The following is a 42,676-nucleotide window of genomic DNA, read 5'->3' as shown; positions in this document are numbered from 1 at the left end:
TGTCTTTGTACTCATCTACTGGTTAAATCCACCAGGACATGCCTGGTTAGATAATATCTCATTAATTATGATTGGATTCCTTATTTATGGTCCTGTTATGCTCATTGGCCTTCAAGCACTAGACTATGTACCAAAGAAAGCTGCAGGTACAGCAGCTGGTTTAACTGGCTTATTTGGCTATTTGTTTGGTGCAGTGATGGCTAACATCGTACTCGGTTTTATTGTTGATCACATGGGCTGGGATGCTGGGTTTATCTTATTAACCATTGTTAGCATTTTAGCTATGCTCAGCTTTATTTTAACTTGGAACAAACGTGGTCAAGAAACCGTGTAATCCAATAAACTAATCTATATACATTTTAAATATATAATAGAGTCTGGGACATAATTATATTTTAGGCTCTGAGTTCTATATTGGCATTAGTTGACTGGATTGAAAATACGCTAATGCAAGCTTTTTCAATCCTAGTCAACCTTGCCGGGGCGGGACTACGAATTCATAATGAATTCTGTCCCGCTCCCTTTTATAAATACTTATTTTTTATTAATGATAGTGTGTTTTAATAATAAACTTTGTTTTTTTGTAGTCAATGCCATAATACAATTTGAAAAATGGTGTCATATAGGTATTTTCAGTTGGGTCTCCCATATGATGAAACTGTGGATATGGCAAGCCCGGTAACTCCACTGTTTTCGCATTTTTAGGTAGATGTTCAACAATTTGAGTACGTTCCATTTCAGTTTTCTTATTTTCACCGATTGGTAATAATATCGTAACGACTAACGTCACAATCAATCCCACATTGATCCAATTACTATAAGTAAAGGTAACATCTGGTGTCACCTCATCTACCATGGTTAACACAATTAATAGAACAAAGATTAAACTTGCTAATGCTGTACGTCCACCATATGGTGTGATAAAGAAAAATGGTACCGTACAGACAAATGTACTTAAAGCATACAGCACTAACATGTCGAAACGTGATGTTTGATAAAAATTATATAAAGCAAATCCTATAAAAGCACCAAGGTAAATAATAAATAATATACCTGCTACAATGTGCGTCATGCTAGGGTGTGGTACTTCTAAGTTACGATGGTTAAAGAATAAATATACCGTTCCTAAAAACATGCCGAGTAATAATATCACATTCACTTTATCAATGCGATTCAGTTTCTTAGCAACATAAACACATGCTAGAAAAATAAGCGGAATCAAATACATATTATGCGTATAATAAATATCTAACATCGCATTAAATAAGCCTTGGTCTGTACCTACCGTGCGATAAGCATCTTTTGCTGTAGCAATTGAATAATATGCTTTATTTGAGAACATTGCTATAGCTCCAATAAACAAACTAACAAAACCATATACTAGATATTTAGAAATACGTTTATATTTTAAATAATAAATAATACTAAAATAAACAGTGACAAACAATAAATATAAGCTTACATGTTCCACAAGTAACATCGATAAAATTGCCAAAATAATATTTAGCACAACATTTAACGGTGTAACTTTCCATTGCCGATTAACAATAGCCTGCCCCAACAATACAAAGTAAAGCATGGCAACAGCTGAAGTTACGTAATTTACATATCCTGCTACCCATCCAAATGTTTCAGCAAAAATCTGAGTTGGCATAAGCATCACAATAATTAATGTGACAATACTTTTTTGTAACGCGCGTTTCTTATATGCTAAACGACTCATTAATAAAATTAATAATGATGAAAAAATGGTCATTCCTATCACTCTAATAAAACTTGAACGCACAAAGATAATCTCAATAATATTACTGATATATCGTCCATTATAGTCATAAAAGAAACTTTTTAATCTATCCATCCCAACATGCGTGCGCCAAGTCCAATCATCACCACTTAATGGCGTAATGGCACTTAAAAGTAAGAAAAATAAGATAATAAATACACTTTGATAATTCTTTAATACTTTCATTTAATTTTCTCCTGATACAATTATGTAATTATAAAACATTATATCATCTTTATAGCAAAATGTGACAAAAAAATAAAGCGCACAATCTATTTTGTTACTCATAGATTGTACGCTTACTTTTGATTATTTACTTATCAAATGTTCCAGGATTAAATTTTGTTGTCCACTCACCAAATGGCCAGAAACGTAACACAACTTTACCTACAATTTGTTCTTTATCAATAAGCCCTACCTGTGGAAAACGACTATCTAAACTGTTTTGACGATTATCACCTAACACTAAATATTTGTCTTTAGGAATCTTCGTCTCACCATTAGCATTTTGCAAATCACTCGATTTGAAAGAACCTGTCAGATACTTACCATTTTTATGCTCTTTGTTATATTTTAAATAAGGCTCATCAATTTTTTTATTATTAACATATAGTTGGTCACCTTTATACTCAACTTTGTCTCCAGGTTTACCAATTAAACGTTTAATAAAGTCTCTATCTTTATCTTCTTTAAAGACAACGATATCACCATTATCAATATGGTCTAACGTTTTGGAAATTTTACTCACTACTACTTTTTCTCTATCTTTAAATGTTGGATACATTGAATCTCCCGAAACTGAATATGTAACTCCAATAAATTTAACAACTATACCTACAATGATAAGTGCAACTGCTATAGACACAATCCACTCTAAGATCTCTTTTTTCACTTTTATCCCGCCTAATTATTTTAGATTTCTATTATGCTAACGACTTATGTCTCATTTTACAATTTATAATCTGCGTTATTTGATATATTCTATTTTATCATAGTTCATTTTTAAAATTATAATCTATTCCCGCTAAAAATAAAACTCATATTAACTATAGCTTGTTATTATTTATTTCTTTCAACTTTGTAAGTTAAATATCATTGTTTGTAAGATTAGATAAAGGCGCTTGTGTTGAATAACTCATAAAATAAAAATATCGATAAAACAAGAGGAGTGACACAATGCCTATATTAAATGTTAATCATTTATCTAAAGTTTATGGTAAAAAACAAAAATATAAAGCACTACACGATATTAACTTTTCGGTTGATAAAGGAGAATTTGTAGCAATTATGGGCCCATCTGGTTCAGGTAAAACAACGTTACTTAATGTAATCAGCTCTATTGATACATTATCAGGTGGTACTGTTGAAATTAATGGTCACACATTAAACAACTTAAATGATAAACAACTTGCACAATTTCGTAAAACAGACCTAGGTTTTATCTTTCAAGACTATAGCGTCTTACCAACGTTAACTGTCAAAGAAAACATCATGTTACCACTATCAGTACAAAAGTTATCTGCAGCAGAGATGGAGCAAAATTATAACGAAGTAACACAAGCCTTAGGTATCCATGACTTAAGTCATAAATATCCTAGTGAAATTTCTGGTGGTCAACAACAAAGAACAGCAGCTGCTCGTGCTTTCGTTCATAAACCAAGCATCATTTTTGCTGACGAGCCTACAGGTGCGCTTGATTCTAAAAGCGCCCAAGATTTACTACATCGTTTAGAAGATATGAACCAACACTTTAATACAACGATTGTAATGGTTACTCACGATCCTTCAGCAGCAAGTTTCGCACAACGTGTCATTATGTTAAAAGATGGTGCTATTTATTCTGATTTCCGACAAGGTGAACACACTAAAAGCGCCTTTTATGACCGCATTATTCAACTGCAGTCTTCAATGGGTGGTGTAGCTAATGACGTTTAATCAAATCATTTTAAAAAATTTACGTCAAAACATCAAAAACTATATGTTGTATTTATTTTCACTTATTTTAAGTATTGTACTGTATTATAGTTTTGTCACATTACAATATACAAAAAGTATTAATAACGAGAATGCTGGTACAATTGTTCAAAAAGGTGCAATGATAGGTGCTATTTTTCTCTTCATTATTATTATCATTTTCTTAATGTATACCAATCATTTATTTATTAAACGACGAACAAAAGAATTTGCACTATTTCAATTGATTGGTTTAAATAAACATAACATCTTACGTATGTTATCAATAGAACAGTTTACCTTTTTTGCACTGACAGGTATTATAGGAATATTTATTGGAACGTTTGGTTCACAGCTTTTATTATCAATCTTAATACGTATGATGCATTTATCTATTAATGTCTCAATTAGTTTTGAACCCATGGCGTTGATTCAAACCATGATCATGCTACTATTAGCTTTTATTATGATATTTTTGCAAAATCGACGTTTTTTAAAGAAACGTAGCATTTTAGATATGATGAAAGATAATATATCTTCAGAAGCTACTAAAGCACGCATCACCATACCTGAAACGGTTGCCGGCCTATTAGGTATCATCATGATAGCCTTTGGATATTATATTTCCACGGAAATGTTTGGTCAATTTAAAGCCTTAACACTCACAATGTTATCACCTTTTGTTATTCTATTCTTAACGATTGTCGGTGCCTATTTATTTTTCAGAAGTTCAGTTTCTATTATTTTTAAATCTTTGAAAAAATTAAAGCATGGACGTATTAATATTACAGATGTCGTCTTTACGTCGTCTATTATGCACAGAATGAAGAAAAATGCTTTATCGCTAACGATTATCGCAATCATTTCAGCGGTCACGGTTACGATTTTATGCTTTGGTGTCATTAGTAAATCCAATACTGATTACACACTTAAGGCAACGTCACCACAAGATATCAACTTTTCAAAAGCATCTTCTGCACAAAAATTTGAAGAACAGTTAAAGCAAAAAGGCATTCGTTATCATAAAAAAGAAGTATCTGTCTTAATGACCAAAATTGTCAAAAGTGAGGCACTAAAAAATAAATTAAATGATACAAATAATCAACTAAGCTTGGGTATCATGCCAGATCAAAAAGTACATGGTAATAAGGCAACACTAACGAATCTCAAGGGTCCATTAAGCGGTATAGTTAACATTCACTTAAATCGCAATGTCACTGTTAAAGGACAATCACAACAAACCTTTAACGTTAACGCAATAAATAAAGATGAAGTGATTTCAATGCTTGCATCAAATGGTGGGCCTGTATTAAAAGTAAGTCCGGAAAAATACCAATCGTTGGCAAATGATAAGCTTATTGCTACACACTATGGCTATAATATTCACACGCATCAACAGCTTAAACAGGCCGAACATATAGCTCAGCGTGTCGCACCTAATGTCACGATTCAAAGTCAAACAACAACCATGCTAGATCAATCAAATGGTATCTTAATGTTTGTTTCTTCATTCCTTGGTCTAGCCTTCTTAGTTGCAGCGGGTTGTATTATTTATATTAAGCAGATGGATGAAACCGAAGATGAAATGAGCAATTATCGTATCTTACGTCGTATTGGTTTCACGCATATTGATATGATGAAAGGTATAGGTTTTAAAATATTATTCAACTTTGGTTTACCTTTATTGATTGCCTTATTACATGCTTTATTCGCAGCTCTGGCTTTTATGAATTTATTAGGGCAACAAGATTTAAGACCTGTTATTGTAGTCATGGTTGTGTATACCATCGTTTATTTAATATTTGCTGTTATTTCATTTATCCATGCAAACAATAAGATTAAACAAGCATTAAATTAATATATTTTGAAAGGATGTATTGTCATGAAATTTAAAGAATTAGTTAAACAATCATACGAGGATTTAAAAAACTTAGAGGTTAATTGGTTTAACGGTATAACATTGACACTAGCTGTTATCATTTTAAGTAGTATAACAACACCTATTCTTGGTGTGCCTGCAGGGTTACTCGGGGGCGCTTATTACTTAAAACGTCGTGAAGAAAAGAATAATCATAAGTAGATAGTATATAGGGGCAGTAACACAGCTAAATGAAATAACTGTGATGACTGCCCCATTTTTAAATTTATAAGAATACATCAGTTAACCATAAACTAGCTAGTACAATAATCATAATACTACCAACAAAACAGATAAAAGCTAAAGCACTCGTGAAGAGCTCACGTTTTTTCGTTACTTGAACTTTATTAGGATCTTCTCCATTCATAAATGCAATAATACGATCTGCATTTTCCATGTTATGTTTATATTTAAGTCGGTCTATTCGTATACTTGCAAAAAGCCCTATCATGTATAAAATCAATATGATAAATAATCCTAGCCAACTAAAATAATGTATCATAGGCCCTATCAACACAGCGGCTATTACAAATGTTACTAACATACACCATGTCCATTTGTTCATTTCCTTACGTACTACTTCTCTATCCATTTGATATACGTCTCCTTTAACAAGATCATCTAAGGATACATTAAATAGCGAGCACATCATTAATAAATTGTGGATATCGGGCAAACTTTTATTATTTTCCCAGTTAGAAATCGTTTGTCTAGAAACATATAATTTTTCAGCCAATACTTCTTGTGAATAGCCTTGCTGTATTCTATATTTTTTTAATTGTTGCCCAACATTTATCATTTTGCGCTCCTTAGATTATCTCTGTGAAAATTTCACTCATTTAAATAAGTGATAGTTTTATAGAAACGTATGTTATAGTATTAATCTATCAAATATCTTTAGAAACTGCAGTATTAATAGTGACAAAATGCTTTGACAATTTGATATCATCGTGTTTTTTAGACATCCGTACGTCTAAAATTTTATTTATGTGTTACAAAACAATGTGTGTCTTTGGTAAAAAAAGGAGCGGAACAGAATGCATTATGAATTCGAAGTCCCGCCCCAGCAAGGTTGACTAGGAATGAAAACAGCTTGGTATAAGCGTATTTTCAATCCAATCAACTACTGCCAATATTTAGTTCATAACTTAGGACATAATGATGCCCAAACTGATATGGTGATACCCTTCTGTTAATATTTCTAGCCGTCTATCAAGATACGGTTATCTCTAACTTTCTTAAAGTCCGCTTCACTTGTTTTTTCATATCCTTCATGGTCAAAGAGGTCATGAATTAATTGACGTCCTTCTTTCTTTTTGCTGACATTAATAAATGCTTTTGCAATTTTATTACGCCATTCGTCACTTAAATCTACACGAACCGAAATAGTGTCATTTGGTATTTTATCTGATGTATAAATGACTCTCGTATCTTTATAAACATTAGGTTTAGATTTTTTTAGCTCTACACGTGCATCATCATAAGTAGCCACGGCATCTATATCTCCATCTAGCAACGTCTTTAATGCTTGATCTTCATCTTTAAATTGAGACACACGCAATGCACTTTTAGGAATATGTTCTCTTTGCAAATCAGCTAATGGATAAATATATCCTGCAGCTGAATCTGCATCTTGTAACCCAACTTTTTTCCCTTTTAAATCTTTAAGCTTTTTAATGTCACTATCTTTCTTAACCACAATTTGTGAACGATAATAATCTCCCAATTTCTTAGTTTGATTTCCTTTATCATCAACTAAATAGTCTTTAGATTTTAACAGAACATCTACTGTTCCTTTATCTCGACCAATTGTATAGGTTACTGGCGACATGATAGCCACATCCATTTTTTTAGATGCTAAATCTTCAATCATCTTATAATCGCTAGTTGTACGCTGTATATTCACAGGCGCTTTTAACTCTTTAGACAATAACTTTTGTAATGACTCAATTTTATCGTCATATTTCTTTCCTGTTTGTGATTGAGGCGCAACATATTCAATATTAACAGGCTTCTTTGCTACTTTCTTTTTCTTGTTCTCTTCGCAACCATATAAAGAAATTGCCATACACATTGTTAGTATTAGAATTAGTATAATCTTTTTCACTGATATTCCATCCTTTTGTATGAAATTTCTTTTATCATATACTAGTCAAATCATTTTGACCACCCCATTTTTGACAATATTATTAATTATTAATTTTTTATCTCATTTAATACGATTCCTTAACAAAATTTAGCGATTTATTTTACATTTCAAAAGATCATTGAATATAAAACAAGCACAACGATGATTATGGCAAACCATCATTGTGCTATTATTGTGAGATTGATATCTCAGACTGTTTTGAAATTATATTATAATGCTGTGTAACCACCATCGATTGTAAATACACTACCTTGAGCAAATGTTGATGCATCAGATGCGAGGTAAACGACAATACCGCCTAATTCGTGTGGCTCACCTGGACGACCCATTGGTGTTGCTCCCATCCAATAATCAATCATATCGCCACCAGTATTAAACATTGGTTCAGTTAATGCTGTTTTCATATAACCTGGTGCGATTGTATTTACTTTAATACCGTATTTAGACCATTCCATGGCTAAACTTTTCGTTAACATAATGACGCCTGCTTTAGATGCGTTATAAGATGCTTGCTCTTGTGGTTTATTTGCAATTAAGCCAGACATTGATGATGTATTAATGATTGAACCATTTCCTTGTTTAATCATTTGGCGTCCAACTGCTTGTGCCACTAAGAAAACCCCATTTAAGTTAAGATTGATGACTTTTAACCAATTTTCATAAGAAACATCTTCCGCTTTTTCATTAATTGTCATTCCTGCATTATTAACTAAAATATCAATTTTTCCATATTTTTTAACAACGTCTTGTACCATCTTATTAACATCATCAGGATTTGTAACATCTACTTTTAATGCTGTTGTTTTAACACCTTCATTGTGTGCAATAGCTTGAGCTGTTTCTTCTGCTAAATCTAACTTAATGTCGGCAATTACAATATCTGCACCTGCTTGTGCTAGCGCTTCAGCCATTGCTTTACCTAGACCCATCGCCCCACCAGTTACGATTGCTACTTTACCATTTACTCTAAATTGATCAATAATATTTGTCATAAATTACACTCCTTCATTCGTTTGTACTTGATTTGTTATTTCTACTTCTTTCGTTGGTTGCTGCACTTTCATAAAGAATGTCAAGATGAAGCCTATGATATAAAGAATGGCATAGACCCAAATAGTTACTTTTTCTGTAGTAAACATTAATGTGACACTTGCTATCGCAGGACCACAAAAATTACTTAATCCTGCAGCCAGGTTATGTACAGATACTGCCGCACCCTTATGTTCCGGCACTAATGTTGGGAAAATAGCTGACATCGGTACATATGCCGCCACTGCGAAACCTAACATTAACGCTATTAATGTCGTCACAAAGATGTTTGGACCACTCCACGATGGCAAATAATAGAAGGCTAAAGTTGATAAGGCCATGCCAATACAACCGAACCAACGCACTTGGCGCACCCAGCCAATTTTATCACCGACAACACCCCAGAATAAGTTAGTGAAGATTGTGATAAAATACATCAGTCCCCATACGCGTAGCCATTCAGATGTTGTAAATCCAAATTCATCAGTATATACACGCGGTAAAAAAGCAACTAAGCCAAATAGCGATAATTGGTTAATAATTCGCACCACAAAAGCAATAGTTACTTGCTTATTACCTAGCAGCGTGATTCCTCGACCAAATTCTGCAAACATTTCTTTTGTCGTCATACGCTTTGCTTCAACGTCTTCACCTTTTTTATCTTTCACCAAGAACGTTGCAATGAGTCCACCAACTAGAATAAATACAATTGATAACCATAATGAACCCAACTCTCCAATAAATGGAATCGTAAAGCTTGGTAAATATGAACCTAATACACCAATACCTATAGAATACATCGCCCAGAACCAACCCATCGCGGATGCGAGTTTATAGGCAGGTGAAGAATATGTAATCCATACGACAAAGCTATAAATAAACATTGGATAAGCAAAACCGCGGATGCCATACATGATAAGCATCATCGCATAGTTTTGTTGTTCTAAACCAAACACTAGAAATCCTACATGAAAGATAATCCAAATAATAAAGGCAAATGTCATGATACGTCTTGGGCTAAATATTTCTGCTAACACACCTGATAACCATGATGCGATAGCCACAACCAAGCCATAAACAGCCAGTACTCTACCAGCTTCTGAGCTACTAAATCCTAGACTCCCAATATATTTAGACAAGAACGCTTGCTCAACACCATCACCCGTCATAAAAATAGCCACTGCAACATAGCCCCAAATAAGTACCATTGGTAAGCCTAAAAATTGACGCTCTGTTTGCTGATTTTGTATCTTATTAACCACGTTTCCATCCCACTTTCATTATTTTGTTTAAACTTTTACATTCCGAATTTTTTTGCTGCTAATTTTTCAAGTGGAATACCTTGCTTGAAACGTTCAGTATACATTCGAAAACTTTCCACTTCTGCAGCAGTTGGCTCAATAGCAACAGACGTCGTATTCTTAAACGCATAGTTGCTTAAATAAGTGGCTAAATCACTATTGCGTTGGTCTTTTAAATATTGTGCTAATACTGCAATGCCCCATGCACCGCCTTCACTTGCCGTTTGCATGACACGTACATTTGTTTCAAGCGCTGCTGCTAAAAACGTTTGCGCAACCTTTTCAGTTTTAAAAATACCACCGTGACCAAGCATAGAATCTATAGTAATATTTTCATTTTCTTTCAATAAATCAACGCCAATTTTCAACGTACTGAATGCGCTATAAATATGCGTTTTCATTAAGTTTGCTAAATTAAAGTTACTATCTACCGACCGCACTAACATAGGATAACCTTGAGGTACATCGGTAATGAATTCCCCAGAGATATAGCCATAAGATAATAAATTTCCCAGGTTATCCTCTCCGTTTAAAGCGCTTTCAAAAACTTTTGTAAAAAGCTCATTTTTGTCGTAATTGACGCCCATCGTTTGTAATACTTCTTCAAAAAGATTTATCCATAGGTTAATATCAGACGTGCAATTATTCGCATGAATCATGGCTACTTCATAACCATCTGGCGTCGTCACAATATCTACTTCTGGATAAACACGTTGAATAGGTTGTTCTAACACAATCATTGAGAAGATACTTGTACCTGCTGAAACATTACCTGTACGCGGTGCTACACTATTCGTTGCAACCATACCTGTTGCTGCGTCTCCCTCAGGGGCACAAAGAGGACATCCTGCCTGCAACTCACCATTTGGATCAATTAATTTTGCACCTGTTTCGGTTAGTCTTCCAGCAGACTCACCTGCTACGACAACACGAGGTAAAATGTCACCAATCTTTTGGTTATAACCACGCTGCGCAAATAACTTATTAAAGCGGTCCATTAAATCTTGACGATAATCTAGCCGTTGACTATCAATTGGAAACATTCCGGAAGCATCACCAATACCAATCACTTTTTCATCGGTTAAATACCAATGAATATAACCCGCTAATGTCGTCATATATCTTACACGTTCGACATGGGGTTCTGTCTCCATCGCTGATTGAAAAAGTTGTGCGATACTCCAACGCTCGGGAATATTAATATTAAAATCTTCACGTAATACCGTAGCTGCTTCATTCGCATTATTGTTACGCCATGTTCTAAAAGGTACAAGTAAATCATCATGTTCATCAAATACTAAATAACCATGCATCATGCCACTAATACCTAATGACGCTATTTGATTAACAGTCGTATCATATGTATCTTTAACGTATCGTGTCATTTCACCATAACTTTTTTGTAAACCAACCCATGCATCATTCATGGAATAAGTCCAATAGCCATTGTCAAAACTATTTTCCCATTCAAATGAGCCCGTAGCTATTGTATTAAAATCATCATCAATGGCTACCGTCTTAATTCTTGTCGATCCAAATTCAATGCCTACGGAAAGATGACCCGCTTCAATAAAGCGTTTTGTTTCTTCAATATTCATTAACAACCCTCCTTTTCACATTTTATGAAACCGTTACCATTTACAATGCTAACACAATTTATTTTACAACCATAGGAAAATAACATGTATTTCATAGTTAATTTTGAATAAAATAACAACTTTATGCTAAAAGTTCAATATTTCTAACTTTATTAGAAAATATTAAATAGAATTTTCAAAAATATATCTTCAAACTAAAAAATAATAAGGCTATACTGCTATATTGCATAACAATGCATAACCTTATCAATAATGATATATCCGTGAGTGGGGTAGCATTATTGATGAATTCTGTCCCGACCTGGCACGGTTGACTAGAATTGAAAAGATATTGATATAATCATATTTTCAATCCCGTCAACTACTGCCAATATATCGTTCATAGTCTAAAATATAATGATGTCCCAAACTGAATATTTATCTCTAAATTTATAATTTGGCTGCTTCGATACCATTTGGATATACAATCACTTTTAACGAACCAGATTTATCTGTTCTTGCACGCTCCATTGCTGCTTTTGTTTCTGACAAAGGATATTGATGTGTAAACATAGAATTTAAATCTGCATCAGTATGACTTAAAATTTGAATGCCTGTATCATACGTATTTGCATATCTAAAAATACCAACAAGGTTTATTTCATGATTGGTAATAAAAGGAATATTAAGAGGATTATCCGCCTCTTGAGCTAAACCTACCGCTGCTAGAGTACCACCATTTTTTAATGCTGCTAAAGCACTGCGTAAGGCAATTTGATTTCCTGCTGTCTCAATTGCGTAGTCAACACCATGTTGCTGTGTTAATTCATTTATTCGTTGATTAACATCTTCGTCTTTGACATTAATAGTTGTTGTTGCCCCTAATTTTAGTGCTTCATCTAAACGATTTTGTTCCATATCAGATACGATAATTTGAGTAGCTCCAAAGGCTTTGGCCGCGACAACCGTCATTAATCCCACAGGTCCCATTCCCATTATCACTACAGATGATCCTGGTTGAATATTTGCTCGACGACAAGCTTGTATACCAACTGACAATGGTTCATTCAGCGTTGCTTGTTCATAGCTCAATGTGTCTGGAATATGGAATAAATAATCTTCTGGATGCTTCAAATATTCCGTAAATGCCCCGTCAACAGGAGGTGTTGCGAGAAATACAACGTCTGGGCACAAATTATATTTTCCGGTTTTACAATATTCACATGTTCCACATGGCACACCCGGTTCAACTGCCACGCGATCTCCAGGTTTAAAATGCGTTACATCACTGCCTACAGCTGCTACTTTTCCAGCGCATTCATGTCCTAAAATAAGTGGTGCTTCAACTACAAATTCACCGACACTACCATGAGCATAATAATGCACATCAGAGCCACATACACCAACTGCTAACATTTGTACCAATACATCATGCGGCCCAAGTTCTGGCACATTCACTTCTTTAATTTCAATATCGTACGGTTCATTTAACACTGCCACTTTCATCTTTCTAGGAATTTCATGATCCATCTTTATCCACCTCATTGTTTTGTTGTTACATTGATGTCGATATCTCGATGTTTGATTTTCCACAAGATTGCTAAGTTAATGCTAGCATTATGAATATATTATGTAAACGATTTCAATAATTATTAGTTTGTTAAATAAAAATGTGAGCGGGACTGAATTCATTATGAATTCGTAGTCCCGCTCCAGCAAGGTTGACCAGGATTGAAAAAAGCTTAGTATAAACGTATTTTCAAATCAGTCAACTACTGCCAATATATCGTTCATAGTCTAAAACATAATGATGTCCCAAACTGTTCAAATCGTTATTGCTCAATATCATAGGCCTTAAGCAAACGCTTTAATAACCGTTGAATATAATGCTCATCTAACTCTTGAGGCTTAATTAAGATATTAAAATAAATGGGTGAAAATACTAAATCAATCATTAAATCTTGGTCTTCTTCATTAAGATAAGGTGCAATCATCTCTTTAAAATTTCGCCGATTACTTTCAAAGTAACCTTTCATAAATAATCCTCTAGCCTCAGATTGCTTAGAACTGACTAATATCTCAATCACAGCTCTTCCTAAATTCGTCTTATAAATAGCCATGATTTGTGTGGCAAAAGCAAACAATGCATCATATAAATTTATATGATTAAACGTAATATCACGTGTATGCGTAACAAACATATCGATAATAATGGATGCTTTATCTTTCCATCGTCTATAAATCGTTGCCTTCGATACACCAGTATTTTCTGCAATTTGCTCTATCGTAATCTCACCGTAGTGTGACATTTCTAACAAACGTTCAATTTCACTAAAAATCTTTTTATCTATCGTTGGATCCTTTGGTCTTCCAGCCATGTCGTTCCCTTCTTTTACGTGCTATAAATTCAACTAACTCAAATATTAAAAATGCACTTACAAACCAAACTATGAAACCAATAATAACACTTAATAGCCACTGATGTGTATAGTTGAGCATGGCCCATGTTGCGATAATACTACATAAGACACCCGTCATACCAAAAATAGCACCACGACTCACATGCATGGCTACTTCATCACCAAATTGCATACCCGTAATAAATAATGACACTAAAAAGACTGCCGGTAAGGTCGCAAAGATACCTCCAAATTCTTTCCATGGCAAAACGACAGATACAATATAGCTTAATAAGACTGCCGTGCCACCAACTAAAAATTTAATTACAGCAAGTTTCATGTTACGAAAGCCTCCAAATTTAAATGTGTTTTACTAAAAATATGGCAACTGAAATAATAAACCAACAAACAAGTGCAAAAATGCTACCTTTAACATAACCTTTCTTACTTATATAGATAGATGTTAATGCCACTGTTAATATACAAGAAGCAATACCAATAATTGCACCTGTACTCAAATGCATAGACATTTTGACAAGTTCTTCACCACGATGATCAATTGCCAATGCAATGATTGCTGCTAAATAGACTGCCGGCAGTGTAGCGATAATTCCTCCTAACTTACCTCCAATTTTTTCTGACATAATCGATGCAAATGCCACTGCAAAACCACCGATAACAAAGTGTAGAATAGCACTAGAAATACTAAACAATCTTTTCCCTTCTTTGACATTTTATTGTAAAACGAAACGTACCGTTTACTATTAATATAAATCGTAATTTCTAAATTGTAAACAGGGCAAATGAAAATAAAAACAGTTAGGGATTTAACTGTAACGAAATATCATTGATACACCAAAATCTTTTCTTCGAGTATGATTTCCACACTCTCATTAATATGTTAAGAAATATTATTTAAAGGTATTAAAGTTGAAAGTTCTATTCGTAACGGATGTTGCCTTTGATACATAAGACACCGTGTTCATTTAGTTAAGTGACATCTATTAAATGATGCAAATATGCTTTATTTTTAAACGTAATTCTATATAAAAAGACATGCTAATACAAAGTATTATAAACAAATAAGCCAGTAAATGAATTTTTGTAAACTCATTTACTGGCTTATGTTTCTTGGAACGATATCCCAATCTCTATTATCTAGTGTTTATATATTTTTATTTTAATTTCATAGTAATCATCGTGATCTTTATCACGATGTTCTACTCGAATACCTGACTGTTCGATTGCTTGGATGCTCTTACCCACTTCATCCCTAGCTTGCGTTAAATCGTGCGAAAACTGAAATGTTTGTGCTGTAACCTTTTCTGGTCCTACTTGTTGCTTTACTCGTGCTTCTGTTTGTTTAACATTAAGCTTTTGTTGAATGACTTGTTCAATGAGCTGTTCTTGTGCTTCATTAGACAGAGGTAAGACTGCTCGTGCATGTCGTTCAGTAATTTTACCTTCTCTAAGGCGCACGATAACTTTAGGTGCTAATTTCAACAGACGTAACTTATTGGCAATAAAGCTTTGGCTTTTCCCCAAACTCTTAGCTAATTCACTTTGTGTTGTATTACCTATTTCAAGTAGTTTTTTATAGGCTTCCGCTTCTTCTACTACAGATAAGTTCTCTCTCTGAATATTTTCAATTAAAGCAACTACGGCCGTTTCCTCATCACTCATGTCACGAATAATGACATCAGCATGTGATTTTTGTAACGATTGCAATGCCCTAAAACGTCGTTCTCCAGCAATAATTTCATACATGTGCTCTTCAATTGGTCTTACAACAATGGGTTGTAACAAACCATGTTCATCAATCGATTCAGCAAGTTCTTTTAATTTACTAGGGTCAAAAACCTGTCGTGGTTGATAACGATTAGGCACAATACGTTCAATTTGAATGGATTCAACATTAGAATTGCGATCTTCTTCAATATAGCCAACAATGTCTTCTTTATTTTTTAAACCAAATAATTTTGAAAAAGGCTTTTTCATTATCCATTCGCTCCTTCTCATTTGAGGTTATTTTAATCTGTTTTATTTTTCAAGTAAAGGAGATTTATTAGGTGTACCAGGTTTTCTCGGATACTTTTTAGCTGTTTGTCGTTGTTTATCGATAACAATCATTTGTCTTTCACCAGCATTTTCAGGTAAGTCAAAATTGAATGTCATTGCTAGTTTACCGCCTAAAACGTTAATAGCAAATTGCGCTTCTTCGAGTTCTTCGCCACCTTTTGACGACTTCAATGCAATAAACTGACCGCCTTTTTTCACAAGAGGTAAGCATAATTCACTAAGTACCGTTAAACGAGCCACAGCCCTTGCTGTTACAATATCATAAGACTCCCTGTAGACACCTTTACCAAAAGTTTCTGCACGATCATGAATAAAGCTAACATCTTGTAATTCTAGCTCACTAGCTAAATGATTAAGAAATTGAATGCGCTTATTCAGTGAATCAACAATTGTAACTTTCAAAGCTGGATAAACGATTTTTAATGGAATGCTAGGAAAACCAGCTCCTGCACCAACATCACAAACAGTTAATGGTTGATTAAAATCATGATAAAAACTTGGTGTAATAGAATCATAGAAATGTTTTAAATAAACATCATGTTCATCGGTAATACTTGTTAAATTCATCTTTTCATTCCACTCAACAAGTAATTGATAATACGTTTGAAATTGTGCTTGTTGTTTTTCAGTCAATACAATATCATGTTCTTTTAATTTCTCAGTTAACCATTTTACAGCGTTCATTCGCTTTTCACCCTTTGCAACTTACCTTGTTCTAAATACACAAGTAAAATTGAAATATCTGCAGGATTAACACCTGAAATACGTGATGCTTGTGCGATATTCAATGGTTTAACCTTGGCTAATTTTTCACGTGCTTCCGTTGCCAAACTATCGACTTTACTATAATCCAAGTCTTCTGGAATTTTCTTTTGTTCCATACGTTTCACTTTTTCTACTTGTTGTAATGATTTATTGATATAACCTTCATATTTTGTTTGTATTTCAACTTGTTCAGCAACTGCTTCAGGCAATTGATGTGCTTCTCCTAAAATTTCTAAAATAGTATCATACGTCATTTCAGGACGACGTAATAAATCAATAGCTAGAATACCATCTTTAAGCTGAGAACCTCCATGTGCTTCAATCACAGATTGCGTATGTGCATTTGGTTTAATGCGAATATGAGTTAAACGGTCAATTTCATCTTGAATTTGTTGACGTTTTTCATTAAAACGTGCATAGCGTGCTTCAGAAATCATACCTAATTCATAGCCTATGTCAGTTAAGCGTAAATCAGCATTATCATGACGAAGTAATAAGCGATATTCGGCACGAGAAGTTAATAAACGATATGGTTCATTGGTACCTTTAGTTACCAAATCATCAATTAACACACCAATATATGCATCTGAACGACTTAGAATTTTTTCACCTGTGCCTAGCACTTTTCCTGCAGCATTAATACCAGCCATAATACCTTGGCCAGCCGCTTCTTCATATCCAGACGTACCGTTAATTTGTCCTGCAGTATATAGGTTTTTAATCTTTTTCGTTTCTAATGTAGGCCATAATTGAGTTGGCACAATCGCATCATATTCAATTGCATAACCTGCACGCATCATATCAGCTTTTTCAAGACCAGGAATGGTTTCTAACATTTGACGTTGTACGTGTTCAGGAAGGCTTGTAGATAACCCTTGAACATATACTTCATTCGTATTGCGACCTTCTGGCTCTAAGAATAACTGATGGCGTGGTTTATCATTAAAGCGCACAAACTTATCTTCAATTGAAGGACAATAGCGTGGTCCTGTACCTTTAATCATACCTGAATACATCGCTGATAAATGTAAATTATCATCGATGACTTTATGTGTTTCGCCATTAGTATAAGTTAACCAACATGGCAATTGATCTAAAATATATTCCGTTGTTTCAAAGCTAAATGCTCGACCTACATCATCACCCGGTTGAATTTCTGTTTTAGAATAATCGATGGTTTTCGCATTAACACGTGGTGGCGTTCCAGTTTTAAAACGAACTACTTCAAAGCCGAGTTCTCTTAAATTATCTGCTAACGTAATAGATGGCAATTGATGGTTCGGCCCACTTGAATATTTCATATTTCCTAAAATAATTTCACCACGTAAAAATGTTCCTGTAGTAATGACTACTGCTTTAGCATGATATTCTGTACCAATATTTGTACGCACACCTTTAACTACATTATCTTCAATAATTAAATCATCAACCATACCTTGCATAATATCTAAATGTGCTTCGTCTTCAATAACGCGTTTCATTTCTTGTTGGTATAGCACTTTGTCAGCTTGAGCGCGTAGTGCTCTTACTGCAGGTCCTTTACCTGTGTTTAACATGCGCATTTGAATGTGTGTTTTATCAATTGTTTTCGCCATTTGGCCACCTAACGCATCGATTTCTCTTACCACGATACCCTTTGCTGGCCCACCAACTGATGGATTACATGGCATAAACGCTATATTATCTAAATTGATGGTTAACATTAATGTTTTAGCGCCACGACGCGCAGAAGCTAAACCTGCTTCAATACCTGCGTGACCAGCACCAATAACAATCACGTCATAATTTTGTGTCATGATTCAACCTCCCTTTTCCATTTACATATTTATAGACTACCAATCCACTTATTTATTTTCCTAAACAGAATTGACTAAATAACTGATTAATAAGTTCATCACTAGCTGATTCACCAATGATTTCACCTAAAATTTCCCATGTTCGTGTTAAATCTATTTGTACCATATCCATTGGAACGCCAGATTCAGCAGCGTCAATAGCATCTTGAATTGCATGTCTTGCCTGTTTGAGCAATGCGATATGACGTGAATTAGAAACATATGTCATATCTTGATTTTGAACATCGCCACCAAAAAATAAATCTCGTATTTGAATTTCAAGTTCATCTATACCTTCTTGTTTAAGCATAGATGTTTGTATCAATGGTTTATTACCAATCATTTCCTGAACTTCTTCAATGTTTAATTGCTGTACTAAATCTGTTTTATTAACAATTACGATAACATCTTCATTTTCAATTACTTCAAATAAAGTACGATCTTCTTTTGTTAAAGGCTCATTATAATTAAGAACAAACAAAATTAAATCGGCTTGACTTAAAGCTTTACGAGAACGTTCAACACCTATTTTTTCTACTATATCTTCTGTGTCTCTAATACCTGCTGTATCAACTAATCTTAATGGTACGCCTCTTACGTTAACGTATTCTTCTAACACATCACGTGTTGTTCCTGCAACTTCGGTCACGATTGCTTTATTATCTTGAATAAGGTTGTTAAGCATTGAAGACTTGCCTACGTTTGGCTTACCAACGATGACTGTTGATAAACCTTCTCGCATGATCTTACCTTGAGCACCTGTCTCTAATAACTTGTCAATCTCGGCTTTAATATTTTTAGATTGTTCCAATAAAAATTCGGTCGTAGCATCTTCGACATCATCGTATTCAGGGTAATCGATATTCACTTCTACCTGTGCCAATATTTCTAAAATAGATTGTCGCTGTCGTTTTATTAAATCACTTAAACGCCCTTCAATTTGATTCATCGCAACTTTTGATGCGCGGTCTGTTTTAGAGCGAATAAAATCCATAACTGCTTCTGCTTGTGATAAGTCTATCCGTCCATTTAAAAAGGCACGCTTAGAATATTCTCCTGGTTCAGCCATCCTTGCACCATGAGTCATAGTCAATTCTAACACGCGATTAATGGTCAATATGCCGCCGTGACAATTAATTTCAATGATATCTTCTCTAGTAAACGTTTTAGGCGCACGTAATACAGATATCATTACTTCTTCTACTACTTCATTCGTTTCAGGATCAACAATATGACCGTAGTTTATCGTATGAGAATCGACTTCAGCTAATTTGTATTTCCCTTTATAAAGCTTATCACCGATTTCAATTGCTTGTGGTCCTGATAGTCTGACTATTCCAATAGCACCTTCTCCCATCGGTGTCGAAATACTAGTAATTGTATCGAAATCCATAACGCTACTCGCCTCCTTATTCAAGTAAAATTTCATTTTAACATTGTAAATTGTTTCATTTTAAATTGCGAGTATCCCGCTTTATATCTTCAGGTAAGTATTCGGTTTGTCTGATGTTAGACTTACGGATGTCTAATTATTTCATCTTGCTAAATTTTTTTATTAAATACTTTAGCTATTTTTAAGACATGTTCCAAACTGCTTTGAATTTCTAAAGTCGTCATATTTTTAGCTGGATGCCTAGCAATAACAATGATGTCTTTGGCAATAATATCTTGTTTGTGTACTTTAAAATTCTCTCTGATCGCACGTTTAATCTTATTGCGTATCACTGCATTCCCAATCTTCTTAGAAACACTGATACCTAAGCGAAAATGAGCTATCTGATTCTGATATGTGTATACGACAAATTGTCTGTTTGCTACTGACTTTCCATGGCGATAAATCAATTGAAAATCAGCATTTTTTTTAATTCGATATGCTTTTTCCACGTCCACATCACTCGCTTAATTCATTATCTTATTTTAATATAATACATTCTAAACGAAAAAAAAGACCACTGATGAATCAGTGATCTTATGCTGATAAAACTTTGCGACCTTTACGACGACGACGCGCCAATACTTTGCGGCCGTTTTTAGTGCTCATACGTTTTCTGAAACCGTGCACTTTACTGTGTTTACGTTTATTTGGTTGATAAGTACGTTTTACCATGCAAAACACCTCCATCTTTAACTAATAACTAACTCTTTTCATTCACCTGAGCCAATGAAACTGATTATTTTAATAGATAAATATCATTTCTGTTTATCAGAAATCTTCATTTGTTTTCGTTTTATCTAGTCATAATTCAAGCAACTACTACAATATAACAAAATACTTTTTATAAAGCAAGATAGTTTTAGCTGAACACCAAAAATATTTTCATCACAGTTTTAATGAAAATAAACACTACATATATTTCAATTTAAAAGCAATCAGTATAATTATTTCCCGTAACTGTTATCGTCAAAATATGAGACGTGCATAAGTTATCCACTTATACACAAAAACAACCAAATAAGTTGTGGATAATTTTGCAGTTATGCACATAGTTACGCTCGATTTAACCACATATTCACAGTTATTTGACATGTTCTAAGCTTAACAATTATAATTGTGTGGATAAGTTGCTCGAATATTGATTTTATAAGGGGTTATTTATTCAAATTATATACAATTTGGTTGTGAATAAAGCGATAAACTAAGTGAGTTATCCACTATTTGTGATTAACTTGTGGATAATTATTAACACATTGTGATTATCTTTATCCACCATACTGAATTTTGTGTATAAGTCAAAATTAAAGAAAGATGGAGTTTTTATGTCAGAACAAGAAATCTGGGAAAAAGTTTTAGAAGCAGCAAAGTTACATATTTCAGAAACAAGCATGAACACCTTTTTAAAAGATTCGGAACTATACAAAATTGAAAATAATACAGCAATTGTGCTTGTTGGTTATGAATTTTATGCTAGTTGGCTCAACCAAAAGTACTCAGCCATATTCGAATCCATCTTTTCAGAGATAATGGGATTAGATATTACACCTAAGTTTCTTACAGCCGAACAACTTGCTGAAATTGTTAGTGAAGGGGATTCAGCATCTAAAAAAGCGCCTGCATCATCAAAAGCTAAAGCAGAGGATGAACATGACGCGCACGTAGGTACTGATCAATTTAATACACATAATACCTTCGATACATTTGTCATTGGGCCAGGTAATAGATTTCCGCATGCCGCAAGTTTAGCAGTTGCTGAAGCGCCTGCCGAAGCATACAATCCTTTATTTATCTATGGTGGTGTTGGACTAGGTAAAACACATTTAATGCATGCAATTGGACATCATGTTTTAAGTAATAATCCTAATGCCAAAGTGCTTTATACTTCTAGTGAAAAATTTACAAATGAATTTATCAAATCTATTCGTGACGGCGAAAATGAAGCCTTTCGTGAAAAATATCGAAATATTGATGTGCTGTTAATCGATGATATTCAATTTATTCAAAACAAAGAGCAAACACAAGAAGAGTTCTTCCATACATTCAATGAATTACATCAAAATAATAAGCAAATCGTTATTTCTAGTGACCGTCCTCCAAAGGAAATCGCTAAACTGGAAGATCGCTTACGCTCGCGCTTTGAATGGGGATTAATCGTTGATATTACACCACCAGATTATGAAACACGTATGGCAATCTTACAAAAGAAAATGGAAGAAGAAAACTTAGAAATACCAATGGAAGCCTTAAACTATATAGCTAATCAAATTCAATCAAATATTAGAGAATTAGAAGGTGCACTAACCAGATTATTAGCTTATTCTCAGTTGCAAGGACGACCTATTACTACTGAACTCACTGCTGAAGCACTCAAAGATATCATTCAAGTTCCAAAATCTAAGAAAATAACAATACAAGATATTCAAAAAGTTGTTGGCCAGTACTATAGTGTACGGATTGAAGATTTTAGTGCAAAGAAACGTACGAAATCCATTGCATATCCAAGACAAATTGCAATGTATCTGTCTCGCGAACTTACTGATTTCTCATTGCCTAAAATAGGTGAAGAATTCGGAGGACGTGACCATACGACAGTTATTCATGCGCATGAGAAGATTGCAAATGATATTAAAACCGATTCAACTTTCAAACAAGAAGTAGAAAATCTTGAAAAAGAAATTAGGAATCAATAAGTGGGAAATTATTTTCATTGTTTAGCTATAGATTAGCCCGTCAATTTATGGGAATATATAACTGTAATATTTCTTAAATGAGACTATATATTTAAAATACGATAATGTGATTTTGTGGATAATGTGTAAAAGTCATACACACAGTACACAGTTTATCCACATGTGCATAACTTAGCTATCATCAATGATTGAGAGACTTATCCACTAATCCACAAGCCCTACTACTATTACTATGAATTTAAAACCTATATAATTATATATAAACGACTGGAAGGAGTTTAATTTAATGATGGAATTCACAATAAAACGAGATTACTTTATTACACAACTCAATGATACGTTAAAAGCAATCTCACCTAGAACAACATTACCGATTTTAACTGGTATTAAAATTGATGCTAAAGATAATGAAGTGATTTTGACCGGTTCAGATTCAGAGATATCTATTGAAATTACAATACCCAAACAAGTAGATGGTAAAGATATTGTTACCATTTCTGAAACTGGTTCAGTTGTACTTCCTGGTCGTTTCTTCGTTGATATCATTAAAAAGTTACCAGGAAATGAAGTTAAACTATCTACAAACGAACAATTTCAAACACTTATTACATCTGGACATTCTGAATTCAATCTTAGTGGCTTAGATCCAGATCAATATCCACTATTACCACAAGTTTCAAGAGACGATGCGATTCAACTATCGGTTAAAGTACTAAAAAATGTGATAGCACAAACGAATTTCGCAGTGTCCACCTCAGAAACACGACCAGTATTAACTGGGGTTAACTGGCTTATACAAGATAATGAATTAATATGCACAGCAACCGATTCACATCGTTTGGCTGTTAGAAAATTGCAGTTAGAAGATAACTCAGAAAATAAAAATGTCATCATTCCAGGAAAGGCTTTAGCTGAATTAAATAAAATTATGAGTGATAGTGAAGAAGATATTGATATCTTTTTTGCACAAAACCAAGTTTTATTTAAAGTTGGCCATATCAACTTCACATCTCGTTTGTTAGAAGGACATTATCCAGATACAACACGCTTGTTCCCTGAAAATTATGAAATCAAATTAGGCATTGATAATGGTGAGTTTTATCATGCGATTGATCGTGCGTCATTATTAGCACGTGAAGGTGGAAATAATGTCATTAAATTAAGTACAGGAAATGACGTCGTTGAATTATCTTCAACATCTCCTGAAATTGGTACAGTTAAAGAAGAAGTAAATGCAACCAATGTTGAGGGCGGAAATTTAAAAATTTCATTTAATTCTAAATACATGATGGATGCGTTAAAAGCCATCGATAATGATGAAGTAGAAATAGAATTCTTTGGAACAATGAAACCATTCATTTTAAAACCTAAAGCCGATGACTCAGTAACACAGCTTATCTTGCCAATCCGCACATATTAAAACACATAGCGTATATGATTTAGTTCAAATCAAACAAAAGAGAGCAATCTTGCTTTCTTTTGTTTATCAATGCTTCATATAAAGCCTCTAAGAGCTTAAATTAGAGGCTAATTTTTAATTTATGATGAAGTTTTTAGTAAATATGTTAAATGCGTTGTATGCCCTTTAAAATGCAAAAAAACGATATAAGCTACTTTAAACCTCTACTTATTCTCATTTTTACTGTATTGCATCATTTTTAATTGTAAATAACAAAATAAATTATTTGTTAAGCGCTTACACACTTTCTTTTAAATGAAATTTCCTGATAAAACAGGTATAATATACTAATGATATGAAAAAGAAACGGAGTGATTAATTTGGTTCAAGAAATTGCTGTTGCAGGAGACATTACTTTAGGTCAATTTTTGAAGACTGAGGGTATTATTGAATCTGGTGGACAAGCAAAATGGTTTCTCCAAGATGTTGAAGTCTTGATTAATGGAAGTCGAGAAACACGTCGTGGTAAAAAATTAACACATCATGATCGCATTGCTATTCCAGAAATTTCTGAAATAGACGACTTCATTATCATTCATCAAGGTGAACAATGAAATTAAAAACACTCCAATTAGAAAACTATCGTAACTATGAAGCAGTTACGTTAAATTGTCATCCAGAAGTGAATATCCTTATTGGTGAGAACGCTCAAGGGAAGACGAATTTACTTGAATCAATTTATACTTTGGCATTGGCTAAAAGCCACCGTACTTCAAATGACAAAGAGCTTATACGTTTTAAAGCTGAGTATGCTAAAATAGAAGGTGAGCTAAATTATCGCCACGGAACAATGCCACTAACAATGTTTATAACTAAAAAGGGCAAACAAGTTAAAGTGAACCACTTAGAACAAAGTCGACTAACTCAATATGTCGGTCATTTAAACGTGGTTCTTTTTGCACCTGAAGATTTAAATATTGTTAAGGGGTCTCCACAAATAAGACGTCGATTTATCGATATGGAATTAGGACAAATATCAGCAGTATATCTGAATGATTTGGCTCAGTATCAGCGTATTCTTAAACAAAAGAATAATTACTTAAAGCAGTTACAATACGGACATAAGACGGACGTCACTATGTTAGAAGTCCTAAATCAACAGTTTGCGCAATATGCATTAAATGTCACTTTAAGACGCGAGCATTTTATTCATGATTTAGAAGCTCTAGCACAGCCCATCCATGCGGGAATAACAAACGATAAAGAAGCGTTATCACTTAATTATTTACCAAGTATTAAATTAAGTGATACAAGCCAAGATGAATCTATTTTATTGTCAGAAGTAATTACGTTTTTAAATGACAATCTTGATAGAGAAATTGATCGTGGTGTTTGTCTTTTCGGTCCGCATAGAGACGATTTGGGATTTAATGTAAATAGCATGGATGCACAGACTTATGGTTCACAAGGTCAACAACGTACGACGGCGTTATCAATTAAACTAGCAGAAATTGAATTAATGAATATTGAAGTTGGGGAATATCCAATCTTATTACTGGATGACGTTTTAAGTGAATTAGATGATTCGAGACAAACACATTTATTAAGTACGATTCAACATAAAGTACAAACATTTGTAACGACAACATCGGTAGACGGTATCGACCATGACATTATGAATAATGCAAGGTTATATCGCATTTAACAAGGTGAAATTATTAAGTAACAGAAAGTGATGGTGACTACATTGTCAGATGTAAACAACACAGATAACTATGGTGCTGGACAGATACAAGTATTAGAAGGTCTTGAAGCGGTTCGAAAAAGACCAGGTATGTATATTGGCTCGACTTCAGAAAGAGGTCTACATCATTTAGTTTGGGAAATTGTAGATAATAGTATTGATGAAGCTTTAGCAGGATATGCAGATCAAATAGAAGTAATTATTGAAAAGGATAATTGGATTAAAGTAACGGATAATGGCCGTGGCATTCCAGTTGATATTCAAGAAAAAATGGGGCGCCCAGCAGTTGAAGTTATCTTAACAGTCTTACATGCCGGCGGTAAATTTGGCGGCGGAGGCTATAAAGTTTCGGGTGGACTTCATGGTGTAGGATCTTCAGTTGTAAATGCGTTATCCGAAGACTTAGAAGTCTATGTACATCGAAATGAAACGATTTACCATCAAGCTTATAAAAAAGGTGTCCCTCAATTTGATTTAAAAGAAGTTGGGGAAACAGATAAAACAGGTACGGTGATTCGCTTTAAAGCGGATAGCGAAATTTTTACCGAAACAACAGTATATGATTACGATACATTGCAAAAGCGTATTCGTGAGCTAGCCTTCTTAAATAAAGGTATTTCTATCACATTAAAAGATGAACGTGATGATGAAGAACAACGAGAAGATACATATCATTACGAAGGCGGTATTAAATCATATGTTGAGTTAATGAATGAAAATAAAGAGCCGATTCATGAAGAACCGATTTATATTCATCAAATGAAAGATGATATTGAAATCGAAATAGCCATTCAATATAACAGTGGTTATGCGACGAATTTATTATCTTATGCGAATAATATACACACGTATGAAGGCGGAACGCATGAAGATGGTTTTAAACGTGCACTAACACGTGTGTTAAATAGCTATGGTACAAAAAGTAAGATTATTAAAGAAGACAAAGATAGATTGTCAGGTGAAGATACACGAGAAGGTTTAACGGCCGTAGTGTCAATCAAACATGGTGATCCACAGTTTGAAGGACAAACAAAAACAAAATTAGGAAACTCAGAAGTACGTCAAGTGGTAGATAAACTATTTTCTGAGTATTTCGAGCGCTTCTTATATGAAAATCCAAATGTGGCACGCATCATTGTTGAAAAAGGAATTATGGCTTCACGTGCACGCGTTGCAGCTAAAAAGGCGCGAGAAGTAACACGCCGTAAATCACATTTAGAAATTTCAAGCTTACCAGGTAAATTAGCAGACTGTTCAAGTAAAAATCCTGATGAAAGTGAAATCTTTATTGTAGAGGGTGACTCTGCCGGGGGGTCTACGAAAGAAGGTCGTGACTCTAGAACACAAGCAATTTTGCCGTTAAGAGGTAAAATCTTAAATGTTGAAAAGTCACGTTTAGATCGCATACTAAACAATAACGAAATTCGCCAAATGATTACTGCATTTGGTACTGGTATTGGTGGAGAATTTGATATTTCAAAAGCACGTTATCATAAAATTGTTATTATGACGGATGCTGATGTTGATGGTGCGCATATTAGAACGTTATTATTAACATTCTTCTATCGCTTTATGCGTCCACTTATCGAAGCAGGTTATGTTTATATCGCGCAACCACCATTATTTAAGTTAACGCAAGGTAAACAAAAATATTATGTCTTTAATGATAAAGAATTAGATAAATTAAAATCAGAGTTAAGCCCAACACCTAAATGGCAAATTTCTCGATATAAAGGTTTAGGAGAAATGAACGCAGATCAACTTTGGGAAACAACGATGAATCCAGATAATCGTATGATGTTACAAGTAAGATTAGATGATGCCATTGAAGCGGATAAAACATTCGAAATGTTGATGGGTGACGTTGTGGAAAACCGTCGTCAATTTATTGAAGATAATGCGGTATATGCAACTTTAGATTTCTAAGCACTATGAAATGAACTTTTGAAGGAGGATTTCTTGATGGCTGACTTACCACAATCAAGAATTAATGAACGAAATATAACCAGTGAAATGCGAGAATCATTCTTAGACTACGCCATGAGTGTTATCGTTTCACGTGCTTTACCTGATGTTCGAGATGGTTTGAAACCTGTACACAGACGTATACTATACGGTTTAAATGAACAAGGTATGACACCAGATAAACCATATAAGAAATCAGCACGTATCGTGGGTGATGTAATGGGGAAATATCACCCTCATGGTGACTCGTCAATTTATGATGCAATGGTTAGAATGGCGCAAACGTTTAGCTATCGTTATCCGCTCGTAGATGGTCAAGGTAACTTTGGTTCTATGGATGGTGATGGCGCTGCAGCAATGCGTTACACCGAAGCAAAAATGACTAAAATTACGCTAGAACTTCTTCGAGACATCAATAAAGACACGATTGACTTTTTAGATAATTATGATGGTACTGAAAGAGAGCCGGCAGTCTTACCAGCACGCTTCCCTAACTTATTAGTTAACGGTGCATCAGGTATTGCAGTAGGTATGGCTACTAACATTCCTCCACATAATTTAACTGAAGTCATTGATGGTGTGTTAAATCTCAGTAAGAACCCAGACATAACCATTGCTGAATTAATGGAAGATATTAAAGGTCCGGACTTCCCAACCTCTGGTATAATTTTAGGAAAAAGTGGTATTCGTCGTGCATATGAAACAGGTCGAGGTTCCATTCAAATGCGTGCACGCGCAGAAATTGAAGAACGTGGTGGCGGTCGTCAGCGTATAGTCGTCACAGAAATTCCTTATCAAGTTAACAAAGCTCGTATGATTGAAAAAATTGCTGAATTGGTACGTGATAAAAAAGTAGACGGTATTACTGATTTACGTGATGAAACAAGCTTACGCACCGGTGTAAGAGTTGTAATTGATATTCGTAAAGATGCTAATGCCAACGTAATTCTAAATAATTTATACAAGTTAACGCCATTACAAACATCATTTGGTGCGAATATGATTGCCCTTGTTGATGGGCGACCTAAGTTAATTAACTTAAAAGAAGCATTAGTACAATATTTAGAACATCAAAAGGTTGTTGTACGTCGTCGTACAGAATATAACTTAAGAAAAGCAAAAGATCGTGCCCACATCCTTGAAGGTTTACGTATTGCGTTAGATCATATTGATGAAATTATTAGCACTATCCGCGAGTCAGAGACGGACAAAGTGGCAATGACTAGTTTACAAGAACGCTTTAAGTTAACTGAGCGACAAGCTCAAGCAATTTTAGATATGCGTTTGCGCCGTTTAACTGGATTAGAACGAGATAAAATCGAAGCGGAATATAATGAATTATTGGCATATATCGATGAACTTGAACGAATTTTAGCTGATGAAGAGGTCTTATTACAATTAGTGCGTGATGAACTGACTGAAATTAAAGAGCGTTTTGGTGATGAACGTCGTACGGAAATTCAGTTAGGTGGCATTGATAATATTGAGGATGAAGACCTCATTCCTGAAGAACAAATCGTGATTACGTTAAGTCATAATAACTACATTAAACGATTACCAGTATCAACTTACCGTGCTCAAAATAGAGGCGGTAGAGGTGTGCAAGGTATGAATACATTGGAAGAAGACTTTGTTAGCCAATTGGTTACGTTAAGTACACATGATCATGTGCTTTTCTTTACGAATAAGGGTCGTGTCTACAAACTTAAAGGCTATGAAGTACCAGAATTATCTCGCCAATCTAAAGGTATTCCAGTCGTTAATGCAATAGAACTTGCGAATGATGAATCAATCAGTACCATGATTGCCGTCAATGACTTAGAAAGCGAAGGTAACTATTTAATCTTTGCTACTAAAAATGGTATTGTGAAGCGTTCAGCATTAAGTAACTTTTCACATATCAATAAAAACGGTAAAATTGCGATTGGCTTTAAAGAAGATGATGAACTTATTGCGGTACGCTTAACAGATGGTCAACAAGATATCTTAATTGGTACAGCACATGCATCACTTATTCGTTTTGCAGAAACATCGCTACGTCCACTTGGTCGTACAGCTGCCGGTGTTAAAGGTATCACTTTAAGAGAAGGAGATACCGTAGTAGGTTTAGATGTTGCTCATTCAGAAAGTGAAGATGAGGTCTTAGTCGTTACTGAAAATGGTTATGGTAAACGTACGCCAGTAGGAGAATATCGCTTGTCTAATCGTGGTGGTAAAGGTATTAAGACTGCTACGATTACGGAACGAAATGGTAACGTTGTTTGTATCACTACAGTTACTGGAGAAGAAGATTTAATGATTGTCACAAATGGTGGCGTTATTATTAGATTAGACGTTCAAGATATTTCACAAAATGGTCGTGCTGCACAAGGTGTAAGATTAATGCGTTTAGGTAATGAACAATTTGTATCAACTGTTGCTAAAGTACAAAATGATTCAGAAGATGATGAACAGAGTGAAGCAATGACAGATGATGATAATAAATTAACTAACGATAGTGAAGAAGTCATTGAAAATAGTGCACCAGGTGATGCAATTCATACAGAGGCACCTGAAGCAGAACATGAAGATAATGACAATACATCAAATGATGATCGTATTGATGTTAGACAAGATTTTATGGATCGTGTGAACGAAGATATAGATCATAGTGATGCAACTGAAGATGATCATGAAGAATAAATTGGTGTAAAAAGAAAACATAGTCACGCTTTAGAGTTGCTGGAATAGTAGTGCAGTTGGCTGACTTGTCAGTGCCCTTTTAGGGCTGGCCAGTATGAAAGGTTTATAGCCGCAAAACAAACCACCCGTTCACACGGGTGGTTTTAATTTAAAATCTTATGCTTTAACTTCTAATTCTTTCATGACATATGGAATCTTACTGATTAAAGTTGAAGGTGGTACAACGTACATTTTTTCAGAGAGTTTTTCACCAATGTAGCTATGTGTATATGTGGCACTTGTGACAGCGTCTTTATAGTTATCAAATTGTCCTACAAAGCTTGTAATCATACCTGCAAGTGTATCACCCATGCCACCTGTAGCCATTGCTGGGCTACCAATAGTAAGTTTGTAATCTTCTTCTTTGAAATAGATTTCTGTACCATGTTTTTTTAAGACAACTGTTGCACCAAGTTTATCAACTGCTTCGCGATTACGTTCGTAAGTTTGTTCTTCAATTGGAATACCACTTAAACGTTCCCATTCCTTTTGATGTGGCGTAAATATAACGTGACATGTCGGAATTTCTGGTTTAAGCTTGCTAAAAATTGTAATTGCATCGCCATCAACAATCAAGGTTTGATGAGGCTGAATATTTTGTAAAAGGAATGTAATCGCATTGTTGCCTTTAAAATCACAACCTAGCCCTGGACCAATCAGGATACAATCGGTATTTTCAATCATTTTAGTCAACATTTTAGTGTCATTAATATCGATAACCATGGCTTCTGGGCAACGTGAATGCAACGCTGAATGGTTTGTAGGATGCGTTGCGACCGTAATCAATCCACTACCACTAAAAACACAAGCGCGTGCTGCTAGCATAATTGCGCCACCTAAATTTACTGTTCCACCAATGAGTAATATTTTGCCGTAATCACCTTTATGTGTTTCATCTTTTCTTTTAGGGATATTAACTGAATTTAACGTTTCCATTATATATCCTCCTTTAACCTATACTTTAACTGTATGATAATGATTAAATGTCTATTTTTTCTATATATTCTAAGTCCTATAAATACAATAGAAAATACTATACCTGTAATCGCATTTCGTCAATAGATTTTGTAATGAATTCAAGTAGAAGAAAAAGTGGCAATTTTGTAAATATTATTATCTATACAAGTTATGGCTTAGAATTTAACTTGAAATATGAAAGATACTTTGCTATATTGAAATTAACTTAATAAGTTATTGTTCGTAGGATAAGTAGTATAAACATGTTGATTTCAGAGAGCTTGTGGTAAAAGTGTGAACAAGTAATCACTATTTATATGAATCTACCTACTCATGTGAGCAATCGGTAATACCGTTATAATAGTGAAGTGCAATTGATGCTTTAGCATGAATTGTTAAATAGGGTGGCAACGCGTAAAGACCACGTCCCTTGTCTAGGGATGTGGTCTTTTTTGTGTTTTGCTGCACTATATATAAATTTTGGGAAGGATGAATATTACATGTTAGATATTAGATTATTTAGAACTGAGCCTGAAAAAGTTAAGGATAAAATTAAACTACGCGGGGATGATCCTAAAGTAGTTGATGACGTGCTTCAATTAGATGAACAACGCCGTAAATTAATTGGTCAAACTGAAGAAATGAAAGCGAATCGCAATAAAGTAAGTGAGCAAATTGCTGAAAAGAAACGCAATCAAGAAAATGCGGATGATGTTATTAAAGAAATGCGTGAGCTAGGCGATAAAATTAAAGAAATTGACACTAAACTTAACGAAATTGATAACAAGATCAAAGATACATTAATCCGCATTCCTAATTTAATCCATGATGATGTGCCACAAGGGGCTTCTGATGAAGAAAACGTAGAACTTAAAAAATGGGGAACGCCACGTGACTTCGACTTTGAGCCAAAAGCACATTGGGATTTAGTTGAAGAATTAAACATGGCTAACTTTGAACGTGCTGCAAAAGTATCAGGTGCGCGTTTTGTTTATTTAACAAAAGACGGTGCACAATTGGAACGTGCTTTGATGAACTATATGATTACGAAACATACAACACAACATGGTTATACTGAAATGATGGTTCCTCAGTTAGTAAATGCTGATACAATGTTTGGTACTGGACAATTACCTAAATTTGAAGAAGATTTATTTAAAGTAGAAAAAGAGGGTCTATACACAATACCTACAGCAGAAGTACCATTAACAAACTATTATCGTGATGAAATTATTCAACCAGGTGTCTTACCTGAAAAATTCACTGGCCAATCTGCTTGTTTCCGTAGTGAAGCTGGATCTGCTGGTAGAGATACAAGAGGTTTAATCCGTTTGCATCAATTCGATAAAGTTGAAATGGTTCGCTTTGAAAAACCAGAAGATTCTTGGAATGCACTAGAAGAAATGACAACGAATGCGGAAGCGATTTTAGAAGAGCTTAAATTACCATATCGTCGTGTTATTCTATGTACTGGAGACATTGGATTCAGTGCTGCTAAAACATATGACTTAGAAGTATGGTTACCAAGTTATAATGATTATAAAGAAATTAGTTCATGCTCAAACTGTACAGATTTCCAAGCGCGTCGTGCAAATATTCGATTCAAACGTGATCATGCTGCTAAGCCAGAATTAGCACATACTTTAAACGGTAGTGGACTTGCTGTAGGACGTACGTTTGCGGCAATTGTTGAAAACTATCAAAATGCTGACGGTTCAATTACTATTCCAGAAGCTTTAGTGCCATTCATGGGCGGTAAAACAGAAATTAAACCAGTTAAATAAATAGCGTTATTTGTTGACGCATCGTTATATGTCATAGATTAAATCATCATACAGGGAAAGATTGAGAAAGATACGAACTCAATGGTTTCCCTGTTTTTTTAATGATAAGTTATTTGAATGCGAGTAGTCTAAATAATTATCAGAAAAATTTATTAAAATTAAAGGTACTTATATAAAGATTTTTAGACATTCGTTTGTCTAACGTCATACAAACGGCAGTATAAAAGGATTGATACAGTTCTAGTGTTATATTAGACTTATCTTGGTTATTAAATAAAAAGAGGAGGCATAAAATGGATACACATCTTTCCTTTAAACAAGGTGTTAAAGAATGTATACCTACATTATTAGGTTATGCAGGTGTAGGTATTTCTTTTGGCATTGTAGCTGCATCACAACATTTTAGTTTATTAGAAATTATCCTTTTATGTCTGATTGTTTATGCGGGAGCAGCTCAGTTTATTATTTGTGCGTTAGTCATTGCAGGTACACCGATTACAGCAATTATCGTGACGACGCTTATTGTCAATTCACGTTTTTTCTTATTATCAATGACACTTGCACCCAATTATAAGCAATATGGGTTATGGAATAGGGTAGGGCTATCTTCAATATTGACAGATGAAACATTTGGTGTGGCTATTTCACCTTATTTAAAAGGTGAAAAAATTAATGATCGCTGGCTTCATGGCTTAAATATTACGGCATATGTCTTTTGGACGATTGCGTCGATTGGCGGTGCCGTGTTTGGCAAATTTATAAGTAATCCTGAAGTTTTTGGACTAGATTACGCTATTACAGCAATGTTTGTCTTCTTAGCTATTGCGCAGTTTGATGCTATTACCAATTCTAAACTTAAAATATACATTGTTTTAATCATCTCTGTTATTGTCATGATGTTTATCTTTAGCTGGTTTATGCCAACTTATGTGGCAATATTATTGTCTGCTATCATTGCTTCGACATTAGGGGTGGTGATGGAACGATGACAACGTCTTGGTATATGTTTGCTATTATCTTTTTTAGTGGTTTAGTTACTTTGATAATTCGAATTGTGCCTTTTATTATGATTACACGCATACAATTATCTGAGAAGGTTGTTAAATGGCTGTCTTATATTCCTATTACACTGTTTACTGCATTAGTTGTAGACGCTATGATAAAACAACCATCGCACGGCTTAGGCTTTACTATTAATTTATCATTCGTGATTATTACGATTCCGACTATTGTTGTTGCTTTTATTTCACGCAGTTTGACCATAACAGTTGTGACAGGCATTGTGTTAATGGCGGGGCTTCGTTTATTCTTTTAACTTATACTAAATCGCAGTAAGGCATTGCAGTTATCATATTTTTTAGATAAAATAAATTTAACTTAATAATAGACATAAATATATCTTATTATGAGAAGCTGAGGGATTTGGCCCAGTGACGCTTCAGCAACCGACAGTAATGCACGGTGCTAAAACCAACGAGATACTCGAATGATAAGTCAATGACCGCTTCTTACTTCATTTAGAGTAGGAGCGGTTTTTTATATTATTTAAAGGAGGAATAGTCATGATAAATTATACTGTCGATACTTTGGAACTTGGAGCATTTACTACAGAGTCTGGCGAAAAAATAGAAAATTTAAAACTGCGATATGAGCATGTAGGTTATCAAGGGCAGCCTTTGGTTGTGGTTTGCCATGCCTTAACTGGAAATCATTTAACGTATGGAACCAATGAACAGCCAGGTTGGTGGCGTGAAATTATCGATGGTGGTTATATGCCAATTCATGATTATCAATTCCTAACGTTTAATGTGATAGGGAGTCCATTTGGCTCTAGCTCACATCTTACAGACCAACATTTTCCTAAGAAATTGACTTTAAGAGATGTTACCAAAGCAATAGAATTAGGAATTCAAGCATTAGGTTTTAACAAGATTAACATATTAATTGGTGGAAGTCTTGGCGGGATGCAAGTGATGGAATTACTATATAATCGGCGATTTGTTGTTGATAAAGCAGTAATTTTAGCAGCCACTGATAAGACATCATCATACAGTCGTGCATTTAATGAGATTGCTCGTCAAGCCATTCATATCGGTGGTAAAGAAGGTTTGAGTATTGCAAGACAATTAGGATTTTTAACATATCGTTCATCTAAAAGTTATGATGAACGCTTTACTCCTGATGAGGTAGTCAATTATCAACGTTACCAAGGTGATAAATTTAAAGAACATTATGATTTGGATTGCTATTTAACTATGTTAGATGTCTTAGACAGTCATAACGTTGACCGTGGTAGAACAGATGTTGATGAAGTATATCAAGCTTTAGATACTAAAGTACTGACAATGGGATTTATCGATGATTTACTATATCCAGATGACCTGGTACAGCAATTAGGCGCACGCTTTAAATATCACCGTCATTTCTTTGTTCCAGATAATGTTGGACATGATGGCTTTTTGCTTAATTTTAATAATTGGGCACCTAATTTATATCATTTTTTAAAGGTATCAACATTTAAACGTAAATGAAGTGACAATCATGGATATTGAGGTAAGACATACGACTGTGTAAAATGTCTAAAGATAAGCTAATTTAGACATTTAAATGAAAGTTACTATGCCAATAAGTCCTTTATTTGTTTTAATATGCTACACGGGTTAAAATAGTGCTTATAGTTAAATTTAGTATAGGAGTGGCGAAGTTGTTTTCAAAAATAGAACCTAAAGCTACTATTATCGGTACGCTTGCATTAATTGTAGTCGCTTTAGTCACATATATATTACCAGAAGTGGGTTGGCTGTTATGTTTATTTGCAACCATTCCTGGAATTATTCTCTGGAATAAGTCAATACCATCATTTGGTTTGGCTACAATTGTGACTTTGGTTATTGCAGTATTATTCGGCAATACAATCGTATTAAGTGCCATGATATTAGTACTTATCTCAAGTATTGTCATCGGACAATTACTTAAAGAACGTGCATCTAAAGAACAGATTCTTTACATAGCGACGACGGTCGCCAGCACAATAACTATTATTGGTTTTATGTTATTACAAGTGTTTGGTCATATTCCCAAGGCACAAGTATTAGTTCGAACAGCAGTAAAACCACTAGAAGATTTATTGGATCAAGCGTATGTTCAAAGTGGCATGAAAGCAGAATATGAACAAACATTAAGTTTTATCATTAAACAATTGTCTATTCAGCTTCCAAGTTATATGATAATAGCAATATTTATCCTTATTTTAATCAATTTGCTTGTCACATTCCCAATTCTTAGAAAGTTTAAAATAGCAACACCAATATTCAAACCATTATTCGCATGGCAGTTTAAACGTTCAGTCTTGTGGTTATATGTTATTGATTTAATATGTGTAATGTTTGCAACACAACCGAGTATCTTCCAAAGTATCGTTATAAACTTACAGATTATGTTATCATTATTGATGTACATCCAAGGATTAAGCGTGATTCATTTCTTCGGAAAAGCAAAACGCATGCCAGACGTAGTAACAATAATATTAATGGTAATTGGGACAATTATTTCGCCAGTAACGCATATTGTTGCACTTATAGGGGTGCTTGATTTAGGAATTAACTTAAAACAGATAATAAAAAAAAGATACTAAAAAGCGAATAGAGGTGGAAAAATGAACCGACAATCCACAAAAAAAGCTTTGTTTGTTCCGTACATTTTAATGGTTCTAACGGCGATAGCCCTTGTTATATTGGGGTTTATCTTTAAACCACTTGTTGCAGGGATAGCGGCAGCGATTCTCTTTGTAATTATCGTTATCAGTGCGGTATTAGCTCGACAAGCAATGATAAAAATGGATAACTATGTGGATGATTTAAGTGGCCATATCTCAGCAGGAAGTAATAGGGCAATTAAACGTTTGCCAATAGGAATGGTCGTTTTAGATGCGGATGATCATATTGAATGGATCAATCAGTTTATGTCAGATCATTTAGAATCAAACGTAATTTCTGAACCTATTAATGAGGTTTTCCCCAATATTTTAAAGCAATTGGAAAAGATTCAAGAAGTAGAAATTGAAAATAATAATTATCATTATCACGTGCGCTATAGTGAAGATGATCATTGTCTTTATTTCTTTGATATTACCGATGAGGTGCATACAAATAAGTTGTATGAAGACTCTAAGCCAATTATAGCAACGTTATTTTTAGATAATTATGATGAAATAACACAGAATATGAACGATACGCAACGTTCAGAAATCAACTCAATGGTAACACGTGTTATCAGTCGTTGGGCTTCTGAATATAATATTTATTTTAAACGCTATAGTTCAGATCAATTCGTAGCTTATCTTAATCAAAAGATTTTAGCTGAAATTGAGAAGTCTAACTTTGAAATTTTAAGTCAGTTGCGAGAAAAAAGTGTTGGTTATCGCGCCCAACTTACATTAAGCATTGGTGTTGGAGAAGGCACAGAAAATCTTATAGATTTGGGTGAATTATCACAATCAGGTCTTGATCTTGCTTTAGGTCGAGGCGGAGACCAAGTTGCGATTAAAAGTATGAATGGTAATGTACGTTTCTATGGCGGTAAGACTGACCCAATGGAAAAACGTACGCGTGTGAGAGCACGTGTTATATCTCATGCTTTGAAAGATATTTTAACAGAAGGCGACAAAGTAATTATTATGGGACATAAGCGTCCAGATTTAGATGCTATCGGAGCTGCAATTGGTGTTTCTCGCTTTGCACTAATGAATAACTTAGAAGCCTATGTTGTGTTAAATGAAGAGGATATTGACCCAACTTTACGCCGTGTGATGAATGAAATTGATAAAAAGCCAGAACTAAAAGAGCGCTTTGTTACATCGGATGAAGCTTGGGATATGATGACTTCTAAAACGACAGTCGTCATTGTCGATACACACAAACCAGAAATGGTATTAGACGAAAATATTTTAAATAAAGCTAATCGTAAAGTCGTTATTGACCACCATAGACGAGGTGAAAGCTTTATTTCAAACCCGTTATTAATTTACATGGAACCTTATGCAAGTTCAACAGCTGAACTTGTTACAGAATTATTAGAGTATCAACCGACAGAACAGCGCTTAACACGCTTAGAATCAACAGTTATGTATGCAGGAATCATCGTTGATACGCGTAATTTTACATTAAGAACAGGTTCTAGAACTTTTGATGCTGCAAGTTACTTACGTGCACATGGTGCTGATACGATATTGACTCAGCATTTCTTAAAAGATGATGTCGATACGTATATTAATCGTTCTGAACTGATTCAAACTGTAGAAGTGCAAGATAATGGCATTGCTATTGCACATGGTTCAGATGATAAAATTTACCATCCCGTGACTGTTGCACAAGCAGCAGATGAGCTGTTAAGTTTAGAAGGTATTGAAGCGTCATATGTTGTCGCAAAAAGAGAAGATAATTTAATTGGTATTTCTGCTCGTTCGTTAGGCTCAATTAATGTACAATTAACTATGGAAGCCTTAGGTGGCGGTGGCCATCTTACCAATGCAGCAACGCAAATTAAAGATGTAACAATTGATGAAGCAATCGAACAATTACAACAAGCAATTACAGAACAAATCAGTAGGAGTGAAGATGCATGAAAGTAATTTTTACACAAGATGTTAAAGGTAAAGGCAAAAAAGGAGAAGTTAAAGACGTACCAGTAGGATATGCGAATAACTTTTTACTAAAAAATAAATATGCCGTAGAAGCAACTCCTGGCAATTTAAAACAATTAGAACAACAAAATAAACGTGCAGCAGCAGATAGACAACAAGAAATTGATGAAGCCAAAGCGCTAAAAGCCAAATTAGCTGATATTGAAGTTGAAATCAGTGCTAAAACAGGTGAAGGTGGCAAATTATTTGGTTCTGTAAGCACAAAACAAATTGCTGAAGGTTTAAAAAAACAGCATGATATTAAATTAGATAAACGTAAAATGGATTTACCACAAGGTATTCATGCTTTAGGTTATACGAATGTACCAGTGAAATTAGACAAAGAAGTTGATGGTACAATTCGTGTACATGTAGTAGAACAATAAGACGCTGTTAATTAAGATAAGATTGATATCAAAGAGGTTTAACTTTTTGATTAAGAGGTGTAATCAATAATGGATAGATCATATGAGCAAAATCAAATGCCCCATAATAATGAAGCTGAACAATCTGTCTTAGGTGCGATTATTATTGATCCAGAATTGTTAAGTTCGACTCAGGAGGTATTGCTTCCTGAGTCATTTTATAGAGGCGCCCATCAACATATCTTCCGTGCAATGATGCATTTAAATGAAGATACTAAAGAAATTGATGTCGTTACACTTATGGATCAACTTACAAATGATGGTACATTAAGTGAAGCGGGTGGTCCGCAATATTTAGCTGAGCTTTCTAATAACGTACCCACGACACGTAACATTCAATACTATACTGACATTGTGGCGAAGCATGCTTTAAAGCGGAAGCTCATTCAAACGGCAGATAGTATTGCTAATGACGGATATAATGATGAATTAGAGTTAGATGCTATTTTAAGTGATGCAGAAAGACGTATCTTAGAATTATCATCAACACGCGATAGTGAAGGATTTAAAGATATTAGAGATATTTTAGGTCAAGTTTATGAAACAGCAGAAGAACTTGACCAAAATAGCGGTCAAACGCCTGGGATACCAACAGGCTATCGTGACTTAGACCAAATGACAGCTGGCTTTAATCGTAATGATTTGATTATTATTGCAGCTAGACCATCAGTAGGTAAGACTGCCTTCGCACTTAATATTGCTCAAAAAGTAGCGGTTCACGAGGATAATTATACAGTAGGTATCTTTTCTTTAGAGATGGGGGCAGACCAACTTGCTACGCGTATGATATGTAGCTCAGGCAACGTAGATTCTAACCGTTTAAGAACAGGGACGATGACTGAAGAAGATTGGAATCGCTTTACCATTGCGGTAGGTAAATTATCACGTACGAAAATATTTATCGATGACACACCAGGTATTCGTATTACAGATATCCGTTCTAAATGTCGTCGCTTAAAGCAAGAACATGGTTTAGATATGATTATGATTGACTACTTGCAATTAATACAAGGAAGTGGTTCACGTTTATCTGATAATCGTCAGCAAGAGGTTTCAGAAATTTCTCGAACACTAAAAGCAATCGCTAGAGAATTAGAATGTCCTGTTATTGCGTTAAGTCAGCTATCTCGTGGTGTTGAACAACGACAAGATAAACGACCAATGATGAGTGACATTCGTGAATCAGGTTCTATAGAACAAGATGCTGATATTGTTGCATTTTTATATCGTGATGATTATTATAATCGTGGCGATGGTGAAGAAGATGAAGATGGTGGCAATTTCGAACCACAAACAAATGATGATAATGGTGAAATCGAAATTATTATAGCTAAGCAACGTAACGGCCCAACCGGTACCGTCAAACTTCACTTTATGAAGCAATATAATAAATTTACCGATATTGATTATGCACATGCTGAAATGTAAGAAAAGAATATTTTTATTTCCGTACGTTTAATTTTGATTAATTTTAAATGTACGGTTTTTATTTTGTTTTAACATACTTTTTAACAGCTAAGTATGTATCTTAGAAATTTGTAAAAACATCTTTAAACCTTGATATTAAAGTGTTTTTGAAGTGGATAGACATCAAAATTCTAAAATAATAATGTGAAAAACACCATAAAATTAATGTTCGATTTTTATTTGCAATATCAGATTGTTATTGATAGAATATCTAGTGGTTAATCGAGAAAACTTGGAGGTGCTCTTATGTCATCAATCGTAGTAGTTGGGACACAATGGGGAGACGAAGGTAAAGGTAAAATCACGGATTTCTTAGCGGAACAGGCAGATGTTATTGCACGTTTTTCTGGCGGTAATAATGCTGGACATACCATTCAGTTTGGTGGAGAAACCTATAAATTACATTTAGTACCATCTGGTATTTTTTATAAAGATAAACTTGCTGTAATTGGAAATGGTGTTGTTGTCGATCCTGTAGCTCTGTTAAAAGAGTTAGACGGCTTAAATGAACGTGGTGTATCAACAAGTAACTTACGTATTTCAAACCGCGCACAAGTTATTTTGCCATATCATATTGCTCAAGATGAATTTGAAGAACGTCGTCGAGGAGATAACAAAATAGGTACAACGAAGAAAGGTATTGGTCCTGCGTATGTAGATAAAGTACAACGTATCGGTATCCGCATGGCAGATTTATTAGAAAAAGAGACATTTGAAAGACGTTTAAAAGAAAATATTGAATATAAAGACGCATATTTCAAAGGTATGTTCAATGAATCTTGCCCAACTTTTGATGACATTTTTGAAGAATATTATGCAGCTGGTCAACGTTTAAAAGACTTTGTAACGGACACAGCGAAAATCTTAGATGATGCATTTGTTGCCGAAGAAAAAGTCTTATTTGAAGGTGCTCAAGGTGTTATGTTAGATATTGATCATGGTACATATCCTTTCGTCACATCAAGCAATCCTGTAGCCGGCAATGTCACTGTTGGTACAGGTGTAGGTCCAACCTTCGTTTCTAAAGTAATTGGTGTGTGTAAAGCATACACATCTCGCGTAGGCGATGGTCCTTTCCCAACTGAACTATTTGATGAAGATGGGCACCATATTAGAGAGGTTGGTCGTGAATATGGTACGACGACAGGACGTCCACGTCGCGTGGGTTGGTTTGATTCAGTCGTGCTACGTCACTCACGTCGTGTTAGTGGTATTACAGACTTATCTATTAACTCTATTGATGTACTAACAGGTTTAGATACGGTAAAAATTTGTACAGCTTATGAGTTAGATGGAGAAGAAATTACAGAGTATCCAGCTAACCTTGATCAATTAAAACGTTGTAAACCAATCTTTGAAGAATTACCTGGTTGGACAGAAGATATTACAGGTTGTCGTTCATTAGAAGCGTTGCCTGATAATGCACGTCGCTATTTAGAACGTATTTCAGAATTATGCGGCGTTCATATTTCAATCTTTTCAGTAGGTCCAGACCGTGAACAAACGAACTTATTAGAAAAATTATGGTAAAAAGATAAATGCATGCATAGGGAGAGCGGGACAGAATACATTATGAATTCGTAGTCCCGTACCGGCAAGGTTGACTAGGATTGAAAAAAGC

The 42,676-nt window shown here is 34.5% G+C and carries 36 protein-coding genes, 1 pseudogene and 1 riboswitch; of the genes and pseudogenes, 19 read left to right on the top strand and 18 right to left on the bottom strand.

Annotation, left to right across the window (positions count from 1 at the left end):
* Positions 1 to 334: pseudogene (locus HMPREF2597_RS04545) on the top strand (glycerol-3-phosphate transporter); the annotation flags it as partial.
* Between the two features lie 210 nt (positions 335 to 544).
* On the opposite strand, the gene HMPREF2597_RS04540 reads toward HMPREF2597_RS04545, so the two are convergent.
* A complete protein-coding gene (locus HMPREF2597_RS04540) occupies positions 545 to 1,969 on the bottom strand; it encodes a DUF6056 family protein (RefSeq protein WP_002461067.1) in 1,425 nt (474 codons plus the stop codon).
* A 127-nt stretch (positions 1,970 to 2,096) separates the two neighbouring features.
* Entirely contained in the window at positions 2,097 to 2,675 is a 579-nt protein-coding gene (lepB, locus tag HMPREF2597_RS04535) for a signal peptidase I (RefSeq protein WP_002461066.1), read from the bottom strand.
* Positions 2,676 to 2,959: 284 nt separating this feature from the next.
* On the opposite strand from lepB, the gene HMPREF2597_RS04530 reads away from it, so the two are divergent.
* From HMPREF2597_RS04530 to HMPREF2597_RS04520, 3 genes are read left to right on the top strand one after another with little or no spacing between them, the layout of a single operon-like run.
* The gene (locus tag HMPREF2597_RS04530) at positions 2,960 to 3,718 is read left to right on the top strand and encodes an ABC transporter ATP-binding protein (protein WP_002479214.1); all 759 of its coding nucleotides are present in this window, start codon (positions 2,960 to 2,962) and stop codon (positions 3,716 to 3,718) included.
* Positions 3,708 to 5,594, top strand: a complete 1,887-nt coding sequence (locus tag HMPREF2597_RS04525; RefSeq protein ID WP_002479213.1) for an FtsX-like permease family protein — start codon at positions 3,708 to 3,710, stop codon at positions 5,592 to 5,594. The genes HMPREF2597_RS04530 and HMPREF2597_RS04525 overlap by 11 nt, the downstream gene beginning before the upstream one ends.
* Positions 5,595 to 5,618: 24 nt before the next feature.
* Positions 5,619 to 5,816: a VraH family peptide resistance protein gene (locus tag HMPREF2597_RS04520; protein ID WP_002461061.1), complete on the top strand. Its 198-nt coding sequence runs from the start codon at positions 5,619 to 5,621 to the stop codon at positions 5,814 to 5,816.
* Between the two features lie 64 nt (positions 5,817 to 5,880).
* Here the strand turns inward: HMPREF2597_RS04520 and HMPREF2597_RS04515 are convergent, their stop codons facing one another.
* The 15 genes from HMPREF2597_RS04515 to rpmH all read right to left on the bottom strand — a co-directional run bounded on the left by HMPREF2597_RS04515 (position 5,881) and on the right by rpmH (position 20,895).
* Complete coding sequence (locus HMPREF2597_RS04515) at positions 5,881 to 6,450, bottom strand: helix-turn-helix domain-containing protein (protein ID WP_037543495.1); 570 nt, start codon at positions 6,448 to 6,450, stop codon at positions 5,881 to 5,883.
* 405 nt (positions 6,451 to 6,855) lie between these two features.
* Entirely contained in the window at positions 6,856 to 7,761 is a 906-nt protein-coding gene (gene phnD / locus HMPREF2597_RS04510; protein WP_002461059.1) for a phosphate/phosphite/phosphonate ABC transporter substrate-binding protein, read from the bottom strand.
* A 251-nt stretch (positions 7,762 to 8,012) separates the two neighbouring features.
* On the bottom strand, positions 8,013 to 8,795 hold the full coding sequence (locus tag HMPREF2597_RS04505; protein WP_002479212.1) for a glucose 1-dehydrogenase: 783 nt from the start codon (positions 8,793 to 8,795) through the stop codon (positions 8,013 to 8,015).
* Between the two features lie 3 nt (positions 8,796 to 8,798).
* Positions 8,799 to 10,094: an MFS transporter gene (locus tag HMPREF2597_RS04500; RefSeq protein ID WP_002479211.1), complete on the bottom strand. Its 1,296-nt coding sequence runs from the start codon at positions 10,092 to 10,094 to the stop codon at positions 8,799 to 8,801.
* A 35-nt stretch (positions 10,095 to 10,129) separates the two neighbouring features.
* Positions 10,130 to 11,731 (bottom strand): xylulokinase, encoded by a 1,602-nt coding sequence (locus tag HMPREF2597_RS04495; protein ID WP_002479210.1) that lies wholly within the window; start codon positions 11,729 to 11,731, stop codon positions 10,130 to 10,132.
* Between the two features lie 429 nt (positions 11,732 to 12,160).
* Complete coding sequence (locus HMPREF2597_RS04490) at positions 12,161 to 13,240, bottom strand: NAD(P)-dependent alcohol dehydrogenase (RefSeq protein WP_002479209.1); 1,080 nt, start codon at positions 13,238 to 13,240, stop codon at positions 12,161 to 12,163.
* A 302-nt stretch (positions 13,241 to 13,542) separates the two neighbouring features.
* The gene (locus tag HMPREF2597_RS04485; protein ID WP_002479208.1) at positions 13,543 to 14,088 is read right to left on the bottom strand and encodes a TetR/AcrR family transcriptional regulator; all 546 of its coding nucleotides are present in this window, start codon (positions 14,086 to 14,088) and stop codon (positions 13,543 to 13,545) included.
* Complete coding sequence (locus HMPREF2597_RS04480; protein ID WP_002461049.1) at positions 14,054 to 14,449, bottom strand: DUF3147 family protein; 396 nt, start codon at positions 14,447 to 14,449, stop codon at positions 14,054 to 14,056. The genes HMPREF2597_RS04485 and HMPREF2597_RS04480 overlap by 35 nt, the downstream gene beginning before the upstream one ends.
* Before the next feature lie 19 nt (positions 14,450 to 14,468).
* Positions 14,469 to 14,822 (bottom strand): DUF3147 family protein, encoded by a 354-nt coding sequence (locus tag HMPREF2597_RS04475; protein ID WP_002461048.1) that lies wholly within the window; start codon positions 14,820 to 14,822, stop codon positions 14,469 to 14,471.
* A gap of 445 nt (positions 14,823 to 15,267) precedes the next feature.
* Positions 15,268 to 16,107, bottom strand: coding sequence for a ParB/RepB/Spo0J family partition protein (locus HMPREF2597_RS04470; protein WP_002461047.1), 840 nt, complete (start codon positions 16,105 to 16,107; stop codon positions 15,268 to 15,270).
* Between the two features lie 42 nt (positions 16,108 to 16,149).
* On the bottom strand, positions 16,150 to 16,872 hold the full coding sequence (rsmG, locus tag HMPREF2597_RS04465) for a 16S rRNA (guanine(527)-N(7))-methyltransferase RsmG (RefSeq protein WP_002479207.1): 723 nt from the start codon (positions 16,870 to 16,872) through the stop codon (positions 16,150 to 16,152).
* Positions 16,869 to 18,749 (bottom strand): tRNA uridine-5-carboxymethylaminomethyl(34) synthesis enzyme MnmG, encoded by a 1,881-nt coding sequence (gene mnmG / locus HMPREF2597_RS04460; protein WP_002479206.1) that lies wholly within the window; start codon positions 18,747 to 18,749, stop codon positions 16,869 to 16,871. Before mnmG ends, rsmG begins: the two co-directional genes overlap by 4 nt.
* A 52-nt stretch (positions 18,750 to 18,801) precedes the next feature.
* Positions 18,802 to 20,181, bottom strand: coding sequence for a tRNA uridine-5-carboxymethylaminomethyl(34) synthesis GTPase MnmE (mnmE, locus tag HMPREF2597_RS04455; RefSeq protein WP_002479205.1), 1,380 nt, complete (start codon positions 20,179 to 20,181; stop codon positions 18,802 to 18,804).
* Positions 20,182 to 20,330: 149 nt separating this feature from the next.
* Entirely contained in the window at positions 20,331 to 20,678 is a 348-nt protein-coding gene (gene rnpA, locus HMPREF2597_RS04450; protein WP_002461042.1) for a ribonuclease P protein component, read from the bottom strand.
* 79 nt (positions 20,679 to 20,757) lie between these two features.
* Positions 20,758 to 20,895 carry a 50S ribosomal protein L34 gene (rpmH, locus tag HMPREF2597_RS04445; RefSeq protein ID WP_000240855.1) on the bottom strand — a complete coding sequence of 46 codons (138 nt, stop codon included), beginning with the start codon at positions 20,893 to 20,895 and terminating at the stop codon, positions 20,758 to 20,760.
* 650 nt (positions 20,896 to 21,545) lie between these two features.
* On the opposite strand from rpmH, the gene dnaA reads away from it, so the two are divergent.
* The 6 genes from dnaA (at position 21,546) to gyrA (ending at position 30,703) form a co-directional block, all read left to right on the top strand.
* Positions 21,546 to 22,913: a chromosomal replication initiator protein DnaA gene (dnaA, locus tag HMPREF2597_RS04440; protein WP_002492036.1), complete on the top strand. Its 1,368-nt coding sequence runs from the start codon at positions 21,546 to 21,548 to the stop codon at positions 22,911 to 22,913.
* A 286-nt stretch (positions 22,914 to 23,199) separates the two neighbouring features.
* A complete protein-coding gene (gene dnaN / locus HMPREF2597_RS04435; protein ID WP_083319037.1) occupies positions 23,200 to 24,333 on the top strand; it encodes a DNA polymerase III subunit beta in 1,134 nt (377 codons plus the stop codon).
* A 350-nt stretch (positions 24,334 to 24,683) separates the two neighbouring features.
* Positions 24,684 to 24,926, top strand: coding sequence for a S4 domain-containing protein YaaA (gene yaaA / locus HMPREF2597_RS04430; RefSeq protein ID WP_002461038.1), 243 nt, complete (start codon positions 24,684 to 24,686; stop codon positions 24,924 to 24,926).
* Complete coding sequence (gene recF, locus HMPREF2597_RS04425) at positions 24,923 to 26,017, top strand: DNA replication/repair protein RecF (RefSeq protein WP_070817201.1); 1,095 nt, start codon at positions 24,923 to 24,925, stop codon at positions 26,015 to 26,017. The genes yaaA and recF overlap by 4 nt, the downstream gene beginning before the upstream one ends.
* 30 nt (positions 26,018 to 26,047) lie before the next feature.
* Positions 26,048 to 27,982: a DNA topoisomerase (ATP-hydrolyzing) subunit B gene (gyrB, locus tag HMPREF2597_RS04420; RefSeq protein ID WP_002461035.1), complete on the top strand. Its 1,935-nt coding sequence runs from the start codon at positions 26,048 to 26,050 to the stop codon at positions 27,980 to 27,982.
* A gap of 36 nt (positions 27,983 to 28,018) precedes the next feature.
* On the top strand, positions 28,019 to 30,703 hold the full coding sequence (gene gyrA, locus HMPREF2597_RS04415; protein WP_002479199.1) for a DNA gyrase subunit A: 2,685 nt from the start codon (positions 28,019 to 28,021) through the stop codon (positions 30,701 to 30,703).
* Positions 30,704 to 30,859: 156 nt separating this feature from the next.
* Here the strand turns inward: gyrA and HMPREF2597_RS04410 are convergent, their stop codons facing one another.
* Positions 30,860 to 31,678: an NAD(P)H-hydrate dehydratase gene (locus HMPREF2597_RS04410; RefSeq protein ID WP_002461032.1), complete on the bottom strand. Its 819-nt coding sequence runs from the start codon at positions 31,676 to 31,678 to the stop codon at positions 30,860 to 30,862.
* Positions 31,679 to 32,199: 521 nt separating this feature from the next.
* Here HMPREF2597_RS04410 and serS point away from each other — a divergent pair.
* From serS to HMPREF2597_RS04365, 9 genes are all read left to right on the top strand, one after another.
* A complete protein-coding gene (serS, locus tag HMPREF2597_RS04405; RefSeq protein ID WP_002479198.1) occupies positions 32,200 to 33,483 on the top strand; it encodes a serine--tRNA ligase in 1,284 nt (427 codons plus the stop codon).
* A 293-nt stretch (positions 33,484 to 33,776) separates the two neighbouring features.
* Complete coding sequence (locus HMPREF2597_RS04400; protein WP_002461029.1) at positions 33,777 to 34,472, top strand: AzlC family ABC transporter permease; 696 nt, start codon at positions 33,777 to 33,779, stop codon at positions 34,470 to 34,472.
* Positions 34,469 to 34,798 (top strand): AzlD domain-containing protein, encoded by a 330-nt coding sequence (locus HMPREF2597_RS04395; protein WP_002479197.1) that lies wholly within the window; start codon positions 34,469 to 34,471, stop codon positions 34,796 to 34,798. The genes HMPREF2597_RS04400 and HMPREF2597_RS04395 overlap by 4 nt, the downstream gene beginning before the upstream one ends.
* A gap of 82 nt (positions 34,799 to 34,880) precedes the next feature.
* Positions 34,881 to 34,979, top strand: a riboswitch (SAM riboswitch).
* 66 nt (positions 34,980 to 35,045) lie between these two features.
* Entirely contained in the window at positions 35,046 to 36,014 is a 969-nt protein-coding gene (locus HMPREF2597_RS04390; RefSeq protein WP_002479196.1) for a homoserine O-acetyltransferase MetX, read from the top strand.
* 173 nt (positions 36,015 to 36,187) lie between these two features.
* On the top strand, positions 36,188 to 37,117 hold the full coding sequence (locus HMPREF2597_RS04385; protein WP_002479195.1) for a DUF2232 domain-containing protein: 930 nt from the start codon (positions 36,188 to 36,190) through the stop codon (positions 37,115 to 37,117).
* 21 nt (positions 37,118 to 37,138) lie between these two features.
* Positions 37,139 to 39,106, top strand: a complete 1,968-nt coding sequence (locus HMPREF2597_RS04380; protein WP_002461021.1) for a DHH family phosphoesterase — start codon at positions 37,139 to 37,141, stop codon at positions 39,104 to 39,106.
* Positions 39,103 to 39,549 (top strand): 50S ribosomal protein L9, encoded by a 447-nt coding sequence (gene rplI, locus HMPREF2597_RS04375; protein WP_002461020.1) that lies wholly within the window; start codon positions 39,103 to 39,105, stop codon positions 39,547 to 39,549. The genes HMPREF2597_RS04380 and rplI overlap by 4 nt, the downstream gene beginning before the upstream one ends.
* A gap of 69 nt (positions 39,550 to 39,618) precedes the next feature.
* Positions 39,619 to 41,016 (top strand): replicative DNA helicase, encoded by a 1,398-nt coding sequence (gene dnaB / locus HMPREF2597_RS04370; RefSeq protein WP_002461019.1) that lies wholly within the window; start codon positions 39,619 to 39,621, stop codon positions 41,014 to 41,016.
* Between the two features lie 285 nt (positions 41,017 to 41,301).
* The gene (locus tag HMPREF2597_RS04365; RefSeq protein WP_002461018.1) at positions 41,302 to 42,585 is read left to right on the top strand and encodes an adenylosuccinate synthase; all 1,284 of its coding nucleotides are present in this window, start codon (positions 41,302 to 41,304) and stop codon (positions 42,583 to 42,585) included.
* Positions 42,586 to 42,676 lie beyond the last annotated feature (91 nt).

It is taken from the genome of Staphylococcus sp. HMSC063A07 (assembly GCF_001836955.1).
GTDB lineage: Bacteria > Bacillota > Bacilli > Staphylococcales > Staphylococcaceae > Staphylococcus > Staphylococcus lugdunensis.
Note: the sequence above shows the minus strand (reverse complement) of the source record. Positions and strands in the feature narration are given on the sequence as shown.

Coding starts and splice junctions, on each gene's coding strand:
- HMPREF2597_RS04540 (WP_002461067.1), bottom strand. CDS start 1,969: ATGAAAGTATTAAAGAATTATCAAAGTGTATTTATTATCTTATTTTTC.
- HMPREF2597_RS04530 (WP_002479214.1), top strand. CDS start 2,960: ATGCCTATATTAAATGTTAATCATTTATCTAAAGTTTATGGTAAAAAA.
- HMPREF2597_RS04525 (WP_002479213.1), top strand. CDS start 3,708: ATGACGTTTAATCAAATCATTTTAAAAAATTTACGTCAAAACATCAAA.
- HMPREF2597_RS04520 (WP_002461061.1), top strand. CDS start 5,619: ATGAAATTTAAAGAATTAGTTAAACAATCATACGAGGATTTAAAAAAC.
- HMPREF2597_RS04505 (WP_002479212.1), bottom strand. CDS start 8,795: ATGACAAATATTATTGATCAATTTAGAGTAAATGGTAAAGTAGCAATC.
- HMPREF2597_RS04495 (WP_002479210.1), bottom strand. CDS start 11,731: ATGAATATTGAAGAAACAAAACGCTTTATTGAAGCGGGTCATCTTTCC.
- HMPREF2597_RS04490 (WP_002479209.1), bottom strand. CDS start 13,240: ATGGATCATGAAATTCCTAGAAAGATGAAAGTGGCAGTGTTAAATGAA.
- HMPREF2597_RS04485 (WP_002479208.1), bottom strand. CDS start 14,088: ATGGCTGGAAGACCAAAGGATCCAACGATAGATAAAAAGATTTTTAGT.
- HMPREF2597_RS04480 (WP_002461049.1), bottom strand. CDS start 14,449: ATGAAACTTGCTGTAATTAAATTTTTAGTTGGTGGCACGGCAGTCTTA.
- HMPREF2597_RS04470 (WP_002461047.1), bottom strand. CDS start 16,107: ATGAAAAAGCCTTTTTCAAAATTATTTGGTTTAAAAAATAAAGAAGAC.
- rsmG (WP_002479207.1), bottom strand. CDS start 16,872: ATGAACGCTGTAAAATGGTTAACTGAGAAATTAAAAGAACATGATATT.
- mnmG (WP_002479206.1), bottom strand. CDS start 18,749: ATGACACAAAATTATGACGTGATTGTTATTGGTGCTGGTCACGCAGGT.
- mnmE (WP_002479205.1), bottom strand. CDS start 20,181: ATGGATTTCGATACAATTACTAGTATTTCGACACCGATGGGAGAAGGT.
- rpmH (WP_000240855.1), bottom strand. CDS start 20,895: ATGGTAAAACGTACTTATCAACCAAATAAACGTAAACACAGTAAAGTG.
- dnaA (WP_002492036.1), top strand. CDS start 21,546: ATGTCAGAACAAGAAATCTGGGAAAAAGTTTTAGAAGCAGCAAAGTTA.
- dnaN (WP_083319037.1), top strand. CDS start 23,200: ATGATGGAATTCACAATAAAACGAGATTACTTTATTACACAACTCAAT.
- recF (WP_070817201.1), top strand. CDS start 24,923: ATGAAATTAAAAACACTCCAATTAGAAAACTATCGTAACTATGAAGCA.
- gyrB (WP_002461035.1), top strand. CDS start 26,048: ATGGTGACTACATTGTCAGATGTAAACAACACAGATAACTATGGTGCT.
- gyrA (WP_002479199.1), top strand. CDS start 28,019: ATGGCTGACTTACCACAATCAAGAATTAATGAACGAAATATAACCAGT.
- HMPREF2597_RS04410 (WP_002461032.1), bottom strand. CDS start 31,678: ATGGAAACGTTAAATTCAGTTAATATCCCTAAAAGAAAAGATGAAACA.
- serS (WP_002479198.1), top strand. CDS start 32,200: ATGTTAGATATTAGATTATTTAGAACTGAGCCTGAAAAAGTTAAGGAT.
- HMPREF2597_RS04400 (WP_002461029.1), top strand. CDS start 33,777: ATGGATACACATCTTTCCTTTAAACAAGGTGTTAAAGAATGTATACCT.
- HMPREF2597_RS04395 (WP_002479197.1), top strand. CDS start 34,469: ATGACAACGTCTTGGTATATGTTTGCTATTATCTTTTTTAGTGGTTTA.
- HMPREF2597_RS04390 (WP_002479196.1), top strand. CDS start 35,046: ATGATAAATTATACTGTCGATACTTTGGAACTTGGAGCATTTACTACA.
- HMPREF2597_RS04380 (WP_002461021.1), top strand. CDS start 37,139: ATGAACCGACAATCCACAAAAAAAGCTTTGTTTGTTCCGTACATTTTA.
- rplI (WP_002461020.1), top strand. CDS start 39,103: ATGAAAGTAATTTTTACACAAGATGTTAAAGGTAAAGGCAAAAAAGGA.
- dnaB (WP_002461019.1), top strand. CDS start 39,619: ATGGATAGATCATATGAGCAAAATCAAATGCCCCATAATAATGAAGCT.
- HMPREF2597_RS04365 (WP_002461018.1), top strand. CDS start 41,302: ATGTCATCAATCGTAGTAGTTGGGACACAATGGGGAGACGAAGGTAAA.